The organism is Streptomyces sp. MZ04, from assembly GCF_004684775.1.
Taxonomy (GTDB): domain Bacteria; phylum Actinomycetota; class Actinomycetes; order Streptomycetales; family Streptomycetaceae; genus Streptomyces.
The window spans coordinates 1-57,671 of record NZ_SRIC01000008.1 but is presented as its reverse complement, the minus strand read 5'-3'; the positions used below and the strand labels follow the sequence as shown (position 1 = coordinate 57,671).

The following is a 57,671-nucleotide window of genomic DNA, read 5'->3' as shown; positions in this document are numbered from 1 at the left end:
GAGTCCCGATCACCGCTGTCCACCTGCCTTCCACAACTCCGGTTGTTCCGCCGGTCAGGCGGCGATGGTGACGCCGAGCTCCCGGACCCAGAGATCGAGCCCGATCGCCATCTCGATGCTCAGCCGGCTGATACCCGGCTCATCGGTGCCGCTCAGCACGGAGTCCACCCGGGCCGGGTCGAGCAGGGCGGCGACCGGGCTGACGGAGTCCCGGGTGAGCTCCCGCAGCCGTACGCGCAGAGCCTCGTCGTAGGCGGGATCCTGCACCTTGGGGAAGGGGGACTTCTTGCGGTCCCGGACCTCGGCCGGGAGCAGGTCCGCCACCGCGGCCCGCAGCAGCGACTTCTCCCAGCCGCCGGCTGTCTTCATCGACGACGGCACATTGAAGACGTACTCGACGAGCGGGTGATCGCAGAACGGCACCCGGCCCTCGAGTGCCACCGATGCGCCCATCCGGTCCTTGCGGTCGAGCGTCACCCGGACGTACCGCGTCATGTGCAGATACGTCAGTTCCCGCATCCGGCGGTCCACGGCCACGTCGGCGTCGAGCCGGGGCACTTCGGCCAGTGCCGCCGTATACCTTTCGGTGCTGTAGCCGGACAGGTCAAGATCCTTGAGGAGCCCCCGGTCGAGCAGATCGCCGAACTCGTCGATGCGGTGCCCGGGGCCGAACCAAGGGAAGGCGCCCGAGGCGGCACGCGCCGGGTCCCGGAACCAGCGGTAGCCGCCGAACAGCTCATCGGCGCCGTCCCCGCTCACTGCCACCTTCGAGGTCTCCCGCACCGAGGCGGAGAGCCGCTGCGCGGCGACATACATGTCGAGGCGGGCGGTCGGACGATCCATCGCGGCGACTACGCCGAGTTGGCGCGCCGGGTCGGCTGCATCTGCCGCGCCGAGCACGAGTTCGCGGTGATCGGAACCGAGATGGCGGCTCATCAGATGCGCGTACGGGCTGTCGAGAGCCGGGAACTGCTCGTCGGGGCGGAAGTGGTCGAAGTGGTAGCCGTACTCCATCGAATACGTGCGCAGTGTGTCGTCGGCGGAGCCGTCGAGGTGCGCGGACCGCCGGGAACCGCCGCTCTTGGCGGCGATCGCGCAGAGGGCGCTGGAGTCCAGACCACCGGAGAGCATAAGGCCCAGCGGCACATCGGCGACCAGTTGGGTGCGGACCGCGTCCTCGAGCAGCTCCCGGACCGTACGCACCGTCGTCTCGTAGTCGTCGGTGTGCTCGCGGACCTCGAGCCGCCAATAGGTCCGCCGCCGCAGTCCGGTGCGGTCATACGTCACGACCTGTCCGGGGACCACCTCGGACACACCACGGAACACGGTGTCGCCGGGTGTGGGGGTGAAGGCGAGCAGTTCGCGCAGACCGTCCTGGCCGACCACCGGCCGACAGGCCCCGGCGGCGAACAGTGCCTTCGGCTCGGAGGCGAAGGCGAGTCCGTCCGTGACCTCGGCGTAGCACAGCGGATAGATCCCGAACCGGTCCCGGATCAGCACAAGGCGGCCGGCCCGCTCGTCCCATACGGTGAATGCGAACATGCCGCGCAGCCGCTCCGCACAGTGCTCACCCCATTCCAGATAGGAATGCAGCACCACCGCTGTATCGCTGTGGTCGCGGAATCGGTGGCCGCGGGCCGACAACTCGTTTCGCAGTTCATCGGTGTTGAAGATTTCCCCGGTGTAGGCAAGGACAGCGATGTCGGACCCCGAAGCGTCCGCGGCGACCATGGGCTGCCGGCCACCATCGAGGTCTATGACGGCGTTGCGGCGGAACGCGATCAGTGCATGCCGGCCGGTCCAGTGTCCTGCCTCGTTCGGACCGCGCAACGTCAGCGGCTCGGACAACTTGTCGACGAGCTCCAGGCGCTCAGTCAACTCGCTGGTGAAGGACACCATTCCTGCGATTCCACACATGGACTGCTCCTCATGGAGTCCTCGAATTGCGCCGCGATGAAAGTCGACACCGAATTCCTGCCGCTATTGGGCGAATACGGAGACTACAGATTTCCATGTATGTACGACGCCGGGGAAGTGGGCAATTGCGGATCGACCGCAGTCGCACAGCACCGGGCGGGCGCCGTGCGACCTCAGTGGCAGAGCAGCAGCACGTGGATCGTGACCGCGACGAGCACGGTCGCAGACGCCACCGGGAAGAGCCCGGCGACGAGCACGCCCGCCAAGCAACTCACGGAGCGGCGGAATCTGCCGGGCCGGGGCATGGCGTCCGCCAGCCTGATGAGCCTCAGTTCGATGGAACCGGGACCGACCATCATCAGCCCGTCGGCTTCCTGCGTCGGGGCACCGGACGCCTGTTGCAGGGCGGATGCCACCGCGGCGGGGCCATACTGCGCGGCCGCACGCTTGTCCGCGGCAACCTCCACCAGTTCACGTACCGCCGACGGCGCGATGCGGAAGAGAGGGACCACCGGCAGCGCCGCCTTCAACGCTTCGGCGCAGGCCACGAGCGCGTGGTGGCGCCCGCGCAGATGTGCGCGCTCATGGGCGAGCACCGCCGCCAAGTGCAGCGGGTGGAGGTGGTGCGTCATGCCGTCGGTCACCACGACCACTCCTGGCCGACCGGCCATGCTGAAGGCGAAGGGGCGGCCGTGCGGCACCCAGAGGGTCAGCGGCTGTCCCGGCTCCTCGCGAGCGGTGCCACGCAAGGTGGCCAAGCAGTCCCTCCGGGTACGTATGCGTCGTCGCCCGGACCGGGCCGCCACATAGACCAGGCGCAACGCCACGATGCACAGGAGCACGCACCCCCAGTCACCGGCTGCTTTCTCCCATGCCGGCGGTGAACCGTGCGGCACCGACCGCGGCCAGTGCATGGACGCGGGGAGCAGCCCGTGTCCCGCCCCATGGGCGACCAACAGCAGATGGCCGGGCAGCAGCAGGGCGGCGAGACCGAGTCCGATGGTGATCAGTACACCCGCGACGGCGGAGAACCAGCACGCCAGGAGCAACGTCGGATCGAACCGCCGCGGGTCAAGGGCCAGCAACAGTCGCGGCGCCAGCCAGCTGCACAGCGCCGCGGCCAGAAGAAGTCCGACCGCGATGATCACGGCAGGAGGTGCCTCTTGCCGTCGGCCGGTCGCGGGGACCTGCCGAGTGGCCGGAGCATAGAGATGGACGTACAGGCAGCTTCATACAAACAGACAGCCGACATACTCACCTCCCACGTCGGAGGGTAGCGACCCGGCATGTGACGGGGACTACTTGTGCAGGGAGCAATCTGCACACTCAGCCGACGGTCCTGGGGCGGGGGCCAACTGCGGATCGGACGCGGTTGCCGCCGGTCCGTCAGAGGTCGAGAACCTCGAACGGTATGGCGAGTTCGCACCCGAGCAGTCGCCCCGCGGCACCGGTCCGGGTCCGCAGCACCTGGGTCAGCTCGGCGAAGGTGCCGTGCCCGTCGCCGAGTCCGGCCAGATAGGCGGCGTGCTCCTGCAACGAAGCAAGGCCGGCCTCGAAGTGCTCCGTGACGTCGACCCCGTGGGTGGAGTCCGGTGAGCCGGCCACGAGAACGCGCCGGGCGCCGGACCACGGCTCGTACCCCTCGTCCAGCAACTCCCGGAACACCCACCGGTTCCCGGCGTCACGGGCCGCGTCGATCGCGGCCCGGCCGACTGCGACATGGTCCGCCTGATTGACGGTGCCGTTCATGAACTTCGGCCGGCAGTTGATCAGAATGATGATGTCAGGACGGCACCGGCGCATTACCCGGGCTATGTCTCTGCGCAGCGGAAGGCCATGTTCGAGGACTCCGTCCCGGTGGTCCAGAAATTCCACGTCACTTACGCCGACGACGGCTGCGGAGGCCCGTTCCTCCTTCTCCCGAAGCGGACCGGCAGCTGCCGGATCCATACCGTCGATCCCGGCTTCTCCGCGTGTCGCGAGACAATAGGAGATCCGCTTCCCTTGGGCCGTCCAGCGGGCAATGGCGGCCACCGCCCCGTATTCCAGATCGTCGGGGTGTGCGACCACTGCGAGAGCGGAGGACCAGTCCTCGGAGATCAGTTGTAATTCTGCTGCCATGACATCGATGCTATCGGCCGGACGGTTCAGCACCAAGGCTGTGCGGTACACAATGAAGCGGTGATGCGAATAGTCCGAACAACGAAGGGTATTGGCGTGCCCGAACCGGAAAGTACGCAGGAAATAATTCAGTGGGTCAAAGAAGCGCACGACCGCGAGCGCCGGCTCATCTCGCCGCTCACGGACGATGAGATCCGATTGCCGTCCCAGCTGCCGGGCTGGACCCGCGCCCATCTGCTGGCCGCCCGCCTCGCGTTCCTGCACGCGGCGCTGCGGCAGATCGACTACGCCAGGGCCAGGCGGACCACGGCCTTCTACCGCGCGGGTCCGGATCCCCGGGCGGCGGACAGGGCAGGCCGTGACTCCGAAGTGGAGGCCAACGCGGGACGTCCGGCCGAGGACCTGGTGACGGCGGTGTGCGACGCGACGCTGGTGATCGACCGGGCCTGGTCCCATCTGGGGCGGGCGGCCTGGGTGAGTCCCGCGCGCTACCGGGGCCGCGGGACGCTTCTTGACGTGCTGTTCGCCGGCTGGCGGGAGGCCGAGGTGCACATGGTCGACTACGACCTGGGCCGGCGCCCGGCCGACTGGTCCCCCGCCCTGTGCGTCCATCTGATCGACTATCTCTCGCGGCGAGTGCCGGACGGGTTGCGTCTTGATCTTTCGGCGCCCGGCGGGGAGAGCTGGACGCTGGGCCACGGCGAACCGGTCCGGGTGCACGGCACGCTGAGCGATCTGGCGGCCTGGCTGGGCGGACGCGCGACGGACAGCCGGCTCGAGTGCTCCGCCGGTGAGCTGCCGCTGATCGGCCGCGCCGCGGCGCAGGCCGTCTGACGGGCGATGATGCACGGCCCTCCGGGGCCGTGCATCACCTGTCGTGGGCAGGAGTCGGTCAGTCGTCGAGCAGTTCGACCGTTCCCTGGGATCCGTCCACACGGATCCGCGCGCCGTCCGGTATCTGTTTGGTCGCGTGGTCGACGCCGACCACCGCGGGCAGCCCCAGTTCGCGTGCCACCACGGCTCCGTGTGTCATCAGGCCACCGATCTCCACGACCATGCCGCTCACCGCGGAGAACAGCGGCGTCCAGGCGGGATCGGTGAACGGTGCGATGAGGATCGAGCCGTCCGGTATCCGTGCGTGTTCCGGCCGCAGAACCACGCAGGCCCGTCCCTCCACCACTCCGGCCGAGACGGGCAGTCCCGCGAGCACACTGTCGCCGGAGTGTTCGGCCGGCAGGCCCACCAGGATCTCCCCGTCACTGGTCATCAGGCGCGGTACGGTCAGCCCTCGCGCTCGCTCGTGGTCGGCCCGGCGCCGCGCTGTCAGTTCGCCCGGATCGGGCAGGGCCTCTCCGTCCGACAGCCGTCGCAGCTCCTGCAGTTGCAGATACTCGACGTCCTGCGGATCCTCCAGAATTCCGGCCGTGGCGAGCCTTCCTCCCTCCTGGTAGAGGACGCGGCGATACACGTCGTACAGCTGCACCGTGAGGAACTTCTGGTGCTCACGCATCCCCATCATGGCGCGATAGACGTTGATCAGCCGGGCCATGGCAGCCGCCTTCGTCCGGCCGGCCCGCGTCTTGCGGAGACGGGCACAGATCCGCGCCGCCACCTCCGCCGCCTCGTCCTCGCCGGCCAGGAAGCGCTCACGGTGCTCCCCCGCCCGTCCGGTGCTCGCATTGGCGAGCAGACCTGCGAACAACTGCTCGGGCCGGCTGTGCCAGCGCCCGCGGGTGATGTCCAGCTCGCCGGGGCACCGGAAGCCGTACTCCCCGAGGAAGACCTCGAAGGCCACCCTGAACTCGGCGCCGCCCGGGACGTCTTCGAGGCAACGCAGGGTGAAGGGCTCCGGTGGCGCCTCAAGGAGTTGCCGCAGCTCGGGACGGCCACGGACCAGATCAGCCAGATCGCCGATGCCGAGGCTCATCCGCGTCGTCACATTGCCCGGCATGGACTTGTCCAGCGAGGCGAGATCCGAGGTGTCGTCGAGCCAGCGGCGGCACTGCCGCTCGATCAGCGTCCGTGCGAGCGCCGCGGAGAACTGCGTCGTGGTGAGCCGGTAGTACACGCTGAGCGACTTCTTCATGTCTTTCTGGATCAGGGCGATCCGGTTGACGCCGTCCGGGACGTCGAGTGCCTTGCGGGTGGCCTCGACCTCGCGCCGGATGAAGTCCTGCCGCTTGGCCTCGGCGGTCTGCCAGCTCCGCCAGCAGAGATCGGCGGCCACGTTGCCGAGGGTGCGCAGCACATTGGTGTTGGTACGCGCGAAACTGCCCGGCCGGAACCTGTGTCCGGTACGGAACTCCGGGCGCTCAGCCACCCGCAGGAAGGCGCCGCCCATCCGCTTGTCCATCGTCCCCGCGGGGTGGCGGAACAGCAGCCGGCCGAGCCTGGTGTGCAGCAGGTCCGTGTAGTCGATGAAGAGTCGGCCGCCGGCGCTGCCCATCGCACGTGTTTCGTTGTCCGCGCCGCGGGTGCCGAACGGAAAGTAGTTCCGGATCACGGAGAGCGCGAGCGGTGGCATCGCGTCGAGCATCATCTGCTGATGGCCCAGCGAGAGGTAGATGTGCAGCCGTCCGTCGTCGGGCGGCGCCGTCAGCGGGTAGAGCGTGGTGACGGCGCGGGACTGCAGCACATGGAACCGGCCGCCGTCCCAGGCCCATTCGATGTCCTGTGGGCCGTCGAAGTGCTGCTGCAGCCTGCGTCCCAGTGCGGCCAGTTCCACTATGGCGAGGTCGGGCAGGGCCTGTGCACGCCGGCGCGGTTCGGTGACCGGTTGCCGCATGGTGCCGCCGTCCGGTGCGGAGACGATCGCAAGGCCCTTGTCGGCAATCGTCTTCTCGAGGGTCCCGTCCGGGCCGATCCGGTAGAGGTCCGGGTTCACCAGGCCCGACACGATGGCCTCGCCGAGACCGAAACCGGCATTGATCACGATGGTCCCGCGGTGGCCGTTCACCGGGTCGGCCGTGAACATCACCCCCGACACCTCGGGTTCGACAAGGCGTTGCACCACCACCGCGAGATCCACCTGCCGGTGGTCGAATCCATTGCGGGCGCGATAGCCGATCGCTCGCTCGGTGAACAGCGATATCCAGCACCGCCGGACCGAATCCACGAGTTGGTCCTCGTCGGTGATGTTGAGAAAGGTGTCGTGCTGACCGGCGAAGGACGCGCCCGGCAGATCCTCCGCGGTGGCGGACGACCGTACCGCGTAAGGGAATTCCGCGCCCGCCAGGCGCCACGCGGCGACAAGTTCCGCACGGATCTCGGCGGGAACCGGCAGGGCCCCGAGATGCGCGCACAGCTTCTCGCTCAGGGGACCGATGGCGTCCCGGTCATCCGCGTCGACTTTCTCGAGCTGCACATAGAGTTTCTCGATTCCGGGCGAGGAGTCCACAAACCTGCGGAACGCCCGGGTGGTGAGGCAGAAGCCGTCGGGCACCGGGACACCGGCCCGGCACAGCTCGCCGAGATTGGCGCCCTTCCCTCCGACAAGTGCACCCGAATCACGGTCCACTTCGGACAGTGCAATGGTGTAGCCGGCCATTCGAAATCGATCCCTCCACATGCGTCGGCACGGTCGAGTCGATCCAATATCTCCCGCGCATGGCGCAGTGTCCACAATCGCTCCTGCCCACTGCCGGGGGCGAGTTCCGCTTGATTGCGATACGGGATGGCGTAGGCAACGATGGACGGCGCCAGAGAAAGCGCGGCAGCCCGGCATCATTCTGATGCCGCCGGGAGGAGGCAATGAAGTGAGTAAACGGGGCACCGAGCTCATGGACAAGGTGTCGCAGCAAGTCGACATGGCGCGCGAACTTCTTGCGGAAGCAGCCGATTCCGACCTCATGAGGCCCTATGTCGACCGGGAAAAGGACCATTCCGTGAATTCAGTGGGAGCTGCTGCTCTGCATTTCATCGAGGGCTATCAGAAGATCGGCAGGCTTCTCAAGACGGCGGGTTGTGTACCGGCCGCCGAGGGGACGCCGCACACCCACGGGCACGGGCACGCGCACGACCACGCTCCGCGGCTTCCGGAGGTGCTGGAGAAACTGGACGGAACCCAGAAGGTGCTGCCGCTCCTCGCGGATCTCACCGATACGCAGCTCGACAGCGTGCCCGCGGTGAAGAACCAGTGGGCGGACGGCGAGCGGACGCTGGCAGTGGTGCTCGACACCATCATTAGCCACCAGGCGGGCCATCTGGCGAGCCTGCGGGACGCGCTGGTCTGACGTGGGGGGCCACAGGATCTGCGGGGCAGCCCGCCGCGGGATGTCCCGCCGCGGGATGTCCCGCGGCGGGCTGCCCGCTACCTGTATGCCCGCGCCTGCAGCGAGTAGAGCTGGGCGTACAGGCCGTTCGCGGCCACCAGTTCCTCATGACTGCCCTGTTCCCGGATACGGCCCTTCTCCAGTACGACGATGAGGTCCGCCATCCGCACCGTGGAGAAGCGGTGCGAGATCAGCAGGGTGATACCGCAGCGGTCCGACGGCCGCCGGCCCGAGCGGGCGATTCGCTCGAAGAGTGCGTGCTCGGTCTGCGGGTCCAGGGAGGCCGTCGGCTCGTCGTACACCACAAGCAACGGATCGCGACGCATCATCGCCCGCGCCATCGCGAGCTTCTGCCATTCGCCGCCCGACAGGTCCGTGCCACCGTCCCATCGCGTACCGAGCTGGGTGGCCAGACCATGGGCGAGCGAGCCGACGAAATCAGCGCTCGCGTCGCCAAGCGCTCCGCGTACCCGCTCCTCGTCGTCGATGGCCGGCAGGTCGCCGACACCCACGCATTCCCGGGCCAGGAGCTCGAACCGTACGAAGTCCTGGAAGCCCGCGGTGATACGGCTGCGGTACTCCCGGTGGTCGACTCGCATGAGATCCACATCGTCCAGGAACACGCTGCCCTCGGTCGGGCGGTACATCCGGGTCAGCAGTTTGACGAGTGTGGTCTTGCCCGCGCCGTTCTCGCCGACCACCGCCACCACCGAACCGGCCGGCAGCGACAGGTCGATGCTCTGCAGCGCCGCGGTGTCCTTGCCGGGGTAGGAGAAGCTGATCCCGCGCAGTTCGATGCCGTGCTCAAGGCGGGCCGGGAGCGCCCGCGTGGGCCCGTCGGGCGTGCTGTCGGCCAACTGCTCGGCCAGCCAGTGGTAGTCGTCCGAGACCACGGTGGCCCGCTTCAGCAGTCCGATGACCTCGGTCACGCGGACCGCGGCCGCGACGACCGCCGCCGTGATCGACAAGGTCAGTGCCACATCACCGGGGCTGACGCGCCCCTCGGAGGCGGCCCGGATCGTCAGCGCGGCGGCTCCGAGATAGCTCAACGCGAAGATCAACCAGCCGGCGAGACCCACTCCGTAGGCCCGGAACGCCGCAGGCTCCGTGCTGCGTTCGACTCTGGCCGACAGCTCTCGGTGTCGGCGGACCAGCTCCTCGTGCATCCCGAACATCCTGATCTCCTTGGCGGCAGAGACGTTCGACGCGACATCGGCGAGATGCTCGAGCCCTCTGCGGTCCGCGGCCGCCCGCTCGTCGGCGGCCAGACGCATCCGCTCCGCGCGCTGGGTCAGCAGGGCAGCCGGCAGAGCGACCGCCGGCAGGAGCGCGAGCAGCGGACTCACCTGGGCCAACACACCCGCGATCACCAGCAGTTGCACGGCGACGAGCGGCAGCACCAAAGCGTTCGCCATGCCCATGAGCAGCTGGCTGAAGTTGCGCTTCAGCTGTTGCAGCCGCTCCCAGAATTCAGCGCGCTCGAAGTGCGCGAGGCCGGGCGCGCTGGATCCTGCGACCAGGATCCGGCGCTGCATCACCATGATCGAACGCTGCCGGATCCGGGCGGTGATCCAGTTCTGGGCTGCCGGCGTGGACACCACGAGCAGCAGCGCGGCCGAACAGACGATCGCGCCCGTCACCGCCGGTGCGGTGTGGTGCCGGTACAGGCCGTCGACGAGCGGGCGCAGGCCGAGGGCGAACATCAGCGGGCCGAGCGAGCCGGCCAGACCGACCAGGACGAACCCGAGAAAGAGAAACGGTCCGGTCTCCCAGCCGATGCCCAGCATGAGTGCACCGGTGCGCAGCCAGCGGCGTGCTCCGTTTCCGCCAGGAGTCCTCATGTCGTCGGCACCTCGTGGAAGCGGGCGGCCTGCAACCGGAACATCTTCGCGTACTGCCCGCCCTGGGCGACGAGTTCGTCATGGGTGCCCTGTTCGGCGACCCGGCCCTCGGAGAGCACGATGATCGACGCTGCCTGGCGCACGGTGGAGAAGCGGTGTGAGATCACGATGGTGGTGAGCCCCTCGGTGATGGTCAGGAACTGTCGGTAGAGTTCGGCTTCGGCCCGTGCGTCCAGGTTCGCCGCGGGCTCGTCGAGCACCAGGACCTTGGCACCGTGCCGTACCGCGAACAACGCCCGCGCCAGGGCCAGCCGCTGCCATTCGCCGCCGGACAGATCCGTCCCCCTTTTGTGGCCGGGCGAGAGCACCGTGTCCCAGCCGTCGGCCAGCACATCGATCCGGTCCGCGATCCCCGCCTCGGCGGCGGCAGCGCGGATGCCTTCGAGATCGTCCTGGCGGGCGGGGTGGCCGAGTCCGATGTTGCTCCGTGCCGACAACTCGAAGCGCAGGTAGTCCTGGAACACCGGAGCGATCGCCCGCTGCCAGGGCTCCGGGGAGAGGTCCCGCAGCGGCCGGCCGTCGACGGTGATCCGGCCCGACACCGGTTCGTACAGTCGGCACAGCAGCTTGACCAGGGTGGTCTTGCCGGTGCCGTTCGCGCCCACGATGGCAAGGGACTCGCCTGCGGGAACGGTCAGGTCCAGCGCGTCGAGGACGGCCGGCGCGGAGTCCGAGTACCGGAAGCCGACGTTCTCGAAGCGGATCTCGCGCTGCGGCAGACCTTGTGCGGGCACGGCACCGGTCCCTTCGACCGGGTCGGCCCGCCCGGCTCGGTCCATCGCGGCGACGGCGGCCTCGAAACGGGCGAAGGTATCCAGACCCAGCGCGGACTGGGTGCGGGCCAGTGTGGTCGCCGCCAGCATCGCTGCCGCCATGACGATGGCCTGGGCATAGGCGCTGGCCCAGCCGATACCGATGGCGCCGTCCAGTGCCCGGCCGGTGAGCCAGCCGAGGCCGCCGAGGGTGATGGCCGCGAGCAGCACGGTGGCGAGTACCGACCGCGGCTGCCGCTGTGCGAACAGGAACCGCGCGGACTGCTGCCAGCTGTCGGCGAACCGCTCGCGCAGGAAGCCCGACAGGTCGAAGACGCGTATCTCCTTGGCCGCGGCCGGAGTGACGGCGAGTTCGTAGAAGTAGTCCTGGCGGCGCGCGAGTTGGTTGGCGCCGAGATGATGCGCCGTCTCGCGCTTGGCCACCTTCTGGATCTCGTACTCCGCCCACAGCGATGCGCAGAGCAGCGCCGCGGCCAGTACCGGGGAGAAGGCGGCCAGCAGGACACAGCCGCCGAACTGGCCCACGCGGGCGGTGAACAGTGCGCAGAACCCGCCGGCGACCCGGCCCGGCTTGAGCCAGGGCCGCATGGTCTCGCCGCCGACCGCCACCAGACTCGCGATCTGAGGCCGTTCAAGGTCGGCGATGCCCACGGGGCGCATGGCCGCGGTCATGAGCCGGCGCTGCTGCGCCAGGTCGATCCGGTTGCCCAGGACAGTGGTGAGGGCGGTCTGCAGACCTCCCAGTACGAACTGGACAGCAAGGAGCACTCCCGCAAGGACGGTCCACATGAGCGCCGAGCCGGTGGCGGCGGAGTCGGGCCCGCCCTGCACCGCGGCCGGGATCCTGCCGACGACGATGCCGATGACCGCCACATTGCCCAGCGGAATCATCGAGCCCGTCAGGGCCGTGCAGGCGGTCGCGATGGTGAGCACGGGGCTCAGTTCGTAGGCCTGCCGGAAGTAGCTCAGATAGAGGGTGAATGCCCGTGACTTCCTGGGCTCCGCAGGGGCCGGGTTCATCGCATCACGTTCTTCCGATATGCCGGGATGGGTCAAGTGCGGTGCGGTCGCTGGTCACTTGAGGTGCAGTCCTGGCGAGCTGTCCTGAGCTGTCCTGCAATCAGAAGACTTCGAAGTACTCGCGGTGCTCCCACTCGGTGACCTTGTCGGGAGAGACGCTCCCGGCCGCACACCATTCCTCGAAGCGAGACGCTTCGCTCTCCTTGAGTTTCACCAGGCAGGAGACCAACGGCCGGCCGAGCAGCCGGGCGGCCTCTTCACTGCCCCGGAATGCCTCGATGGCCTCACGCAACGACCCGGGCAGCCGCGGCCGTCCGTCGGGCGGCTGTTGCCGTTCATCGGGCGGCTGTTGCCGTTCATCGGGCGACTGTTGCCGTTCATCGGGCGACTGTTGCCGTTCATCGGGCGACTGTTGCCGTTCATCGGGCGACTGTTGCCGTTCATCGCCCAGGACCCCGTCGAGGCCGGCCGCCAGCTGTGCGGCCATGACCAGATACGGATTGGCACAGGGCTCGCCGATCCGGTTCTCCATGTGCAGGGACGGGCCCTCGCCGATGAGGCGGACCATCACGCTGCGGTTCTCCTGGCTCCAGTTCGCCGTGGACGGAGACAGGGAGAACCGCGGATCCATCCGCCGGTATCCGTTCACGGTGGGTACCGAAAGGAGGCAGAAGTCCCGGGCCCGGTCAAGGAGTCCGTCGAGGTATCCCTTGCCCTCGGGTGACAGGCCCTCTCCCCCGTCGCCCCCCGCGAACAGGTTCTCCCGCGTTCCGGCCTTCATGACGGACTGGTGGAGATGCCATCCGCTGGGGTCGAATCCGTCGAGTGCCGGGAGTGTCATGAACGAGGCGTGGTATCCGCGGCGGGCGCAGAACTGCTTGGCCACCGTACGGAAGAGCACCATCGCGTCGGCCGCGTCGAGGGCGGCCAGCGGATCGAAGGTGGTCTCGACTTGCCCGGGGCCGGATTCGTGCTCCATGGAACGCAAGGGCAGCCCAAGGGACTTCAGCATGCGCGCCAGCGGGTCGGTGACCGGAGCCAGGAGGTCGTAGTAGGAATCGAGGTTGAACTGGTAGCCGCCGTCGACCGCGGCCACTGCCGGGGCGGCCCCCTGCAGACCGAAGCCATTGCCCTCGTTGCCCGCAGGACTGTCCAGTCGGCGCGTGAGATACCACTCGGCTTCCAGGCCGATGACCGGGACGAACTCATGTGCCGCATATCGCTCGACGACCTGCCTCAGCACGCGCCGCACCGAGAGCGGATGCGGTGTTCCGTCGCGCAGATACTCGTCCCCCAACACCCAGGCCGTGCCGGGACCGGCGTGCGGCAGGAGCTGGAAGGTCAGCGGATCGGGGACCAGCACGAAGTCGCCTGCACCGGCGATCTCCGCGACGCCCACCCCTGGGTCGTCGTCCAGGAATCCGACCGCGACCGCATGGCCGGTGTCGAAGAGGAAAGGACCGGGGCTGAAATCCATTCCGTTGTGCAGGATCGTACGGAACACATCAGCGGGAACGGTCTTGGACCGGGCGAGTCCATGGATGTCGCAGAAAGCCACGCGGACGAAGTCGAGTTCGCCGAGCATGGCCTCGATCTGTTCGGCCGCAGCCCTTTGCCGGTCGTTCCAGCAGCGGAATTCGGTGACGAAGTCCGGGCGACCCACACTGCTGCGCGGAAAGCAACTCCACCACCGTCGAGAAGACATGCCCCCACCCCTTCGACTATTCGATCGGGTACCGGTCGGCGTTTCATGACCCGGCGCATCGCGATGGTCTCATGGTTCAACTGCGGAACAACCGCAGTCGACCACCGGCCGAGCAGACCCGGAGCGGACACCGCTGACCTGGACAACAGGCCGCTGCACAGGCAAGAGTCGACATCCTTGACAAGAGCGGGCGGGGGTTCGGACACGTGAGGGTAGAGGGCATACATATCGCCGGAATAGGCACCGCCGATACGGATCTTGTATCGACGGCCGAGGCGGTGGAGCGGGGCTGGTGGGATGCCGATGAGCAACAGCGCAGCGGCCTGCTTTCGATTTCGGTGGCCGGTACGACACCGGCACCCGAACTCGCCATAGCGGCGGCGAACTCCGCGCTTGCGCACTCCCGCCATGCGCCGGGGGAATTCAGCGGGGTATTCCACACGAACGTCCACCCGCAGGGGCCCGACGGCTGGTCGGCGCCGCACTACATCAACCGGCACACGGTCAATCAGCCGGTCACCTCGCTGGAAGTTCGCAATGGCTGCGTGGGGTTCTTCTCGGCGCTGAACCTGGCGGTGTGCTACCTGGGCGCCGAGCGCGACCGCACGGCGGCCCTTGTGACCGCGGCGGACAACTTCGGCACGCCCGCGGTCGATCGCTGGCGGGCGTCGAAGCAGTACGTCCTTGCCGACGGCGGCGGAGCCGTGGTGCTGTCCAAGCGCGGCGGCTTCGCCCGGGTCCTCACGGTGACCGCGGTCTCCGATCCCGAGCTGGAACTCAAGCACCGGTCCGGGGAGACCATGTTCCCACCCGGTCTCACCGCCGGGCGGGCCCTCGACTTCAGGTCACGTATGGCCTGTTTCCAGCAGCGGTCCGCTGCTGGACTGATACCGCCGCTCGGCGACTTCGGCGCGATCCTCTTCGACGCGGCGCAGGCCGCCCTGAAGGACGCCGGGCTCACCCTGGACCAGATCACCCGCGTGGTCCACGACGGCTTCACCGAGGACGGGATCCGCGACATGCTCCTGGACCCCGTCGGAGTGGGGATGGAACGCGGCATCTGGGAATTCACCCGCCGGGCGGGCCACGCCGGGCCGCTGGACATGATCCGCGGCCTGGAGCATGTATGGCGCTCCGGCGCGGCGACGGTCGGGGACCGCGTCCTGATGGTCGGCTGTGCGCCAGGGATGGAAGCGGCCTGCGTGCTGCTTGAGATCACCCAGGCGCCGTGACGGAGCCGGTCAAGGCCCGCTTCACCCCGGCCCACTCCGCGAGCAGCACGCTGTAGTACACCGCGTCGCGGCGCCGCCCGCCGGGCATGAAGTTGTAGCTGCGCAACGTTCCTTCCTCGACAGCTCCGATGTTGCGCAGGGCTCGGCGGGCCTGAACGTTGAGCACATCGGTCTTGAACTCGACGCGTTCGGCGCCCAGTTCCTCGAATGCGTGGCGCAGCATGACGAATTTCGCCCAGCGGTTGACACCCCGGCCCTGGAATGCGCTGCCCACCCAGGATCCGCCTATCTCCAGGCGCCGTTCGGATTCCGCGAAATTACTGAAGCCCATGCTCCCGGCCACGACACCACGGGCCTTGTCGGTGATGCAGTGGACCACCCGCCGGCCTGCGTCCTGATCCTCCATCATCTGGTTGAACCAGGCATGGAAGTCGTCATCGGTATCGATTCGGGTGACAAAGAACCGCCAGATCCGCGGATCCATCGCAATCGCGTGCAGCAGAGGTCGGTCCGGCTCTTCAAGCGGCCGCAGGAGAACGTGCTCACATTCCAGCGGCACCGCGGCACGTTCAACCCAGGTCATACGAGGCTCCTTCATCAGGACCGGCGCTGCTTCTTTCCCAGGGCGGCACGCAGCAGTTCGGACTCGCGGTCCGTGGCCGACTCCGCGAAATAGAGGAGCGCGCCGTCAGGGTCCCCTGACGCCTGAAGTACCTGGCGCAGCGCGCGGGCGGCGGCTTCCTCCCTGCTGAAGGCGGGAACGTAGCGGTATGCGAGGCCGCCCATCGCCCGCTGCACCCATTCTTTGCGGTGCAGGTTGTCGAGGATGGTCATCACCGTCGTATAGGCCAGGCGACGGCCTTCCAGAGAGTCCAGGACCTCACGGACCTTCATGGGCCGTTCCGCTGTCCAGAGAACATCCATAATGGCCGATTCACGCTCACCAAGACCGAACACTTGAACCTCCCCGTCGGGACCATACCGGTCGGGCTCATTGTGGGACCAGCATCGGCCGCTGATCCGTACCGAGGGCCGACTCGACGGCGCGCGCGGTGGACAACACCACATCGTCGCCCCGGAAGGGTCCGACAAGCTGCAGCCCCACCGGAAGCCCGGCGGCGGTCTTCCCCACCGGCAGGGACACCGCGGGCTGGCCGGTCATGTTGAACGGATAGGTGGCCGGTGTCCAGGACAGCCAGAGCAGATCACCGGGGTCCGCGGCCCAGGGCGGCCCGATGGCCTCGGCGGCGAACGGCTCGATGGGGACCGTGGCCATGGCGAGCAGGTCGTAGCGCTCCATCAGCGCCCGCAGCCGGATCCTCAACTCCATCCGGGTCTCCTCCGCGCGCAACACCGCGGCTCCGCCGACGGTCCGGCCGTACCGGATGACAGCAAGACGCCCCGGGTCGCACAGGGGATCGTCCTCGGGCGCGGACGCGGCGGCGTCGGCGGCCGCGATGATGTCTCGTAGCGCAGGCCCCGGGTCGGGGAAGGGTATGTCGATGTGCTCGACCCGATGACCCAGAACGGACAGCACCGCACGGGCGTTCTCGGCCACTGTGCGGATCTCCGGCTGCGTGCCGGGGAATTCGAGCCAGGCGATCCGCAGCGGCGCCTCCCGCCGGGGCGCCGGGACGAAGCCCGAGTCGGGGTCGAGCGGCGAGGCACCGGTCATCACCGTGGTGAGTTCGGCCGCGTCCGCCACACTCGTGGTGAGCGGCCCCAGATGCGCAAGGCGGTCGGCGCAGGCCGGCACATACGGGATCCGGCCGTACGACGGCTTGAACCCGACCACCCCACAGAACGCCGCCGGTATCCGGACCGATCCTGCGCCATCGGTGCCGAGCGCGGCCGCACACATACCGGCGGCCACCGACACCGCGGCGCCGCCGCTCGATCCGCCGGCGGAGCGCTCGTGGTCGAACGGATTGCGGGTGGCGGGCCCGATCCGGCTCACTGTGCTACCGCACCAGCCGTACTCGGATGTGGTGGTCTTGCCGATCACGATGGCCCCGGCGGCCCGCAGCCGGGCGACGGCAGGCGCGTCGACGGGCTCGCGCCGGTTCTCGAGCAGCGAGCCACGCAGCGTCGGCAGGTCCCCGGTCTGGACGAGGTCCTTCACCGAGACGGTGATGCCGAGCAGCGGCCGCCGCACCCAGGCCCGCGGGCCGAGTTCGCGGATCGTCCGGTCGGCCGCCTCCGCCTCGGCGACCGCCTGGTCGCCTGCGACGGTGACGAACGCCCCGAGTTCCTTGTCCTGTGCGGCGATGGCGGTCAGCGCGGCCTCCACATGTCCGATGGCCGAGCACTCGCCCTGTCGCATCGCCTCGCGGGTGTCGCCGACACCCCGGACCGCCGTCACGGGTTCCACACCCATGCCGAGTCGTGCCGGGTGAAGCCGATATGGGGGTAGTACTCCGTGGCGGCGGGCGCCGAAAGCAGCACGATCTTGGCGGTGGGTGCCTCCAGCCGTACCGCATCGATCAGGGCACGTCCGATGCCGGACCGCTGATGTCCGGCGCTGACCGCGATGTCCGACAGATAGGTGGTGTACGAGAAGTCGGAGACGCAGCGGGCGATCCCCACCAGCTCGCTGTCGGTACGGCAGACCATGACCAGGTTGGCGTTGCGCAGCATCGCCGTGAAGCGCCCGCGGTCCCCGATCGGCCGGCGCTCGCCGAGGCCCGATGAGCGGTAGACCGCGAGCACCTCGTCGACATCCAGCGCGGCGCCTTCGACGCGCTCAATCTTCCCGTTCACGCAGGGCGTCCAATCGCTTGAGGATCACGTCGTGATGGACCAGGAAACGCTCCGGTGTCACCCCGGCCGCGACGCCCTCCTTACCGAGCTCCGCGACGAAGTCCGTGCCGTCGGCCAGTGACCTGTTCGCCGCCGACTGCACCGTGCGATAGGCCGTCTCGCGCTCGACGCCGTCCCGCAGCAGATCGGCAAGCACCGCCGAGCTGAGGGTCAGGCCGCCGGTCGTGTCCAGCGCCTGGCGCATACGGTCCGGAAACACCTCCATACAGGAGACGAGTTCGACGGCCGCGATCACCTGGTAGTGCGCGACGGCCAAGCAGTCGGGCAGGATCACCCGTTCGACCGCCTGGTGAGCGAGGTCCCGCTCATGCCAGAGCGCCACGTCCTCCAGGGCCATCGACGCGTAGCCGCGCAGCAGCCGGGAAAGACCGCACAGGCGCTCGCTGGTCGTCGGATTGCGCTTGTGCGGCATGGCACTCGATCCTTGGTAGGCCGAGGCGCGCCGCTCCTCGACCTCGCGGACCTCGGTCCGCTGCAACAGGCGCAGTTCCAGGGCGATTTGCTCGATGCAGCCGCCCAGAGTGGCCACCGCCTGCACCAACTGGGCATGGCGGTCGCGTGCCACCACCTGGGTGGGCGCCGGCTCGACGCCGAGTCCCAACTCACCGCAGACGTAGGTTTCCACGAACGGGTCGATCAGGGCGTAGGTGCCCACGGATCCCGAGATCGTTCCCACGGCGACGGCCTCCCGGGCCGCTCGCAGCCGCTGCAGCGAGCGGTCCATGGCGAACGCGAATCCGGCCAGCCTGTGACCGAAGGTCGTCGGCTCGGCGTGGACTCCGTGGGTGCGGCCCACACAGAGCGTGCCCCAGTGCTCGGCCGCCCGGTCCGCAAGCACCTCACGCAGCCGGGTGGTGGCGCGGATCAGCAGGTCGCAGCTGCGGGCGAGGGTGTGGCCGAGTGCGGTGTCCACCAGGTCGTAGCTGGTCATGCCCAAGTGCACCCAGCGGGCCGACTCTTCGGGCATCCCCTCGCAGTACGCGGCGAGGAAGGAGAGGACCTCATGATCCCGTTCCCGCTCATGCTCCGCGATCCGCGCCGGGTCGGGCACCGGCGCCCGGACGATGTCGTCCAGGGCGTCGGCCGGCACCACGTCCAGGAACGCCTGGGCCTGGGACGCCAGTACCTCCACCCGCACCCACAGCGAGAAGCGGGCCTGATCCGTCCATAACTCCGCCATCTCCGGACACGTATAACGCGGAATCATCTCGGTCCTTCCCGGACGGCGCACACCGTCCTGGAATAGCGGCGATACGGCGCCGTTCGCATTCGCGGCAGCAGCGTTTGGGCCGGGAAGTCTTCACCAGCGTACGGCCGGTGACAACTGCGCACCGATTCCGCAGTTGAACCGGCAGAATCCGGCCTAGACGTTGGTTAGCCTGACCGCCGTGACTCTTTGCAGTGTGTGTACGTTGAGTAGCGGACATCCGGGGATATCCGTCGATGATGCCGGGGTGTGCAATCTTTGCCGGCTGGACATAGCCGGCGATCTACTGGTGAACTACCGGTACACCAACGCGGTCTTCGAGGAATTTCAGCAGGCGCCTCGGAATCCGGCTGTGCCGTACGACTGTCTCTTCATGTACAGCGGCGGCAAGGACAGCACCTACATGCTGGACAAGTTTGTCAATGAATTCGGCAAACGCGTCCTTGCCTATACCTTCGATGTGCCGTTCGAGAGTGCGCATGCCGCCGACAACATCCGGCTTGCCCGGGAGAAGATTCCGGCGGACTTCGTCCTTGACTCGGACGACGACAGCATCAAGAAGGTGATGCGGGAGGTCTTCAACCGGCCTGCCCCGAGAAAGCCGGGTACCTACCTCGACGAGAAGCTGCCGTGCGCCTCGTGCCGTACCTTCTTCGTGCTGCGCGCGGTGCTGCACGCCCATCGCCACCGCATCCCCTACATCGCGATGTGCGCGGACCCGCAGCAGATCCTGACGATGGAGTCCAATGTCAGGGAGATCGTCCGGGGTTTCTACGACGCGTTCGGGACCCGGCTGACCGACGAGGTGTTCCGGGGCGAGCTGGAAGAGGTGCTGTTCGCGGAGGAACACGAGCTGCCCAAGATCGTGTTTCCGTTCATCGCGATGCGGCACAGCTACGACCCGGACCGGATGGTGGCCGAGCTGAAGGCCAAGGGGCTTTACGAGTCCTCACCGCTGGAAACCCACTGCACCCTGTTCCCGCTGCTGAACTACTACTCGTTCAAACACTGGGACTGCATGTTCTACAAGCTCAACGCGGCCAGCCATGTGCGCGCGGTCAAGCGCAACAACAGCGGCACTCACCGCTCCACCTTCAGCATCAAGTTCCCCCAGGTCCTCGACATCCAGCGGGTCGAGGAACGGCTGCGGGAAGTGACCCTGCAGATCGCCGCCGGGGAGGGCGATCGCGACGAGCAACTGCGGGAGCTCATCGACATCTTCCGCGATCTGGACGCCGACGAGTCAGCGGCTCGGTTCGTCGCCCAGAGCTTCCTCGACATGCCCGCCGTCGCGGCCGACGTGGGCATCCGGTTGCCGTGAAAGGACCCACCATGGATGCGACTGTCGAGATACGCGAGGCGGATGTGGCCGTCGTCGGGATGGCGTGCCGTTTTCCCGGCGCCGAGAACGTGGGGCAGTTCTGGCAGAACCTGTGCGCCGGCACCCGGACCACCACGTACTTCACCGGTCAGGAGCTGCTTGCGGCCGGCGTGGCCCCGGAACTGCTGGCCGATCCACGCTATGTGAAGGCGGGCCAGGTGCTTGCGGACAGCGATATGTTCGACGCGGACCTGTTCCGTATCCCGCGGGACGAGGCCGAAGTGCTCGACCCGCAACAGCGCGTCTTCCTGGAGTGCGCGCTGACCGCCCTTGAGGATGCCGGCTGCGATCCCGACCGCTGCCTCGACACGGTCGGTGTCTATGCGGGGGCCGGACTCAACGCGTACGCCTGGCACTATCTGGCCGACCGGTTTCGCACGGCATCCGATGTCGAGCGCTACCGGCTGATGATCGCCAGTGACAAGGACTTCCTCGCCACCAGGGTCTCGTACAAGCTGGGGCTGCGCGGGCCCAGTGTGAACGTCGGTACCGCGTGCTCCACTTCGCTGGTCGCCGTCCATCTGGCGTGCCTGGCCCTGCTCGGCGGAGAGTGCGATACGGCGCTGGCCGGCAGCGCCCATATCCGCATCCCACAGGACCAGGGATATCTGTACCAGGAAGGCATGATCTTCTCGCCCGACGGGCGGTGCCGTGCCTTCGACGCCAAGGCGCAGGGCACGGTGCTCGGAAGCGGCGTCGGAGTGGTGGTTCTGAAGCGGCTGAGCGACGCACTGGCGGCCGGCGATCTGATCCATGCGGTGATCAAAGGCTCGGCGATCAACAACGACGGTTCGCTGAAGGCGAGTTACACCGCGCCGAGCATCGATGGTCAGGCAGCCGTCATCAGTGACGCGCTGCGGGTGGCCGAGTGTCCGCCGGAGACGATCACGTACGTCGAGGCGCACGGGACGGGGACGGCTCTCGGCGATCCCGTCGAAGTGGCCGCACTCAACGCCGCGTTCGCCCCGGCAGGACCGGATCATGCGTGCGCCCTGGGCTCGGTGAAGTCCGCCATCGGGCATCTGGACACTGCTTCGGGCATGGCGGGGCTCATCAAGACCGTGCTGATGCTGCGCCACGGCCGTCTTGTGCCGGCCGCCGACTTCGAGTCGCCGAATCCGCAGATCCCGTTCGCCGAGGGTCCGTTCAGCGTGCACACGGAGCTGTGCGACTGGCAGACTGCCGGCCACGGACCACGCCGCGCGGGGGTGAGTTCCTTCGGCATCGGAGGGACCAACGCCCATGTGGTGCTCGAGGAGCCGCCGGCCCGGCCCGCTGCCCCGGCAGTCTTCGAGGGCCCGGCTCTGCTTCTGGTGTCCGCTGCCACCGCGCCCGCCGCGGACCGCGCCGCCGCCACTCTTGCCCGGCATCTGCGGCGTGCTCCCGCGACACCTCTGCATGACGTCGCAGGAACGCTGGCTCTCGGTCGCCGCGTTCACGCACACCGCAGGTTCGTCGTCGCCGACGGCGTCCGGGACGCCGCCATGGCGCTCGCGGTCGGCAGCCGGGACCGCGTGGCGGCCGCCGAGGTGGTACGAGAATCCGGCTCTGCCGCGTTCCTGTGCACGGGTCTCTCGCCGGACGGCGGCGCGCACGCCGTGGCGCTGTACGAGCAACTCCCCGCATTCCGCGCCGCCGTCAACAACGCCTGTACCGGTCTTGTCGGCGACGAGGACGACGCTCGCAAGGCACTCACTACGGGCGACGCGGTAGCCGCGGCCCTGGCGGAGTACGCCACGGCCCAGGTGTGGTCCTGCTGGGGCGTACGGCCCGCCGGGCTGCTCGCCACGGGCGAGGGCTGGCGCGCGGCGGGCTGTCTGGCGGGCCTGTTCGACGTGGCGTTCATGCTGGACCCGGGGCAGGCAGGACCGCCGGCCACTGCGTCCGCCGAGCCGCTGTGGCTGGCCGACGGCGACGGCTGGCGGGGCCCCGGCAGTCCGGTCTCCGCCGCGGACGGGTCCGACCCGGCGTCGATGGCGACTGCGGTGCGGGACTCAGGCTTGATACCCGTGCGCATGGCCCCGGACTACGGCTCGGTCCACGACCCCGGCATGTCCGGGCTGCTCGCCTCACTCGGGCAGGCCTGGCTGGCCGGGCTGACCGTGGACTGGTCCCGGGTCCACTCCGGCCGACCGTTCCGCAGAGTGGGACTGCCCACGTATCCGTTCCAGCGTGAGCGTTTCTGGTACGACCCGGAAAGCTGCGGTGCTCACCCGCAGAACGGTCCTTCGCTGGGTGAGATCGTCGGCGGGCGCTGGGGAGCGGAGCAGGAAGACCTGCTCACTCAGTATCTCCAGGCGGAGATCGGCAAGGCGCTCGGCCCGCAGCCCACCGAGAGCGGGCTGCCCGATCCGGCGGTCAATCTGTTCGACCTCAATGCCGAGTCACTGATGCTGATCGAGCTGACGGCCAAGCTCAGCGACGAGCTGCGCTGCGAGATTCCGGCGACCGCGTTCATCGACTACCCGACCATCGAGGAGTTCGTACGGAACTTCGCCGAGACCCTCGGACAGTAGCCGAGACCCTCAGACAGTAGACGGGACGCTGCTCAAGGGCGGTTCCTGCGCCGGTGGATCAGCGACCGGTCCAGGCGCCGCCCGTAAGCCGTGGCGCTCACCATCGGGCCCACGCCTGCCAGCGCCGACAGATGCGTGGCCATACTGCGCACGGTGGGGTTGCGGAACATGTCCACGGAGGCAAGATCCACCCCGAACTCGCTGTTCAGGTTGGATATCACCTCGACGATCAACAGTGAACTTCCGCCCGCGTCGAAGAAGTTGTCGTCGGCCCCGATGTCGTCCCGGCGCAGTACCCGCCGCCAGATGGCGGCAACGGCGGCCTGCGCTCCGTCCTGCGGGCGAGGCCCGGCCTGACCGGTGCCCGCATCGACCGGCGGCACGGGCAGCGCCTTGCGGTCCACCTTGCCGTTGCGGGTGACGGGGATCTCGACGAGCGGTACGAACAGCGCGGGCACCATATAGCCGGGGAGCAGCCGCGCGAGATGCCCGCGCAGCGTCGCGGCTCCGGGCAGTCCGCTCGCGGAGGGAACGAGATAGGCCACCAGCCTCCGGTCTCCCGGAACGTCCTCACGGACCACCACGACCGCTCGCGCCACTCCTCCGTGCCCGGTCAGGGCCGCCTCTATCTCGCCGAGTTCGATGCGATAGCCGTGCAGCTTCACCTGGTCGTCGATCCGGTTCAGATACTCGAGGCGCCCGTCGGCGAGGTACCGCACCAGGTCCCCGGTGCGGTACAGCCGTCCGGTCCCGGCGAGTTCGTCGGAGGTGAATTTCTCGGCCGTCAGCTCCGGCCGCGCGTGGTAGCCGTCCGCCACCCCGTCCCCGCCGATGTACAACTCCCCCGGCACATACGGCGGCAGCGGCCGGCCCTGGGCATCCCTCACGTAGCAGCGGGTATTGGCGATGGGCCGGCCCAGGGTGATCCGGTCTCCCGGCCCGAGCCGGACTGCCGACGACCAGATGGTGGTCTCGGTCGGGCCGTACAGATTCCACAGCTGTGCGCAGCGGGTCAGCAGCCCGGCCGCCAGATCCGGGGGAAGCGCCTCTCCCCCGCACAGCGCCCGCAGCCCCGGCTCACCGTCCCAGCCGGCTGCGATCAGCATCCGCCAGGTCGCCGGTGTCGCCTGCATCAGGGTCGGCCGGGAGACACGGATCCGCTTGCGCAGTGCGAAACCGTCGGTGGCCGTCCGCTCGGGCACCAGCTCTGTGGAACCGCCGGAGATCAGAGGCAGGAACAGCTCGAGACCGGCGATGTCGAAGCAAACGGTGGTGACGGCGAGGAGTCGGTCGTCCGCGGTGCAGCCCGGGGAACCAGCCATCGAGCACAGGAAGTTGACCAGTGCGCGATGCCCGACCCGCACCCCTTTGGGGCGGCCCGTCGAGCCCGAGGTGTAGATGACGTAGGCGAGGCCGTCGGGCCGGGCCGCATACGGCGACGGGACGACGACGCCCTGCGGCAGCCGGTCGAGGCACAGTTCGGGCAGCACTCCTTTCCATGGCGAGGTGGGACCGCCGTTCGTGACCACGAGCCGGGCGCCCGCGTCGGCCAGCATGGCGCGGATGCGGTCCGGCGGGTACACCGGATCCAGCGGTACGTAGGCGGCACCCGCCTTCATCACGCCGAGCAGGCCTACGACCAGATCGGCGGAGCGCCGAAGGTGGACGCCGACCAGGTCTCCCGGCTCGACCCCCCTATCGGCCAGTGCCACGGCCAGTCTGTCCGAGCGCTCCTGGAGCCCGCGATACGTCAGTGTCCCGCCGTCGGACACCACGGCGACGGCCTCCGGTCGGCGCCGTGCCTGCCGAGCGATCAGATCGGGTACGCACCTGTCCCTCGGATAGTCCGCGCCGGTGGCGTTCCAGCGGTCGAGGACGAGCTGCCGCCTGCTGCCGGACAGCAGCGGTACGGCGGCGACATCGTGGGGCGCGTCCGCGAGCGCCCGCAGGAAGGCGCCGAAGTCGGCACGCAGCGCCTCGGCCGCGTCCGCTGCGATCCGGTCCGCCGACAGACGCCACACGCACCGGTCACCGGTGGGAGACACGAGGATCTCCGCTGTGCCGCCGCCGACCTGCTCCGTATCGGCCGCACCGATCCGCACGACAATGGGCAGCCCGTGCGGTCCGGGAACCTTCCTCAGGACCGGGTACCGGGACCGTACGTCCCGGAGAAAGCCGACGCGCTTGTCGGCGGCGGCCACCGCGTCGGCGACCGCCACGCAATAGTCCGCGAAGCCGAGCCCCGGCTCCGGTACGGGCAGCCGCAGCGGCACGGCGGCGGCGAACAGACGGGCGTCGGCCGCGTGCTGTGCCGCCCGAAATCCGATGTCGGCCTCGTCTTCACCGGCAGTCCTGGCCAGATAGAGCAGCACGGCCGCCAGCAGAGCCCCCGCCCGGTCGCCGGGACGGATCGACGCGAGTCCGGGCGGCGCGGCTGTCGTCAGATCCAGCCGGCCGACTGCCGCGGGGGCGGTTACGGCGCCGCGGTGGCACAGGTCCATCGGGCGGAGACCGGCAAGGCGGCGCACCCAGTACGCCTCGTCGGCGCGGGTCGCGGTCAGCTGGGCGACCAGCTCGCCCACCGCCTCGTCGTCCGGCTCGGGCAGCAGCCGACCGCGCTCAAGACCCCAGCGGGCCGCGAGTTGGAGAGGTGTGACGGGTTCTGCGTCCGGGAGGGCGAATCCGCCCAGCGTGAGATCACCACCGCCGGTGGCAACCGTGATCCCGTCGCCGTCGACGGACACGACGGTGCCGGGTCGCAGGCCACTGCGCGACCGGGACAGCCGGCTCTCCGCCACCGTCAGGATCTCGCCGGGCCCGACTGCCTTCGCGGTGCCAAGCCGGTTGGGATGAGGGCCGAAACACGTCGCGCGCACCAGGGCGTGCAGCGCTGCCCCGTCTCGCGACCAGCGCAGCAGTCCACCGTCGGGCAGTACGTCATGGCGGCCGTGGTAGGTGCGCAGCCCCAGATTCTGCGGCACCCGCCGCTCCCCGCCCGCGGCCAGCAGATCCGTCAGCTCGGCGAACGAGTCCGCACCGGCCTGGAAGCACTTGATGTTGAGGCTGTACGCCGTCTCGTCGGCATCGACGGTGAACCCGCGCTGCAGAAGGATGTCGCCCTCGTCGGCGGCCTCTGTCATCACATGCCAGGTCACTCCGTGTTCGACGGGCGACTTTTCGACGGGCGACGCAAGCAGTGCCCAGCTGGTGGCGTGCAGCCCGGCGTGCCGCGGCAGCAGCGCGTCATGGAAGTTGACGGCAAGGCGGCGCGGAAGGGTGAGCAGCCGCTGCGGCACCAGCCGCAGGTTGCTGATGCTGAACAGGTAGTCGAACGGCGCACCGTCCAGCGCGGGTTCGAGCTCGTCGAACCGGGCGAGAGCCGGGATGTTCCGCCGGCGCGCCCATGCACGTAACTCGGGATCCGGGGCGATCAGCGCGATGATGCGATGGCCCTTCTCCAGCCATCGGGAGGCGCATTCGGCCAGCAGTGCGTTCTCCCCCGCCAGCACACAGCTGAGGGACGCCGTCACCGCTGGTTCCTGTTGCGGCGCGTGCTGGGCGGTTCGAAGACCAGCGCCACGTTGTGGCCGCCGAACGCCGAGGACGTCGAAAGCGCGGCATGCGCCGGAGCGCGGCGGGCGGTGCCGCGGACATGGTCGAGATCGCAGCGCGGGTCGGGCTCATCGAGGTTGCGTGTCGGCGGCAGAAGACCCCGGGACACGGCCAGGACCGTGGCGGCCGCCTCCACCGCCCCCGCGCCACCGAGCAGATGCCCCGTCACCCCCTTCGTCGAGCTCACCGCGGGCTGGTCGGCGCCGAAGACCTGCCGGATGGCGGCGGCCTCGGCGATGTCGCCGATCTTCGTGCCGGTGCCGTGGGCGTTGACGTAGCCGATGTCCCCGGGCACGAGACCGGCCCGGCTGATCGCCGTACGCAGGCACTGCGCGACTCCGGACCCGTCCGGGTTCGGCATCATCAGGTGAAACGCGTCCGTGGTGCATCCCCACCCGGTGAGATCGGCGTAGCCGACGCCGTCGCGGGCGTCGGTGAGATCCGCCCGCTCGATCACCAGCATGCCGCCGCCCTCGCTCAGCACAAAGCCGTTGCGCCGGGTGTCGAAGGGACGACTGGCGGCGGTCGGGTCCTCGCTCCAACCCGTGGCCAGAGCACGGGCGTTGCGGAATCCCGCGATGCCGGTGAGACCCAGCGTCGCCTCCGTACCCCCGCACACCACCACGTCGGCGTCGTCGGCCGAGATCAGCCGGTAGGCCTCGGCGATGGCGTGGGCGCTGGCCGCGCAGGCGGTGGTGTGGGTCGAGCTGTAGCCGCGGATCCCGTGCTTGATCGCGATGCGTGCCGTGGACATGTTCGGCAGGAAAGCGGCGTACAGGAACGATGTCACGCCCGAGGAGCCCCGCTCCCCGGAGGACCGCGCCTGCCGTTCGAAAGTGATCATGCCGCCCGCACCGGTGGAGCCGACGACGGCGACCCGCTGTGGATCCACGTCCTCACCGATCTTGATACCGGCGTCGGCCAGCGCGGCATCGGCCGCGGCCACCGCCATCAGCGAGAAGCGATCGGCGACACCGGTGTCGTGCCGGGGCACGAGCTGGGCCGCGTCCAGCTCGGGCGCGATCCCGACAGCGTCGAGGAGACCTTCGGCGACATGGCCGGCCGGCGGCCGCACCAGACCCGACCGGGGCAGGCACAGCGCCTCGAAGAACTCGTCCACGTCCTCGCCCAGCGGCGTGACCAGACCGATGCCCGTCACCACGGCCCGCTGGTGGGCCCGCCTCGGATCAGCCACGGCCGGCTCAGTCGGCCTGGCCGGCGGCCGAGGCCGCGCCGGCCCGCTCGGCCACCAGGGCGACGAGCCCGTCGAGTGTCAGCTCCGCCATCGCGGGCAGCTCCTCGTCGGCGAACCGCACCCCGAAATCGTCCTCGATACGCACCGCGAGTTCAGCCACGCCGAGCGATTCGAGGTCGAGCCCGGCCGGGCCGAGCACCATGGTCCCCGTCAGTTCGCTGAGGTCGAAATTCATGTCGGTCAAGGCGGCCATCACCGACTCGCGAATTGTCTCGATCACATCGACTCCTGAATACGTCGCCGAAGCATGTCGGCGCAGTTGGCCCTGGCCGACAGCACCCTGGCACGCGGTCGGCCGGGAAGGCACGCTGTGCGGCGGTTGCACACCGCGAGGGACCGGCGCCCCATGTGGGCAACCCCGGAATCTCCGTGGTTGCCCAGCCCTTTCGCCCCCGTCCTCCCAACTGCACCCCACTGACCTGCAGTTGAACGGGCGACACCACGCGGACGGCGATTGCCCGGTCTTCTGCCGGTGGCCTAGCCTGCCGAAGCCTCGACAGTGTGCCGGGCAGCGCAGGACCCTCGATGTCCTCCCCACCCGACCGGCCGGTCCCCGTACGCGACCGCCCCATCCACCATGCGACTCCGTACCGGAGGTATGCCGTGCCACCACCTGCCCGGAGCTCGGCCCGGCCCGGCCGGCTGACCGGCCATGTGCTGCTCACCGGCGCCACCGGCTTCCTCGGCCAGGCGATGTTGGAGCGGCTGCTCGTCGACCACCCCGACACCCGGATCAGCGTGCTGATCCGGCGCCGTGGCACCGCGCCGGCCGCCGACCGGCTTGCCGGCCTTGCCCGCAAGCCGGTCTTCGGCGCGCTGCGGGAACGGGTCGGCTACGCGGGAGTGCAGGCCGCGCTCGCCGACCGGGTGAGCGCGCTGGAAGGCGATATCGGGGGCGCGCTGCCCGCACTGCCCGCGGACCTCACCGCGGTGCTGCACTGCGCGTCGACGGTCTCCTTCGACCCGCCGGCCGACGAGGCGTTCCGTATCAACGTCCAGGGTGTGCACGACCTTTACTCGGCCCTGCCCGCTTCGGACACCCCGCCGCACGTGGTGCATGTCTCGACCGCGTACGTCTCCGCCGTGCGCAAGGGAGTCATCCCCGAGCAGTCCCTTGCGCACGACGTGGACTGGCGCTGCGAGCTCGACCACGCGCTTGCGGCACGCGAGGAGGCCGAGCGCTTGTCCCGTTCCCCGGGAGTGCTGGGGTCGCTCCTTGAGTCGGCGCGGGCCCGGGACGGCAAGGCGGGACCACGCGCCGTCGTGGACGCCGTCGAGCAGGACCGCCGCGACTGGGTGCATGATCGGCTGGTCGCCGCGGGCCGGGTGCGCGGGCAGGCACTGGGGTGGACCGATGTCTATACGTTCACCAAGGCGCTCGGCGAGCGGGTGGCCGAGGAGCGCGCTCGTGCGGCCGGCTTCCGGCTCTCCGTGGTGCGGCCGACGATTGTGCAGGCGGCACTGGAACTCCCGTATCCGGGCTGGTTCGAGTCGTTCAAAATGATGGACCCGATCGTCCTCGCCTACGGTCGGGGCGACATTCCGGAGTTCCCCGTCCACCCCGAGAGCGTGATCGACCTCGTGCCGGTGGACCTCGTCACCTCCGCCGTGCTCGCTGTGGCCGCCGCCCCTGGTGAGCAGCACGGTGAGCCGGAGTACTTCCACATCGGCACCGGCGCACGCAATCCGCTCACGCAGCGCGACCTCCACCTCCAGGTGTCCCAGTACTTCCGCGACCATCCACTGCCGAGCGGCGCTCGGGGTCATGTCAAGGTGCCGACATGGCAGTTCACCGGCGCCGCGAAGGCGGAACGGACACTGAAAGCAGCCGAGAAGGCGCTGGGGCTCGCGGACCGCGTGCTGCTGCGTCTGCCCGCCACCGAACGGACCAGGAACTGGCTCGACCGGACGCACAAAGACACCCGGGTCACCGAGTCCCTGCGCAAGCTGCTCGATCTGTACGGCGGCTACGGCAGCGTCGAAGCCCTGTACGGCGACCACAACGTCCTCGCACTTCATCGCGCGCAGGCGAAAGGCAGCCCGGACTTCGACGTGGCCAGGGTCGACTGGCCGTCTTACATCCGCGAGGTGTACTGCCCGGCAGTGACGGCGGTGGCACGCCGAACCGCCGGGCCGCGCAAGCGGCGGGCCTCGCCGGGCAACCTGCCCGAAGGCCAGGACATCGCCGCGGTGTTCGATCTGGAGGGGACCGTACTCGGCTCGAATCTCGTCGAGGTCTACCTGTGGACCCGGCTGATCGACCGTCCCCGCTCGGCCTGGCCGGGCGAGCTCGCCTCGTTGGCGACATCAGTGCCCGGCTATCTGCGTGCGGAACGGCGTGACCGCGGCGAGTTCATCAGAGCGTTCATGAGGCGTTACGAGGGCTGCGGCGAGGCCGAACTGCGCGCGGTGGTCCGCCATCGGATCGGCGACGCCCTGCTGCACCGCTCGTACCCGGAAGCGATCCGCCGGATCCGCGATCACCGCGCCGCCGGACACCGCACCGTTCTGTTGACCGGCACCGCCGACATCCTCACCGAGCCGCTCGGTCCGCTCTTCGACGAGATCGTCGCCAGCCGCCTCCAGGCGCATGAGGGCGTACTGACCGGATTCCTCGAGGGTCCACCCATCGTCGGGGAGGCCAGGGCAGCCTGGACCCGCCGCTACGCAGGGGTCGCCGGGATCGATCTCGGCCGCAGTTACGCCTACGGCGACAGCTTCTCGGACACCCCGCTGCTCGCGCTGGTGGGCAACCCGGTCGCGGTCAACCCGGATGCCCGGCTCTACCGGCACGCCAAACGCCGCTCCTGGCGGATCGACCACTGGGGCGCGTACACCGGCGGACGTCTTGAGGCGGCCGCGATCGCGCTGTCGGCGAGGCCGGGAAGGGGTGCCAACTCATGACCCGGGCACTGGAGTTCTATCGTTCCCCGGCCAGATACCTGGCCGCCCGCGGTATCGCCGCGGCCCCCGGCGGCGCCCGACTGGCCGGTGCGGTGGCCGGCTCGGTCTCCCCACTGCGTCTTGTCGACCGGCCCGACCCCCAGCCGGATGGGCCCGGCTGGGTACGGCTACGGCCGCTGCTCTCCGGTATCTGCGGCTCCGACCTGGCCCTGTTCACCGGGCGCTCCTCGCCGTATCTCGGCCCTCTGGTCTCGCTGCCGTTCGTCCCGGGTCACGAGATCGTGGCCGAATCCCTGGAGGACTTTCCCGGAATTCCCAAGGGCAGCAGGGTGGTTGTCGACCCGGTGCTCTCGTGCACGGCCAGGGCCACCGAGCTGTGCCCGCACTGCTCGGCCGGCCGGCCGAGCCGCTGCGGGCACATCACGACGGGGACGCTCGGCCCCGGGCTGCAGACCGGGTTCTGCGCCGCGACCGGAGGCGGCTGGAGCCGTTCCCTGCTCGCGCACACCACCCAGCTCCATCCGCTCCCGGACACCCTCGACGACCGCAGCGCGGTGCTGGTGGAGCCGCTGGCCTGCGCCATCCACTCGGTGCGCCGCGCGGCCGTCCCTCCGGGAGCCTCGGTGCTTGTCGTCGGCGCCGGCACGGTCGGGCTGCTCACCGTGCTTGCGCTGCGCGAACTCTCCGCGGCGGGGCCGGTGTACGTCGTCGCCAAGCACGCGCACCAGCGGGAGAAGGCCACATCGCTGGGCGCCACCGAGACCTTCGCCCCGGGTCGTACGGCCAGGGCGCTGCGCCTTGTGGCGGGCGGGGCGCTGGAACGGCCCGATTTCGGCGCCGAGTTCCTGCTCGGTGGGGTCGACATGGCCTTCGACTGCACCGGCGGCGCGTCCGGTCTGGACACAGCGCTGCGCACCGTGCGGGCCGGGGGCACCGTCGTGGTGTCCGGGATGCCGTCCGGCTCCGTCGATCTGACGCCGGTGTGGTTCAGGGAGCTCAGTCTCATCGGTTCCTACGCCTCGGACGGCGGTGGCGATACGGCCTCCCGTCCGGACTTCGCGGAGGCGATCGGCCTGGCCGGCCGCGCCCCGCTCGCGTCATTCGTCGATGCCGTCTTTCCGCTGTCCCGCTGGCGGGAGGCCATCGGGCACGCGGTCGCGGCCGGCCGGCTCGGCTCCGTCAAAGTCGTATTCGACCCGAACCAGAATTAGGGGCGTCACCGTGAGCCGACCAGGCTTTGTGCTCGAAGTGGACGAGCGGACACCGGCGTTACTCGTCAACGAGGGCGAGGGCGCGCGCCTTGAGCGCTTCCCACTCGGCACCCGGGTGATCTATCCGCCGGACTCGCTGCCGGGACTGAAGGACGTCGACGGCGCGATCCGCCGTGCCCTGCTGCATCCGCACGGCGAAGACCCGCTGCCCACGTTGCTGCGGCCGGGGATGCGGCTGACGATCGTCTTCGACGATCTGTCGCTGCCGCTCCCCCAGATGCGCACCCCGGACGTGCGGCAACGCATCATCGAACATGTCCTTGAGCTGGCCGCGCGGGCCGGGGTCGACGATGTCGAACTCCTCGCCGCCAACTCGCTGCACCGCCGGATGACGGCCGCCGAACTCAAACGGACCGTCGGTGACCGGGTGTTCCGCTCCTTCTTCCCGGCGCATCTGCGCAACCACGACGCCGAGGACCGCGCGCATCTGACCGAGCTCGGCACCACCAGGCACGGCGAGGTGGTCGAGATCAACCGGCGCGCGGCCGAGAGCGATCTGATCGTGTACGTGAACATCACCCTGACCGGGATGAGCGGTGGCAGCAAATCGGTCGCGGTGGGTCTCGCCTCGTACCGAAGCCTGCGTCATCACCACAATGTGCACACGCTGCAGAACTCCAGGTCGTTCAACGATCCGCCGAACTCCGCGATGCACCACTCGTACGACCGGATGGCCGAGGTCCTTGGCCGCAATGTCCGGGTCTTCACCATCGAGTCGACAGTGAACGGCGACTCCTACCCCCCGCATGTCGGCTTCATGAACAAGCGGGAATGGGAGTGGACGCTGGCCGACCAGGCCGGATACCTGGCGTTCCGCAAGGCCAACTCGCTGAGCCCGCCCAGGCTGCGGCGCGAGGTGTGGCAGCGCAGCCATGCGCCGTACGGCCTGACCGGTGTCAACGCGGGGGCACCGGCGCAAGTGCACCCGCACACGCTGGAGATGGTGCACCGGCAGCAGCTCACCGAGGTCGGCGGGCAGAGCGACATCGGGATCTGGGGGCTGCCGTTCATCTGCCCCTACAACGTCAACTCCATCATGAACCCGATCCTCGTGATGTCCCTCGGACTCGGCTACTTCTTCAACCTCTACCGGAACCAGCCGATCGTCCGTAAGGGCGGCGTCGGGATCTTCTACCACCCGATGCCGGAGGAGTTCCATCCGGTGCACCATCCGAGCTACATCGACTTCTACGAGTCGGTGCTGGCCTCGACCAAGGATCCCGCGGTCATCGAGCGGAAGTACGAGGAGCAGTTCGCGACCGATCCCTGGTACACCCATCTGTACCGGACCAGCCATGCCTACCACGGGGTTCATCCCCTCTACATGTGGTACTGGGGCGCCCATGCCCTGGAGCACCTCGGCGACGTCATCTTCGTCGGTGCCGAGCGGCGCAGCGCGTCCCGCCTCGGCTTCCGCACCGCGAGCACCCTGGGTGACGCTCTGGAGATGGCCCGGGAGACGGTCGGTTCGAGCCCGTCGATCACGTATCACCACAGTCCTCCGCTCGCCCTGGCGGACGTCCGATGAGCCGCGGGGAGAAGCTGACCGGTGTGGTCCGGCTGCTCGCCCAGGGCCGGGACTGGCGCGGCCGGGCCCGCGTACCGCGTTCGGCCGAGCCCTTCCGCAATCCGCCGAGGCGCCGACAGTTCGCCACCGCCTGGGCGCGCACGCCACTGGCCGGCGCGGTGCGCCACGGCCTGCAGCGCGGGCTGTTGAAGCCCACGGCCTGGGCGGTGTGCGACCCGGATGTGGAAGGTCTTGAGCACCTCGACGCGCTGCGCGGCCCCGTGGTCTTCGTCGCCAACCACGCGAGCCATCTGGACACACCGCTCGTACTCGGCGCGCTGCCGCCGCGATACGCGCGCCGCACCGCGGTGGGGGCCGCCGCCGACTACTTCTTCGACTCCCGCTGGCGCGGCTTCGTGACCGCCCTGGTGATCAATGGGTTCCCGGTGGAGCGCAGGGGATCCACGCGCTTGAAGAGTCTCGCGCCCGAACTGGTCAAGGACGGCTGGAACTTGCTGCTCTTCCCCGAGGGCACCAGATCGGCGGACGGCTGGATGAACCGGGTCCAGGCCGGCAGCGCCTATCTGTGCTGCGCGTTCGACATCCCGGCAGTCCCTGTCGCGATCCGCGGCTCGTTCGCCGCCATGCCCCGCGGCCGCGGCTGGCCGGTACCGGGGCGACCCCGGGTATCGGTCCGCTTCGGGCGGCCGCTGCGGCCGGAGCCGGGCGAGAGCGCGCGCGCCTTCAACTCCCGTCTTGCGTCGGCCATCGCGCGATTGTGGAACGAGGAGGAGCTCGGCTGGTACGGCGCGCTGCGCCAGGACGAACCGGCGTCGCTCGCCGGTCCGAAGGGACCGCCTCAGGCCGCTTCGTGGCGGCGCGTCTGGGAGGCCGGCAGGCCGCTGCGGGACCCGGGGAAGTGATCTGGGGTGTGAGGCGGGTTCTGCACATCGTCGGTGACGCGGCCTGCCGGATGGCGCGGGCGGTCCGGGAGGCTGCGACCTCCTTCGGCTTCTCCACGCTGGGGATGCCGCCCGAGCCGCCGACGCGGCAGGTGCGGCTGACCCCCGATGAGGTGCTGTGGCGGGCCGAACTCGAGGACCGCGACCGCAATTGACCGCCGGCGGCAACTCCCCGGCGGGCACGGTGTCCGACCGCGGAGAATGCGCGGTTGCCCGCCCCGGGCACGGCGCGCGCTCCGCGCCTTGTGGCAACTTCCATGCCATTGCGGCTTGTTCGCAATAACTGGTTACCTTCGGGCAGCGCGGTCGGCCCGCAGCGGTCAGCCGGCAGGGAGGTATACGCCCTATGCATGTACCCGATGGATTCATTGACGCGCCGGTCTCGGTGGGAGCCGGGGTCGTGGCGGCGGCAGCCGTGGCGGTCAGCCTGCGCGGCGCTCGGCGGGAGATCGCCGGGGAGGCCGACGCATCCGGAGCCGGGGCCGAGCGCACCGCCCCGCTCGCCGGCCTGGTCGCCGCCTTCATCTTCGCCGTACAGATGCTCAACTTCCCGGTCGGCGCCGGCACCAGCGGCCATCTGCTCGGCGGGGCCCTCGCCACCATCCTGGTCGGCCCGTACACGGCCGTGCTCGTCATCTCCGTGGTGCTGCTTGTGCAGGGACTGCTCTTCGCCGACGGCGGCCTCACCGCCCTCGGCATCAACATCACGTTGATGGGTGTGGTCACCGTCGTCGTCTCGCAGGTCGTCTTCCGTGTGCTGCTGCGGCTGCTGCCTCGCGGGCGGCGCACCACGCTCGGCGCCTCGTCCTTCATCGCGGCATTCGTCTCGGTGCCGGCCGCGGCGGCAGCCTTCACCTGTCTGTACGCGCTGGGCGGCACGGCGGATGTGTCCGTGGCCAAGGTGGCCACCGCCATGGTCGGCGTCCACCTGCTGATCGGCCTCGGCGAGGCCGCGATCACGATGCTGACCGTGGGCTCCGTGGCCGCGGTCCGACCGGACCTGGTGCACGGCGCGCAGGGCCTGCGGCGCCGACTTGAGCTGCGCAACGCGGCGGTGACCCTCCCCGGCCGCCCGGCGCCGCCCGTACCCGCTGTACGCGCCCCCGTACCCGAGGCGGCGCCTGCCCGCCCCGGCCGTGCCAAGCGCTGGCTGTGGGCACTGGGGGTTGCGGCCTCCCTCGCGCTCGCCGGAGTCGTCAGCTACTACGCCTCCGACGCTCCCGACGGGCTGCAGAAGGTCGCCGGCGACCAGGGCTTCGACGAGAAGCAGAAGGACTCCGGGACCAAGGATTCGCCGCTCGCCGGATACGGCAGCAAGGACAGCGACGACGACGGGATCTCGCGGAGCCTGGCCGGCGTCATCGGGGTGGGTACGACCCTCGCCGTCGGCACCGGCGTCTTCATCGTGGTGCGCCGCCGCAGGTCCGCCGCTCAGCCCTCCGAGCCTGAGCGCGCCGCTGTCACCGCTGTGACCGCTGTGACCGCTGTGACCGCTGTGACCGCTGTGACCGCTGTGACCGCTGTCGACCAGGAGGTGCCCTGAGCCATGGGAGCAGGCCACACACACCAGCTCTACCGGCACGGGCATTCCGCCGTGCACCGGCTGCCACCGCATTGCAAACTCGCCGCTGTCTTCGGCTTCGTCCTGGTCGTGGTGGCCACCCCCCGCGAGGCGGTCTGGGCGTTCGGCGGGTACGCACTGCTGATCGGCGCGGTCGCACGAGCGGCCCGGACCCCCGTGCTCTTTGTGCTCAAGCGGCTTGCCGTGGAAGTGCCCTTCGTGGCGTTCGCCCTGCTGCTGCCCTTCGTGGCAGAGGGACCACGCACCGACGTCCTCGGCCTGTCCCTCAGCGAGTCCGGTCTGTGGGGGGCCTGGAACATCCTGGCCAAGGGCACCCTCGGCGTCGCCGCCTCCGTACTGCTTGCCGCCACCACCGAACTGCGTGAAGTGCTGCTCGGCCTGCAGCGGCTGCGGATGCCACCCCTCCTGGTACAGATCGCCTCCTTCATGCTCCGTTACGGGGAGGTGATCACCGCAGAGCTGCGGCGGATGCGCATCGCTCGCGAGTCCCGCGGCTTCGAGGCGCGCGGCCCGCGCAGTTGGGGAGTGCTCGCGAAGTCCGCCGGCGCCCTGTTCATCCGCTCCTACGAACGCGGTGAGCGCGTACATCTGGCGATGCTCAGCCGCGGCTACACCGGGTCCATGCCGGTCATCGACGAGGTGACCGGGACCCGCGCCCAGTGGTCGCACGCGGCCGCACTGCCCCTGACGGCGCTCGCCGTCTGTCTGCTGGGATGGTCCTTCGTATGACGCGCACCCTCGACGTCTCCGGCCTCGCGTACGCCTATCCCGACGGCCACCAGGCCCTGTTCGGCGTCGATCTCGCCGTGGAGCAGGGGGAACGGGTCGCCCTGCTCGGTCCGAACGGCGCCGGCAAGACCACGTTGGTCCTCCACCTCAACGGCATCCTCGGCGGCGGCACCGGCACGGTCCACGTGGGCGGCCTCGCGGTCGGGAAAAAGCATCTCGCCGAGATCCGCCGCCGTGTCGGAATCGTCTTCCAGGACCCCGACGACCAGCTCTTCATGCCCACCGTCCGCGAGGACGTGGCCTTCGGGCCCGCGACCAGCGGGTTGCGCGGCCCCGAGCTGGAGGCGCGGGTCGACAAGGCGCTCGCTCAGGTGGGCATGGCCGAGTTCGTGGACCGGCCGCCGCACCATCTCTCCTTCGGGCAGCGCCGCAGGGTCGCGGTGGCCACCGTGCTTGCCATGGAACCCGAGATCCTGGTGCTCGACGAGCCCTCCTCCAACCTCGACCCCGCCTCCCGGCGTGAACTGGCCGACATCCTGCGCTCCCTCGATGTCACCGTTCTCATGATCACTCACGATCTCCCGTACGCCCTGGAGCTCTGCCCCCGCTCGGTGATCCTCAGCCAGGGCCTGATCGTGGCCGACGGCCCCACCGGCGAGCTGCTCGGCGACGAGGAGCTGATGCGCAGTCACCGCCTCGAACTGCCCTTCGGCTTCGATCCGCGCGGACGGTGAGCCGAACCCGAGCCCGGACACACGACAGTGCCGTGCCCGTCGCCCAGAGGCGACAACGGACACGGCGCTGGAGCAGAGAATGAAGTCCCGCGCCCGTCGGTGCAGAGGAGCCCGTCAGCGAGGAGGAGCCCGTCAGCGCAGAGGCGTGCGGGAAGAGCGTTTGTCGAGTTGCTCGGCCAGGTCGCCCCACGCCGTCGCGTAGCCTCGCGCGAGATCCGCGACGCAGTTGGTCCAGTGATCAGGCAGATGGTGCCCCAAGTACTGCATCTCGCCAGGATTGATCGTGTGGTGATGCAGCCAGCGCAGTATGTGCCGCCCGGTGTCGTTCATCCGCAGAGCGGGATCGCTGCGCAGCCGGCCCAGAATCGCGGCCATATGGACAACGGGAGTCCTGGATCCCGGACGGCTGGGCACCAGTCTCCGCTGCGGCCCGGACGGCTCCTGCGACGCCTGGTCGTCCTGCCGGTAGCGTGCGGGCACCGGGTCTTCACCGAGCATCGTGCGATGACGCACATCACGGACGGTTGCCGGGGAAAGACCGGCCACCCGGGCGATTTCACGATTTCCCGCGCCCGGCTGTTCCCGGATCATCGCCGCGGCCAATCGGCGCCTGTCCGCGCTGTCGACGGGCCGCCGACGACCGTCGCGGCCGAGACGCGTTCCCGACTCCGGTGAATCGGCGGCCGCTTGGGCGCGGATTCGGGCAACTGTCTTGTCGGACAGACCACTTGCGGCCGCCACCGCCCGGTCCGACCACTGCGGATTGGATGCGATGATCCGCTCGGCGGCCAGTTTTCGATCGGAGTGCGAAAGCGGCAGACCGTGCGTGATGTTTGCCTGTACCGCGAGCACGAACGCGACGCGCTCGTCACACTCCAATAGACGCGCAGATATCTCTTCCTTCCCGTTCAGTAACGCCGCCTGAACCCGATGCATTCCATCGATCACCCGCATCGTGGGCCGATGCACGATTATCGACGGAAGCGCATTGCCGGACTCGGCAAGCAGGCGCGTGTGGTTCTCGTCTTCACCTGCCTGACGCGGAGACCCCTCGAGAACGAGGGAATCAATACGTACCCAGACCACAGGACATCGGTCCAGTGATCCGTTGCCGTAGACATCCAGCGACTCCTGTACCGGGCCGACGAGATCCTTACTGGCGAGTTCGACTTCCGTCGACACACGGGAATTTGACTTGACCCGGAGATCGGGCATTTGTAGCTTCCCCCTACACCACGATGGTTTTCCGGATTTAACTAGAGAGCCCTCGAGCGTGCTTCCCGAACCCTACTAGCGAGGTTGGTAGGGGGTCAAGAGATCAACCGTTGAATCAATTACCGAATGGGAGCCGGATATTCCGCCGTTGGAGCAAGATATTCCGCCGCCGATTCACATCTATTTCATGGCGATTCAGCAAGGGCCGCCGTACGGTACACCCGTACGGCCCGGTCGACGAGTTCCGGTGCCGCGCCCAGGTAGTTCACCGGGTCGAGCAGTGCGGTCAGTTCCTTCTCCGACCAGCGGTCGGCCGTCTGGGGTCGGTCGGCAAGCACCGTACCCAGCGGCTTTCCGGTGTCGGCCGCTTCCGCGGAGGCCGCCGACAGCAGGGCTTTCGCCTCCGTCCTGCCGATGACCGGCGCCAGCACGGCCGCAAGGCGCTCGGACACCACCAGGCTGCCGGTGCGTTCCAGGTTCGCCCGCATGCGCTCCGGGAAGATCTCGATTCCGTCGAGCAGTTCGGCGGCCGTGGCCGCGGCGCCGCCGGTCAGCCTCAGGCATTCCCGGAGCGGCTGCCATTCGGCGTGCCAGGCACCGGCCGACCGCTCGTCCTCGGCGAGCATGCACTGGGCGAGGTTCGTCGCGAGCAGCGGCACTTGCATCGCGGCGGCGCGGATCAGGGTGGCGAGGACCGGGTTGCGCTTGTGCGGCATGGCCGAGGAGGCCCCCCGGCCGACCGCGGCCGGCTCGGCCACCTCCGCGACCTCGGTTCTGGTCATGGACTGCACATCGACGGCGATCTTCCCCAGTGCCCCGCTCACCAGCGCGAGCACCGCGCCCAGGTCCGCGAGCGGCGTACGCCGCGTATGCCAGGGCAACACCGCATCGGCCAGACCGGTCTCCCTGGCGAAAGCCGCACCGAGTCGGCCCGCGAGCCCGCCGGCGGACCCCGTGGCATCCGGCTGGTCGAGCCCGGCGTACTCGGCGTATCCCGCCAACGTCCCTGCCGCCCCGCCGAGTTGCACGGGAAGGCCTCCCAGACGCAGCTGCCGTACCCGGTCGGCGGCACCGTGCACCAGCAGCAGCCAGCCCGCTGCCTTCAGCCCGAAGGTGGTGGGCACCGCGTGCTGGGTCAGGGTGCGGGCGGCCATGGGGGTGTCACGGTGCCGCTCCGCGAGGCCGGCCAGGGCCGTCGTGACGCGCCGGAGATCGTCCTCGATCACGTGCAGCGCGCGGGCCGACACGAGCATCACGCCGGTGTCGAGAATGTCCTGGCTGGTAGAGCCCCGATGGACGTACTCGGCCGCGGCCACATCGGACTTCGCGACCTCGGCGGCGAGGTCCTGGACTAGGGCCACCACGGGATTGGCGGCCTCGCGCGAACGCACCGCCAGGGCCGGGATGTCGAAGCGTTCGCAGTGGGCGGCGGCGCCGATCGCGGCCGCGGCCCACTGCGGTATCTGCCGCAGGCCGGCCTGCGCCCTGGCCAGCGCCGCCTCGGCGTCGAGCAGTCCCTGCAGCCAGGCCCGGTCGTCGAGCAGCGCCTCGATCCGGGTGCCGGCTCGCACGGGCGACAGCAGGCCGGTGTCGGGGGCGGCCGTTCGGCCGTCGTCGTCAACCATGTTCGTCTCCGCTCTCCGTCGTCGGACTGCCGCCGCTCGGCACGGCCGCGGGGGCTTCAAGGTGCGCGGGGGCCAGCGCGAGCGCAGCCCGCGCGATGGCATCGGCGTCGCTCAGGCTGACGGAGTTCACCCCGGGGCGCACTCCGGCCGCGGTGACCCAGTGCACGCCCTCGGTGGGGACGCCGAACGCGAAGCGCCGAGGATGCGGCCGACCGGCCGCGTCAAGGAGTTGGTAGGGCCGCCCGGTGACGGCAAGTCCCCCTGTCTCATAGGGCCGTTGGGCACCCACAGGGATGCGGTACGGGGTGCACTCACCGCGCGCGAGCAGCTGCTGCAGCAGGGGGTCGGCCGTGCGCCGCAGGTCCGTTCCCGGGAGCCGGGCCTCGATCAGCGCGGTTGCCCGCACGGCTGATCCCGGCACGCGTGCGGAGCGGGCGGTGAACGCCCGGCACCCGTGGTCGGCGAAGGCCGAAAGACCGGGACCGAGCACATCGAGGACTCCGGCCTCGATGAGCGCGATCATCTCCTCCACCCGGCTGGCCGGCGGACCGATGGAGAGGAAGGCGTTCAACGGCGTGTACCAGCCGTCCAGATGATCCCGGTGGGAATCACCGGTGAGTCCGCCGTGATCCACAAGGAGCCGGATCTCGTTGCGCAGATCGCGCAGCACGTCGACGGCCGCCTTCACCGGCCCGCGGACATTGCCCGACCGCGCCTCGGCCAGATCGGCCCGCAGATGCCCGAGCAGCCAGGCACGGTGGTCGCCCGGTCCGGTGAACGAGCGCTCCAGATGGGGATGGGCGATGCGGGCCCAGTTCCAGCGCTCCCCCGGTGCGATGCCGAACTCGGCGCACAGCAGCTCACGTTCCCGTGGGTCGTCGGCCCGGGCGGGGTACTGTGCGCGCAGCCGTCGGGCCACGACACCGCGGCCATGGGCCTCGAGCAGCGCGCTGTAGTAGACGGTCTCGACCTCGGTGGCGATCAGCGGCCACAGCTCGGCCCGGAAGTCCAACCCGCCTTCTCTGACCGCACGTTTGCGCAGCCGCTCGATGACCGACGGCGTGAGCACGACCGGCTGATGGCGCCCGTAGGGCCCCTTCTCGTTCTCGCCGCGGGCGTGGTGCGGCACACCCCGCCGGGACCCGGCAAGCAACCGCGGTTCCGCTCCGGAAGGTTCGTACCGCAGGCTGTCTCCAGTGCGGCGGAACCGGCCGCCACGGCCGGTGGTCAGCAGTGTCAGATAGTCGAAGAAGTTGAGGCCGAGCCCCCGCAGCAACACGGGCTCGACCGCGCCTATGTGGGAGAGATCGGTGTCCGCGGGATTGGCCGGCGGCACATAGCAAAGGCCGTGCTCGGCCGCGAAGGCCGCGAGCCGGGCCTGGGTGTGGGTGAGCCGCTCCCCCACGTGCCCCTGTGTGAGTACGACGGCATCCAGTCCGTCCAGCCTCACCCCGTTCTCCAGGAGCACGCTCTGCCGCCCGCTGCCGCCCGCCATGTCGTCGAGCCAGACCGCCCGCGACCGATGCGCCGTCACCGAAACCGGCGTCGGAGCCGATCGCCTGATGTGCCGGTACACCCATTCCAGATACCGGCCGTAGAAGGCCCGGGTCGGGTAGGTGTCCGGGCCGAGCCTGCGGGCCTCGGCGACGGTGGCATGGTCGTACGGACCGTAGGTCCCGGCGGGCAGCTCCACGGCCCACTGGTGGAGACTCGGGCCCGGCACGACCGGTCCCTCCAGCTCCACGCTGTCGTCGGTGAACAGGGTGACCTGCGAGGCGACCGTATTCATGAGCAGATGCTCGGCCTGCTGGGTGCGCCACACCTTGCCGGCGCCCGGCCGGTACGGATCGACGATGTGCACGCCCACAGGCCCGCCGGGCGCGGTCCGCCGCGCGTTGGCGCAGATGCGCTCCAGTACCGACACGCCTCGCGGTCCCCCGCCGATGATGCAGACGGACAGCCGTCCGGTCGCGTGGTTCACCGCCGGGCTTCGCCGCTCGTGTCATGGCCCAGTGCGTCGAGGTGCCGGTGCCACGCAAGGAGGGTGGGCTCGGCGAACAACTCGCGCGAGGACACCCGCAGTCCCGCCCGGCGCCAGCCGTTGACCAGCCGCATGACGCAGATCGAGTCGACGCCCAGCTGGAGAAGGTTCCCGTCCACCGGGATGTCCTCGGGGGTGGTGCCCAGGAGGCCGGCGACGGCCTCGCGCAGTTCGTCGAGGGTAGGCGGCTCGCTCGCCGTGGATCGCTCCATCACTCGTCCGTCCTTGTCCTTCGGGTGGGATCCGGCCGTCGCAGATCGGCCGGTGGCGGTCAGGCAGTCGCGGCAGCGGCCTGGGAGAGTGCCTTCTTGTCGACCTTGCCGAGGCCCGTGAGCGGGAGCTCGGAGACGATCTCAAGGCGGTCGGGCAACTTGTAGTCGGCGAGCCCGAGTTCATGCAGCGCCCGGCGCAGCTCCGCAAGGGTCGGGGGATCACCCGCGGGCCTGACGTACAGGCAGATCCGTTCGCCGAGGTACGGGTCGGGAGCGGGCACCACGGCCACCCGCTCCACGGCCGGAAGAGCGTGCAGATGGTGCTCGAGCTCCGTGGCGGAGATCTTGTGACCGCCGCGGATGATCACGTCCTTGATCCGGCCCGTGATGACCAGGTCGCCCGTGCCGGTCAGCCGGGCGAGGTCCCCTGTGCGGTAGAAGCCGTCCACCGTGAAGGCTCGTGCGTTGTGCTCGGCGGCGCGGTAGTAGCCGCGCAGCGTGTACGGACCGCGGGTCAGCAACTCCCCGGCGGTGCCCACCGGGACCTGGGCGCCGTCCTCGTCGACGATGCGTATCTCGTCGTACGGCGAGACAGGCCGCCCTTGGGTGGTGAGGATGGTCTCGGGCGGATCGTCCGCTCGGGTGAACGTCAGGAGTCCCTCGGCCATGCCGAATACCTGCTGAAGGCGGGCCCCGAAGACCGGGAGGATCTGCTCGGCGAGCTCACGGTGCAGCGGGGCGCCGCCGATCTGGATCAGCTCCAGGCTGTGTGCCTGGTACGGAACGGCGTCCGCGGCCTCGACCCACAGCTGCGCCGCCGTCGGCACCAGCGAGGTGAAGGTCACCGCTTCACGCTCGATCAGTTCGAAGCAGTCCGCGGGGTCGGGGCCGTCCGCGAGTACCACCGTTCCGCCGTTGCTCAACGTGCCCACCACACCGGGGCAGCCCCAGGAGAAGTTGAACTCGACGGGCAGCGCGGCGAGATACACGTCGTCCGCGGTGAGGCAGTTGATTCCGGCGGTCACCCGGGTCTGGTAGGCGTAGTCGTCATGGGTCCGCGGGATGAGCTTCGGCAGCGCCGTGGTCCCGCCGGAGAGCAGGAAGAAGGCCACGTCCGAGGCGTCCGGCTCGGGCAGTTCCACGGGATCCGCGTCCACATCGGCCAGCGCGACCGACTCCGCGCCGCTTCCCCCGACCGCATCGGGCAGTTTGCCGTCCGCCACGCACACCAGGCGCAATGCCTCGGCATCCGTCGCGATCCGCCCGGCCAGCGCGGTGAAGTCGAAGCCCCGGTAGGCGCCGGGCACCACGTATCCGACCGCACCCGAGAGGGCCGCCAGATGCCGGATCTCATCCGCCCGGTGCGCGAGGAGTGAGAAGACCGGCTTCACGTCGAGCCGGAACAGGGCGAAGCACACGATGACGAACTCGGGGATGTTCGGCAGCTGTACGATCACCCGTTCCCCCGCGCGCAGCCCGCGGGCGCGGAACCCGGCCGCCATCCGGTCCACCAGACCGGCGAGTCGGGCATAGCTGATCCGCTGCTCTCCGTGGACGAGGGCGGTGCGGGAGCCGTATGCGCGCGCCCAGGTACGGGGCAGGGATCCGAGCGACTCGCCCCGCCAGCAGCCGAGTGACCGGTATCGCGCCTGGAACTCCGCCGGCCAGGGAGTACAACCGTCAAGCATGAGCCGCACCTTCCAGTCGCGTGGACGGGACGAGGAACCGTGCGACGCTCTCGAGCTTTTCGCAGGTCTCTTCGAACTCGCGGGCGGGCCGGGACTGGCCCACGACCCCGGCACCGGCCTGCAGCCAGGTCCGGCCGTCGCGTCGGTAGACGGCTCGCAGCACCAACGCGGCGTCCATCGCCCCGTCCTGGTCCACGGTGAGCACGGCGCCGCTGTAGAGGCCGCGGGCCTGCGGCTCATGCGTCCGGATACTGGCGTAGGCGGCCTCCTTGGGCACGCCCGATGCGGTCACGGCCGGGAACGCGGCGGCGAAGACATCCCAGGGGCCGTACCCCTCGGCAAGCCGCCCGGAGACCCTGGAGGCCAGGTGCTGCACACTGCCGCGGTGCCGCACCGCCATGTACTCCTCGACGGCCACGGATCCCGGTGCGCAGATGCTCTCGATGTCGTCGAGCGCGATCTTCACGGAGATGGCGTGCTCGAAGATCTCCTTGGCGTCCGTGACGAGATCGGAGCGCAGCCGCTCGTTGAGTTCGGGGTCATCGGTGAGGGCACGCGTGCCGGCCAGGGGCTGGCTGACCACACGTCCGTCGCTGTCCACCTTGACGACGATCTCCGGGCTGAAGCCGACGGCCTCCACTCCACCGAGGCGCAGCAGGAAGGACCGGGCCGGGTTGTTCCCGCGCCGCCCGGCGACATAGGTGCCGATGAAGTCGATCTCCTCCCGCAGTTCCACGACCCGGGAGAGGATCACCTTCTGCAGTTTGCGCTGCCGGATGTCTGCGATGGCCAGTTCGACGGCTCGCTCGTAGGCGTCCGCACCGTGCCCCCGGACATCCACCGGCCGCACCGTGTCCGCCACTTGGGCGCCGTCCGTGCTCAGCGCGGCGGCCGCTGCTTTGAGGGTCGTTGCGTCGGCCGACCTGAGCTGTACCCAGCCGCCCTTGATCCGCACCTCGGTGTGCGGCACCACCAGATGCAGCAGCCGCTCCCCGCCGACGAGGCTCGTGTCCCCGCCCTTGGCGTATGCGAGCTCGAACGCGGCCCAGCCGTAGGCCCGCCAGTCCGCGAAGGGCACCCGCTCAAGGAGCTTGTGCACCTGGCGCAGTGGCGCGCCGTCCCAGGCCAGCTCGGTCAGCTCCGCCGACTCCGCACCGCGCAGCCGGGCCCCGGAGCGGTCAAGGGATATCTCGGCGAGCGCGCCTCCCGCGTACGACCACTGGCCGTCGTTCTCGTAGATCGCATAGTCCCGGTGTACACCGGCGGCGGCCAGCCGGGAAAGGGTGACCAGCGGATCGTCCGGTAGCCGGAGGCAGGTTTCGAGGTAGTGCTGGGAGGCCGCGGCGGTGGTGGTCATCGGTGAACTCCGGTCTGTGGTGAACAAGTGAGTTCGTAGGCGAAGTGATCGACCAGCTCCAGTGCCTGATCGGTGTTCAGCCGGGGGTCGCACGGCGCCGACGAGGTGACCGTCCCAGGCGAGTCCTCGTCTTCCAGGCACTCCCGCACGTCCTCGGGCGTCACTTCGAGATGCAGCCCCCCGGGCCGCGCACCGACGGCACGCAGGGTCCGTACGAAGGCAGTCATTTCCGCCCTCAGATCGGACAGCAGACGGAGTTTGACGCCGCCTGCCCGGCGGGTGTTGCCGTGCATGGGGTCGCACTGCCACAGCACGGGAACGCCCGAGCGGCGGACAGCACCCGCCAGCGAGGCGAGCCGGTCCGCCGCCGCGGCCGCGCCCATCCTGGCGATGAGGCTGAGCCGCCCGCTCTGGGACCGGGGGTTCAGGGTGCGGACGAGCCGCACCACATCCTGGCTCCGGGCGGTCGGCCCGAGCTTCACGCCGACGGGATTGGCGATCGACGCCGCCCACTGGATGTGCCAGTCGGTGGCGCCCCGGGTCCGCTCGCCGATCCACACCAGATGTCCACCGGCCGAGTGCAGTTCCCGCTCGCCCCTGGTCATGGGCTCCTCGTAGTCCGTGAGAAGCGCCTCGTGCGACACGAAGGCACGCTGACCGGCTGCGCTGAGCTCCTGCAGGGCGGTCAGGGTGTCGCGGGAGCGGTCGTAACTGGTCAACAGCCGCCAGGGGTCTGCCCGGCGGCCCACCTCGGTCGACTCCAGGGCGTTGACGGCGTCACCGGCGTACACCGGCAGCACAGTGCCGTCGGGCAGTTCCTCGGTCGGGCTGCTGCGCGGCTTCGCGTGCTGACCGGCCATCCGGGCGAGGAGCACCACGGAGCTCCCGGTGCGCGCCGCGAGGCGGTCGGCCATGGCCCGGTAGAGCCGCAGCCTGCGCTCCACCTGGTCCTGGCCGGCCATGGTGAACAGCTCGGCGCATTCACCGACATGAAGCAACAGCGACGTGCCTTCCTCCACCTCGCACAGGGCATCGCGCAGCGCCGCGATACCCGCCCTGCCCACCAGGGCGGGCAGTGCCGCGAGTTCACCGCGGATACAGGCGAGGTCGGTGTGGTGCAGCCACTTCGGCTGGTGTGCCGCGGGCAGTCTGCTCAGCGCCCGCAGCCGCGCGGACTTGTGCAGGTCGACGAATGCCGTGCCGGGGTCCAGTGCCTCGTGACGCAGCACAACTCCCCTCCCCTCGCAGTCGGATGGCCGGTTCTCAGTCCGTCAGCCATCGGCACAGCGGGATTCGCCGGCCGTGACGGTCTCCCAGTGCCACTGCGGTCCGAAGGCAGTGACCTCCGCCTCGGCGCCGGCGGCCACCAGGGTGGCGGTGGCGGTGGTGGCGTCGGCAAGCAGCGTCGAGACGTGCTGCGCCGCCAACAGGTCCTGTTCACCGAACGGGGTCCCGGCGCAGCGCAGCAACCGCAGATCGACGAAGCCTCCGAAGGCCCGGTCAAGTACCTTCACCGCCTGCGGGCTGCGGATGCTGAAGCGCACCTGCGCCGCCACATGGCCGTGGTGGTGCTGGTCGGAGTGGAAGGCGATGTCGGGGACAGTGGGCGGCACGAAGTAGTCGCGTGCCTCCACCTCGGGCACCTTGGGCAGATTGCCGACGATGAAATGCCACGAGTTGTACTGCATACGGGAGGAGATCGCCCACGCCACATCGGCGAGCCGGTCCGCCGAGTCCTCGAAGTAGCGGCGCGCTCCGGCCGCCGGCACCACGCAGCAGAAATACTCGGGCAGCTCCCATCCGGAGATCCGGGCCCAGTCCTCATGCCGCAGCGCCTGGATGAGGGCGGGCAGCGAACGCAGGCCGCGGCTCATGGCGAAGTCGGCGTCGAAGGCCGCCCGGGCGGCCGACACCGTCTCGTACACCAGGGATTCGAGTCCGGTGCCGAACGCGCCGTGCGGCCGGGTGAGCCAGTCGGCGCCGGCCTGGATGTCCGCGGACATCTCCGCCAACGTCCCACCGGTGACCGGGATCCGGTCGGCCAAGCGGGCGCAGATCCTCTGCTCCCGTTCCCTGGCACCGTCCGCGGGTGCTTCGGCCACGCGCTCGATCTTGTGCATGAGGGGGCCGTGGATCTCGCGGTAGAGCTGTACGGAACGGGTGACCTGGGCCCGCCGGGCGCGGATGGCCGCGGCCAGCGTGCGGAGTTCGGTGACCCGTTGAGACGCCGCCGGGCGCACCCTCCGGCCACCGGGCACGGCGTTGTACTTGCGCCGGGTCCGCTCCAGCAGTGCGGCCACATGGCCGACCGTGAGCTGGGTGCCGTTGGCCTCCTCGATCCTGGCGTATCCGGCTGAACGGACCAGGAGGGCGAGGCAGACGACCATCACGACATCGCTGTCCGACCACAGGGCGAGCGGTATGCCCTGCAGTGCGCTGAGCGCACAGTCCGGATGTCCCGGCCACAGTGTCTTGCCGGGCAGGGTGTTGCGCTCGCGAAAGTTCGTGTACTGCCGCTCCTCCTGGTAGAGCACGAAGGGCGCGGTCCGGCGCGCGGCGTCCTTCAACTCGTCAAGGAGCCTGTCGCGCCCCTGCGGGCCAGTGGCCGACAGCCATGCCCGGCAGTCCGCGGCCTCGGCGGCCGAGCGGGCCGACGCCTGCCCGACCTCATGCTCGTACGCGGTCAGCGCCGGCGCCGGCCAGGGGATCCGCAACACCCCGTCGACCAGCTTCTCCCGGCCGGCCAGCGGCCCTTCGGAGGGGACGGAGAGCACCACGCGACCACTGGTGGTCAGTCCCAGCTCGCCGAGGAACGCGGGCGGGCCCGCCGCGTCGGCCGTCGCCATGTCGCGCCCCTTGTCGGCGGGCTCGCGCCAGGAGATGCCGAAGAGCACCCGCAGTGCGGCCTCCTCCGTACATCGCAGCGCGCGCAGCGATATGTCCGCGGGTACGAGCCCGCCGAGGGTGAGCAGCAGTTCCACTGCCCGGCCCGGGTCCTGCTCGGCCGCCGCCCGGGACCAGGTCCGCGCGAGCAACCCCGGGAATCCGGCGTTGCTGTCGAAGACGAAGTCCGGCTTGGGAGCGGCACCGGCCCGCTCGCCGAGGCGGCTCGGACGGCGACTCTGCCTGGCCTTCGCCAACGCGGCACGGCGCGAGCCCGCCGCCGCCCTGCCCGTCCCTGTCTCGCCGCGGGGGGTCATCGGCCGGCCTCCTGGGCCGCGATGTGCGTCCACATGTCGCTGTCCGTCGGCGACCAGTCCTCGTCCACGTAGATGCAGTCCACGGGGCAGACCAGTACGCACACCGGACAGCCCGAGCACAGTTCGGGAACGATGACCACATCAAGTCCCCGGTCAAAGATCGCATTGAATTCCGGCGGACAACTTCGCACACAGGAATCGCACGTTATGCATTCTGATGATTCGATGCGGCGCGGCGGTTTCTGCCATCCGGGTTTACGTGCCTTGGTGGTGACGCGTTCCGTTCTGGCAGCCCTTGCAGCTGCCGCAATTTCTTCGTTCTGCGGCATTACGACTCCCCACCCTCGGGTGTCGATTCCAATTGCCCGACGGCTAGCAGCACTTCCAGTCGGGTCGTCGGTAACGAAGCGTCAGGCACCGGCCGATGAACCGTCAAGAAGGACAGGCGCTTCCTGTTCAACCACGGAACTCCCGCAGTTGCCCACGACGGTCCGTATGAAATGGAGTTCGCGCCGCACCGGCGGGCAGGATGGGACCCTCTAAATACGCCCGCGTACGACCTCTACTCGCCGGACGGTATTCGCGAAGTCCCCCAACGCGCGCAGGGCGAGCCGCGTCAGGCGGAGCCGTGTCAGGCCGAGTCGCCCGGCCGCAGCCCGGCGAGGGTGACGGTGACGAGACGGCGCACCGCGGCGGCGGACGGGAGACTCCCGGCCACCTGCAGGGCCGAGAGGCAGTAGGCGGCCAGTTCGACGGGAGCGACATCGTCCCGAACACGGCCCGCCGCGGCGGCCTCCGCCAGCACGTCCCGCACCATCTCGTGAATGTGCCGCTGCGCGTGTACGACATGGTCGTCCTGGTGCAGCAGCGTGACCAGCTCGGCGCCACCGCTCCCCCGGCCGTGACGGCGGGCCCGCTCGTGATGGATCAGGGCGTAGGCCTCAAGGACCGCCTCGAGCCTTTTGCCGGGATCGCCCCCCTGTCCCTGGGCGCGGGCAAGTACCTCGAGGTGTGCCGTGACCTCGCGGTTGTGCCAGGCGACGAGGATGGACTGGACGTCTGGGAAGTACTTGTACAACGTCGCCCGGCCGATACCCGCTTGCTCGGCGATCTGCGACATCGTGACCGCGAGCGGCCCATGCTCGGCTGCCAGCGCCGCCGTCGCATCCAGGACCGCGTCGTGCACCGCTCGGCGGTGCGTCTCGATCGTCTCACTCCACAGCTTCGGCACGCCGTAATCGTACAGCTCGCAGGACTACGACGTTATGCCGCCATCGATACAGTCTGTATTGTAAAATTCGGAGTGAACGCCTCACAGAAGACGAAGGACCCGGGAGACAGGGAGCCGCTTCATGGGACACGGGCCGCACACCCCGATCCACCCTCAGCACACGCCAGGCCACGGCGGCGCACAGATCCGCCGGGCCCGGCTGTACGAAATCGGCGCGGCGATCGGCTTCCTCGGCCGTCGGCGCCGGGTCTACGACGACCTGGTCACCCTCAGCGGCGCCCGCCCCGGGCAGCAGATTCTCGACATCGGCTGCGGCACGGGCTACTTCAGCCGCCGGGCCGCCCTCGCCGTCACCCCAGGCGGCCATGTGGTGGGCATCGACCCATCGCAGCCGGTGATCGAGTACGCCGCACGCCGGGCGCCGGCCAACTGCACGTTCCGGACCGCCTCCGCCCAGGAACTGCCGTTCGGCGACGCCTCGTTCGACGTCATCATCTCCAGTCTCGCCATCCACCACCTGCCCGACGGGGACCGGCTCGCCGCACTGCGCGAGATGCGCCGAGTGCTGCGGCCCGGCGGCCGACTGCTGCTCGTCGACTACGGCAGACTGCCGCGTCATCTCCGCCTGGCCAAGACGCTCGGGATGGCGTCCGGGCACGCGGACCGGCACGCTCCCAGCAGCGAACTGCCGGGCCTGGCCGAACAGGCCGGCTTCCACATCACCGACAGCGGCGACCGCTGGCCCTCGCTGCACTACGTCCTGGGTGACGTATTCGATGCACTTTGACTTGACAGAGACACTCTGTCTCGGAAAACTCGGACCATCGGACACCAGAGTCCGTACGCCTACGAGGAGGCCCGCATGGCCGACCTGCCACACCACTCCGACACCGACTCCCGCAGTCACCCGAGCCTCGACGGCGAGCAGGCGGCCAAGCGACCGCGATGGCGGATCACCTTGTGGGTCGCGGTGGGTGTCGTGCTGATCGCCGCGTTCCTCGTCCTCCACCTCACCGGCGTCATCAGCGTGTCCGGAGAAGGCCATTGACCGGCCCGACCCCGGAAGCAGCGACGCGGTGAGCGGCACACGAGCAGGGGAGAACGCACGATGATCGAGGCGGCCGGCCTCAGCAAGAGCTACGGTTCCACCCTCGCCGTGGACGACCTGTCCTTCACGGTCCCTTCGGGCCAGGTGACGGGATTCCTCGGTCCCAACGGGTCGGGAAAGTCCACGACCATGCGCCTGATTCTGGGCCTGGACGCTCCGACCGCAGGCCGGGTACGGGTCAACGGCAAGCAGTACTCCTCCTACGGCCGGCCGCTCTTCGAGGTCGGCGCGCTGCTGGAGTCCAAGGCTTGGCACGGCGGACGCACGGCGTACAACCATCTGATGTGCCTCGCCCTCAGCAACGGCATCAGCCGCAGCCGGGTCGAGCAGGTGCTGGATGTGGTCGGGCTGACGAGCGTGGCCCGCAGGCGCGCGGGCGGGTTCTCCCTCGGCATGTCCCAGCGCCTTGGCATCGCCGCGGCTCTCCTCGGAGACCCGCCCGTACTGATGCTCGACGAACCGGTGAACGGCCTCGACCCCGACGGCGTGCTGTGGATCCGCAATCTGCTGAAGGCGCTCGCGGCCGAAGGCCGGACAGTCTTTCTCTCCAGCCATCTGATGAGCGAGATGGCTCTCACCGCCGACCGCCTTGTCATCATCGGCCGGGGGCGTCTGATCACCGAGACGAGCATCGAGGACTTCATCAGGAGCGGTACCGGGAACTTCGTTCGGGTGCGCACCCCGCAGCCGGAACAGCTGACCGAACTCCTGCAGTCCCGGGGCGCCACCGTGGTCCGTCGGCCCGCCGACTCGCTGCACATCACCGGAAGTTCCAGCGATGAGGTCGGCGAGCTCGCCCGCGCGCACGACGTCACCCTGCTCGAACTCTCCGCTCAGCAGCAGACGCTGGAGGAGCGCTATATGGAACTCACCAGCGAATCCGTGGACTTCCGTACGGCCGGAGGCGCGCACGTCCCGGTCCCGAACACCCGCTGAGGCCCGTTCATGCACGCAACAGTCGAGGCAACTCGCACCGCTCGTCGATCCGGCCCGGATCTTCCCGGGATCCTCCGCTCCGAGTTCCTGAAGCTCCGCTCGGTGCGCGCGACCTTCTGGACCCTGTTCGCCGCCGTGGTCTTCAACATCGGGGTGGGAGCCCTGGCCGGCATCTTCATCCCCGGGCGGCTCAGCGGGGAGGACAAACTGACCGCCGATGCGATCCGGCTCAGCCTCGCGGGCCTGCATCTGTCGCAGATCGCCATCGGCGTGCTCGGGGTGCTGGCCATCACCACCGAGTACAGCACGGGCATGATCCGGGCGACCTTCGCCGCCGTCCCGCAGCGACGCATGCTGCTGAGCGCCAAGGTCGTCGTCTTCGCCGCCGTCGCGCTCTCGGTCGGCATCGTCTCCTGCTTCGGCTCCTTCTACGCCTTCCAGGCGTTCGCCTCCGACGACGCCCTGTCGCTGTCGATCTCCGATCCCGGAGTTCTCCGGGCGGTCTGCGGCGGCGGCCTCTACCTCGGCGTTCTGGGCCTGCTCGGGATGGGGCTCGGGCTCGTCCTCCGTGCCTCCGCCGGCTCGATCGCCGCGCTCTTCGGCCTGCTCTTCGTCCCGGCGATCCTGCTCGATCTCCTCCCCAGCTCGTGGAAGGAGAACGTCGGCCCGTACATGCCGATGAACGCCGGCAGCCAGATCTTCATCACCAAGGGCGCGGAGGTCAGCAGTCTCGGCCCCTGGCCCGGCATGGGCATTTTCAGCCTGTACGCGGCCGTCGCCCTTGCCATCGGCTTCGCACTGATCAACCGGCGCGACGCCTGATGGCCCCGCCGGTCACCGCGGCCGATCCCGCTCGCCGGCGTTATGAGCTGCTGGCCCCGGTCTACGACTGGGCCAGCGCGGAGCGACCCCTCTACGCACGCGCACGCGCCGAGGCAGCGGAGTTGCTGCGCCTGCGCCCAGGTGCACGGGTACTCGACATCGCCTGCGGTACGGGACGCAACTTCCCGCTCATCGAGCGGGAGATCGGCCCCTCCGGCCGGCTGGTCGCCGTCGACCGCTCGCCCCGGATGCTGCGGCGCGCCCGCGCACGGGTAGCCGGCCAGGGCTGGGACAACATCACCGTACTGGAGCGCGATGTGACGAGCCTGTCCCCGGCGCACTTCGAAGAGCTGGGGCTTCTGGCACGGGGCGCGAGGTTCGACGCCGTGCTGTGCACCCTTGGACTCTCCGTCATCCCCGACTGGCAGGGCACTCTGCGGATGATGGCGGGCATGGTGCGTCCCGGGGGCCGGCTCGCGGTCATGGACGGGTGCTACCCCGCCCGGGCCGGCGGCGCCGACGAGCTGGTCGCGCTGCGACCGCTCGCCTGGCTGCTGTGCCGGATGTTCGCCGCCGACTGCCGTCGCGAGCCGTGGGAACTGGTCCGGGCCGGGACCGACGACGCAGCCGTCAAGCACTACAGCCTCGGCTATGTCGCCGTTGGCGCGGGTACACCCCGGCACGACGGTCACCTTGCCCAGCCCTCCCCATAGCGACTCAGGGGCCGTCCGAAAACGGCCCCTGAGTTGCGGAAGGTCCACATGGCCGGTGTCGCCACGGACGGACCGCTGCACGCCTATGGCTGCCCTACTGACAGGTCAGTACGGTGCTGCCCACTCTCCCTTGCCCACAGCCGCCCACCCTGGGCGGAACAGCGCTGCTCCCCGCGCGCAGGGATGGTCCCGCCGCGGACCCGGACGAGGTCGAGGTGATGCTTTGCTTCCCGCACGTGCTGCTTGATGGCGGCGGCGAGTTGGATCTGCTCCCTGCACGTGCGGGATGGTCCCGTACGGCACGAGCAGGAGCGGCACGCTGAACTCTGCTCTCCGCGCGAGCGGGATGGCCCGACTCAAGGTTAGTTACGGGAGAGCCCCTATCTGCGCATGCGGTGATCGTATTCTGCGGCTGGTTCCAGACCCATGGCGGCACGGCGTTCGTCGAGGCATTCCGGGTCAGCCACCGGTTGCGGACGCAGGTCCGAGCCGTCCGGCTCGTGGGTGTACTGCGTCCCGGACAGCTGGGGCTCGCCTGTCGCGACCAGAACCCGGTCGGTGAGGTAGGCAAGGTGACGTGCAGTCGCCTCTCCTGCCACAGCGGCGGTCTTCTTGAGCTCAAGCGCCCTCCGCTGGAGGGCTGGAACGCTATCCGCGTGCTGGGTCACGCGCCATCGCGGCGCGGTGCCGTGCGGCCTGGCCCTTCTCCGCTCGGCGGTGTAGTTCCTCGGCCAAATTTGCTCCCAAACACGAAGTAGGGGCCATCCGAAGATGACCCCTACCCGCGACGTTTCCGTCGGGACGACAGGATTTGAACCTGCGACCCCTTGACCCCCAGTCAAGTGCGCTACCAAGCTGCGCCACGTCCCGGTGCCCGTGTGACCTGGGGTTTCCCCCTGGCTGAACGCGCACCGAAACAATACCGCACTCCAGGCGGTGATCGCTCACGCCTTTCTCGCCCTGTTGACCTCAAGCGAACTTGAGGTTGCACGCTCGGTGGCATGACGACGACAACGGAACGCGGACACGAGTACGGATACGCCGATCTGCCGGGCCTCATGGGGCGGATGACCGGGGACGAGAAGCACGGGCCGGCCGCGACCTCGACCCTCGACGCCCTCTGGGTGCTCTACGACCGGGTGCTCAGGGTCACACCCGAGCGCGCGGGCGACCCGGAGCGCGACCGGTTCCTGCTCTCCAAGGGGCACGGGCCCATGGCGTACTACGCCGTCCTCGCCGCCAAGGGCTTCATACCGGTCGACTGGCTCGAGCGCTTCGGGGCGTACGACTCTCCGCTGGGGCACCATCCGGACCGCGTGCTCGTGCCGGGGGTCGAGATCGGGAGCGGATCGCTCGGGCACGGGCTGCCGCTCGCGGTGGGCACGGCGCTGGGGCTCGGGGCGCGCGGGCTCGCGGAGCCGGTGGTGTGGGTGCTCGTGGGGGACGCGGAGCTCGACGAGGGCAGCAATCACGAGGCCATCGCCTTCGCGGGTCCTTCCGGTCTCGAGCGGCTGCACACCCTTGTGATCGACAACGCCTCCGCGCGGCATGCCAGGCCCGGCGGTATCGCCGCGCGCTTCGAGGCCGCCGGGTGGTCGGCCCAGACCGTCGACGGCCGTGATCACGAAGCGTTGTACGCGGCGTTCACCGCGCCGCATCCGGGGCGGCCGCGCGTGGTCGTGGCGCGGGTCGAGCCGAAGGGCTCGGTGAGCGAGCCCAAGCTCGCCTGAGGCCTGACGCCCGACCGCCGTCCGGCTCCCCTCCCCTCACTCCCACATCAGCTTCTCCCGGAGGTACCTCTGTCATGGACACCATGCGTGATCGCTTCGCCCCCGTCGTCTCGCGACTGCTCGACGAAGACCCCCGCGTCGCCGTCGTCCTCGCCGAGATCGGGGCAGACGGATTCAAGGACGCTCAGCGCAAGCACCCGGACCGGGTGATCAACGTCGGGATCCGGGAGCAGCTGCTCGTCGGCGCCGGGGCCGGGCTCGCCCTTGCCGGGCTGCGGCCCGTCGTGCACACCTTCGCGAGCTTTCTCGTGGAGCGGCCGTTCGAGCAGCTCAAGCTGGACTTCGGGCACCAGGGCGTGGGCGGGGTGCTCGTCAGCGCGGCCGCTTCGTTCGACTGGCCCGCCGGTGGCTTCACCCATATGTCACCGGGTGACGTGGCGCTCCTCGACACCCTGGACGGCTGGACCGTGCACGTGCCGGGGCACCCGGACGAGGCGGAGACCCTGCTGCGGCACGCGGTCGCCGCCGGTGACGACAAGGTGTACGTCCGTCTTTCGGTCCAGTCGAACACTCAGGCTCTGCCCGTCGACGGGGCACGCTTCCGCACCGTGCGCGATGGCCGTGACGGGGTCGTGATCGCCGTCGGCCCGATGCTGGACAACGTCCTCGCCGCGACCGAGGGGCTCGACGTGGGCGTGCTGTACGCGACCACCGTGCGGCCCTTCGACGCGGAGGCGCTGCGCGGGGCCGTCGGAGCGGCGGAAGCCGCCGACGTCGTGATCGTCGAGCCCTATCTGGCCGGAACCTCCACCGCCGGCGCGAACGACGCGCTGGCCGACCTCCCGCACCGGGTCCTCGGGCTCGGCGTCGGCCGCGCCGAGCTGCGCCGCTACGGGCAGATCGACGAGCACACGGCCGCGCACGGCCTCGACGCGCGGTCCCTGCGGGAGCGGATCACCCGGTTTCTGGGGGCGCGGGCTCGCGGATAGCCGCCGGCGCGGGCAGTCGGCCTGGCCCGCCCGACACCGGGGCCGCGTCCGCGCGCACCAGTCCGCGTATGGCGGGCACCGCGAGCATGGCCAGGCAGACGGCGACCGTGGTCACGCCGCCCGTGATCAGCACCTGCTCCGCGCCGAACGCGCTCGCGGCGGGCCCCGCGAGCGCCTGGCCGACCGGCAGCAGCGCGATGGAGCCCGCGACGTCGTACGCGTGGATGCGGTTGAGGACGTCGGGCGGCACCTGGGTCTGGACGCTCGTCGCCCACATCACGCCCCAGAAGGAGAGTCCGGCGCCCGCGACCGCGGCGCCCGCCGCCATCAGCGGGACGCCGAGCTGGGCGCCGACGGCAGCCGGGAACGCGCAGTAGCCGATCAGCGCGATGGCGCCGGCGCGGAGCATGCGGCGGGGGCGAAGCCGCAGGGCGAACAGGCCGCCGAGCACGGTGCCCGCGCCGAGGGCGGAGTTCACCAGGCCGTACGCGCCGGAGCCGTGCTCCTGGACGACGAGCGTGGCGACCAGGGGTGTCAGCGGGCCCGTCGTCGTGATCATCAGGACGCAGAAGATGGCGATGACGCCCCAGAGCCAGGTGCGGGACCTGAACTCCCGCCAGCCCTGCACGAGATCGGCCCGGAAGCCCTCGCTGTGCGGCAGCGAGCCGGGCAGTGCGGGCGGCAGCCTGAGCAGCAATAGACACAGGGCACTCAGTCCGTACGTTCCCGCGTGCGCGGCGAAGACGGCGCCGGGCGAGGCGAGGGCCACCAGGACGCCGGCGACGGCCGGGCCCGCCAGGGCGGCGACCGACTCGGCCACCCGTATCGCCCCGTTGGCCTTCTGGACGTCGGCGGCGAGGCGCGGCACCGTGCTGGCGACGCCCGGCTGGAAGATCGCGCCCGCGGCGCCGTTGACCGCGCCGATCACGCAGATCTGCCAGAGGACGACATGGCCGGTGAAGAAGAGGACGGCCGCGACCGACTGCGTGCCGAGCCGTACCACGTCGGCGCCGATCATCAGCAGGCGCGTGCTGAACCGGTCGGCGAAGACCCCGCCGAAGATCACAAGGCCCGCGAAGCACACCGTGGTGGCGGCCATCGCGAGGCCGACGGCCCCCGCGCCGTGCCCGTGCCGCAGCAGCCCCGCGGCGAGCGCGACCGGCAGCATGGTGTCCCCGAGCTTGGCCACGGCCCGCGCGCCGAAGAACAGCGTGAAGTCCCGCGACCAGATGCTCCCGCCGTCGCGGATGCTCTTCCGCTCAGTCGTCAGAGGAACAGCCGTCGGAGGAACAGCGGACCGGCCCGCGCCGGTCATCCCCCGGGCACCACGCGCGGCCGGGCCGCTGTTCCTCCGACGGCTGTTCCTCTGACGACTGAGCGGAAG

Annotated in this window: 47 protein-coding genes and 1 tRNA gene (1 of these 48 running past the window's edge); 20 read left to right on the top strand and 28 right to left on the bottom strand. The window is 69.7% G+C overall.

Going from position 1 to position 57,671, the window contains the following annotated elements; all coding sequences use genetic code 11:
• From E2651_RS03735 to E2651_RS03720, 4 genes are all read right to left on the bottom strand, one after another.
• On the bottom strand, positions 1-13 hold the 5' portion of the coding sequence (locus E2651_RS03735) for a flavin reductase family protein (RefSeq protein WP_135329512.1). 512 nt of this gene lie to the left of the window's left edge; only the first 13 of its 525 coding nucleotides appear in the window; the start codon lies at positions 11-13; the stop codon falls past the left edge of the window.
• A 41-nt stretch (positions 14-54) separates the two neighbouring features.
• Positions 55-1,917 (bottom strand): asparagine synthase (glutamine-hydrolyzing), encoded by a 1,863-nt coding sequence (gene asnB / locus E2651_RS03730; RefSeq protein WP_135329511.1) that lies wholly within the window; start codon positions 1,915-1,917, stop codon positions 55-57.
• A gap of 173 nt (positions 1,918-2,090) precedes the next feature.
• Positions 2,091-3,065, bottom strand: coding sequence for a M56 family metallopeptidase (locus E2651_RS03725; protein ID WP_135329510.1), 975 nt, complete (start codon positions 3,063-3,065; stop codon positions 2,091-2,093).
• A gap of 238 nt (positions 3,066-3,303) precedes the next feature.
• Complete coding sequence (locus E2651_RS03720) at positions 3,304-4,038, bottom strand: PIG-L deacetylase family protein (RefSeq protein ID WP_135329509.1); 735 nt, start codon at positions 4,036-4,038, stop codon at positions 3,304-3,306.
• A 198-nt stretch (positions 4,039-4,236) separates the two neighbouring features.
• Between E2651_RS03720 and E2651_RS03715 the strand changes: the two genes are divergently transcribed.
• Positions 4,237-4,872 carry a maleylpyruvate isomerase family mycothiol-dependent enzyme gene (locus E2651_RS03715; protein WP_245238550.1) on the top strand — a complete coding sequence of 212 codons (636 nt, stop codon included), beginning with the start codon at positions 4,237-4,239 and terminating at the stop codon, positions 4,870-4,872.
• 58 nt (positions 4,873-4,930) lie between these two features.
• Here E2651_RS03715 and E2651_RS03710 read toward each other — a convergent pair whose 3' ends face one another.
• The gene (locus E2651_RS03710) at positions 4,931-7,585 is read right to left on the bottom strand and encodes a phosphoenolpyruvate synthase (protein WP_167828684.1); all 2,655 of its coding nucleotides are present in this window, start codon (positions 7,583-7,585) and stop codon (positions 4,931-4,933) included.
• A 208-nt stretch (positions 7,586-7,793) separates the two neighbouring features.
• Here E2651_RS03710 and E2651_RS03705 point away from each other — a divergent pair, with 208 nt between their 5' ends.
• Positions 7,794-8,270 (top strand): hypothetical protein, encoded by a 477-nt coding sequence (locus E2651_RS03705; protein WP_167828683.1) that lies wholly within the window; start codon positions 7,794-7,796, stop codon positions 8,268-8,270.
• A gap of 77 nt (positions 8,271-8,347) precedes the next feature.
• Here the strand turns inward: E2651_RS03705 and E2651_RS03700 are convergent, their stop codons facing one another.
• The 3 genes from E2651_RS03700 to E2651_RS03690 form a co-directional block, all read right to left on the bottom strand.
• Positions 8,348-10,150, bottom strand: a complete 1,803-nt coding sequence (locus E2651_RS03700) for an ABC transporter ATP-binding protein (RefSeq protein WP_135329505.1) — start codon at positions 10,148-10,150, stop codon at positions 8,348-8,350.
• Positions 10,147-12,003: an ABC transporter ATP-binding protein gene (locus E2651_RS03695; protein WP_135329504.1), complete on the bottom strand. Its 1,857-nt coding sequence runs from the start codon at positions 12,001-12,003 to the stop codon at positions 10,147-10,149. The genes E2651_RS03700 and E2651_RS03695 overlap by 4 nt, the downstream gene beginning before the upstream one ends.
• Before the next feature lie 100 nt (positions 12,004-12,103).
• Positions 12,104-13,708: a glutamine synthetase family protein gene (locus tag E2651_RS03690; protein ID WP_135329503.1), complete on the bottom strand. Its 1,605-nt coding sequence runs from the start codon at positions 13,706-13,708 to the stop codon at positions 12,104-12,106.
• Positions 13,709-13,914: 206 nt separating this feature from the next.
• On the opposite strand from E2651_RS03690, the gene E2651_RS03685 reads away from it, so the two are divergent.
• A complete protein-coding gene (locus E2651_RS03685) occupies positions 13,915-14,940 on the top strand; it encodes a ketoacyl-ACP synthase III family protein (protein WP_135329502.1) in 1,026 nt (341 codons plus the stop codon).
• Here the strand turns inward: E2651_RS03685 and E2651_RS03680 are convergent.
• From E2651_RS03680 to purB, 5 genes are read right to left on the bottom strand one after another with little or no spacing between them, the layout of a single operon-like run.
• Positions 14,924-15,523: a GNAT family protein gene (locus E2651_RS03680; RefSeq protein ID WP_135329501.1), complete on the bottom strand. Its 600-nt coding sequence runs from the start codon at positions 15,521-15,523 to the stop codon at positions 14,924-14,926. The two genes, E2651_RS03685 and E2651_RS03680, sit on opposite strands and share 17 nt — an antisense overlap.
• Positions 15,524-15,537: 14 nt before the next feature.
• On the bottom strand, positions 15,538-15,897 hold the full coding sequence (locus tag E2651_RS45045) for a BlaI/MecI/CopY family transcriptional regulator (RefSeq protein WP_135329500.1): 360 nt from the start codon (positions 15,895-15,897) through the stop codon (positions 15,538-15,540).
• A 34-nt stretch (positions 15,898-15,931) separates the two neighbouring features.
• Positions 15,932-17,317: an amidase family protein gene (locus E2651_RS03670; protein WP_209446053.1), complete on the bottom strand. Its 1,386-nt coding sequence runs from the start codon at positions 17,315-17,317 to the stop codon at positions 15,932-15,934.
• On the bottom strand, positions 17,299-17,700 hold the full coding sequence (locus E2651_RS03665; protein WP_135329499.1) for a GNAT family N-acetyltransferase: 402 nt from the start codon (positions 17,698-17,700) through the stop codon (positions 17,299-17,301). Before E2651_RS03665 ends, E2651_RS03670 begins: the two co-directional genes overlap by 19 nt.
• A complete protein-coding gene (purB, locus tag E2651_RS03660) occupies positions 17,684-18,967 on the bottom strand; it encodes an adenylosuccinate lyase (RefSeq protein ID WP_135329498.1) in 1,284 nt (427 codons plus the stop codon). The genes E2651_RS03665 and purB overlap by 17 nt, the downstream gene beginning before the upstream one ends.
• A gap of 163 nt (positions 18,968-19,130) precedes the next feature.
• On the opposite strand from purB, the gene E2651_RS03655 reads away from it, so the two are divergent.
• The gene (locus E2651_RS03655) at positions 19,131-20,288 is read left to right on the top strand and encodes an OzmP (RefSeq protein ID WP_245238546.1); all 1,158 of its coding nucleotides are present in this window, start codon (positions 19,131-19,133) and stop codon (positions 20,286-20,288) included.
• A gap of 11 nt (positions 20,289-20,299) precedes the next feature.
• A complete protein-coding gene (locus E2651_RS45895) occupies positions 20,300-22,864 on the top strand; it encodes a beta-ketoacyl synthase N-terminal-like domain-containing protein (RefSeq protein WP_135329497.1) in 2,565 nt (854 codons plus the stop codon).
• A gap of 32 nt (positions 22,865-22,896) precedes the next feature.
• Here the strand turns inward: E2651_RS45895 and E2651_RS03645 are convergent, their stop codons facing one another.
• From E2651_RS03645 to E2651_RS03635, 3 genes are read right to left on the bottom strand one after another with little or no spacing between them, the layout of a single operon-like run.
• Complete coding sequence (locus E2651_RS03645) at positions 22,897-26,394, bottom strand: amino acid adenylation domain-containing protein (protein WP_135329496.1); 3,498 nt, start codon at positions 26,392-26,394, stop codon at positions 22,897-22,899.
• A complete protein-coding gene (locus E2651_RS03640; RefSeq protein ID WP_135329495.1) occupies positions 26,391-27,671 on the bottom strand; it encodes a beta-ketoacyl-[acyl-carrier-protein] synthase family protein in 1,281 nt (426 codons plus the stop codon). The genes E2651_RS03645 and E2651_RS03640 overlap by 4 nt, the downstream gene beginning before the upstream one ends.
• Before the next feature lie 7 nt (positions 27,672-27,678).
• Positions 27,679-27,951, bottom strand: a complete 273-nt coding sequence (locus tag E2651_RS03635; protein ID WP_135329494.1) for a phosphopantetheine-binding protein — start codon at positions 27,949-27,951, stop codon at positions 27,679-27,681.
• 305 nt (positions 27,952-28,256) lie between these two features.
• Here E2651_RS03635 and E2651_RS03630 point away from each other — a divergent pair, with 305 nt between their 5' ends.
• From E2651_RS03630 to E2651_RS03595, 8 genes are all read left to right on the top strand, one after another.
• The gene (locus E2651_RS03630) at positions 28,257-30,635 is read left to right on the top strand and encodes an HAD-IB family hydrolase (RefSeq protein WP_135329493.1); all 2,379 of its coding nucleotides are present in this window, start codon (positions 28,257-28,259) and stop codon (positions 30,633-30,635) included.
• Positions 30,632-31,846: a zinc-binding dehydrogenase gene (locus E2651_RS03625; protein WP_135329492.1), complete on the top strand. Its 1,215-nt coding sequence runs from the start codon at positions 30,632-30,634 to the stop codon at positions 31,844-31,846. The genes E2651_RS03630 and E2651_RS03625 overlap by 4 nt, the downstream gene beginning before the upstream one ends.
• 10 nt (positions 31,847-31,856) lie before the next feature.
• On the top strand, positions 31,857-33,434 hold the full coding sequence (locus E2651_RS03620) for a lactate racemase domain-containing protein (protein ID WP_245238544.1): 1,578 nt from the start codon (positions 31,857-31,859) through the stop codon (positions 33,432-33,434).
• On the top strand, positions 33,431-34,336 hold the full coding sequence (locus E2651_RS03615) for a lysophospholipid acyltransferase family protein (protein WP_135329491.1): 906 nt from the start codon (positions 33,431-33,433) through the stop codon (positions 34,334-34,336). Before E2651_RS03620 ends, E2651_RS03615 begins: the two co-directional genes overlap by 4 nt.
• Before the next feature lie 8 nt (positions 34,337-34,344).
• Positions 34,345-34,530, top strand: coding sequence for a hypothetical protein (locus tag E2651_RS03610; protein ID WP_135329490.1), 186 nt, complete (start codon positions 34,345-34,347; stop codon positions 34,528-34,530).
• 191 nt (positions 34,531-34,721) lie between these two features.
• Positions 34,722-35,918 carry an energy-coupling factor ABC transporter permease gene (locus tag E2651_RS03605; protein WP_135329489.1) on the top strand — a complete coding sequence of 399 codons (1,197 nt, stop codon included), beginning with the start codon at positions 34,722-34,724 and terminating at the stop codon, positions 35,916-35,918.
• 3 nt (positions 35,919-35,921) lie between these two features.
• Positions 35,922-36,686 (top strand): cobalt ECF transporter T component CbiQ, encoded by a 765-nt coding sequence (gene cbiQ / locus E2651_RS03600; RefSeq protein ID WP_135329488.1) that lies wholly within the window; start codon positions 35,922-35,924, stop codon positions 36,684-36,686.
• Positions 36,683-37,420: an ABC transporter ATP-binding protein gene (locus tag E2651_RS03595; protein WP_135329487.1), complete on the top strand. Its 738-nt coding sequence runs from the start codon at positions 36,683-36,685 to the stop codon at positions 37,418-37,420. Before cbiQ ends, E2651_RS03595 begins: the two co-directional genes overlap by 4 nt.
• 132 nt (positions 37,421-37,552) lie before the next feature.
• Here the strand turns inward: E2651_RS03595 and E2651_RS03590 are convergent, their stop codons facing one another.
• The 10 genes from E2651_RS03590 to E2651_RS03545 form a co-directional block, all read right to left on the bottom strand.
• Positions 37,553-38,602 (bottom strand): ParB N-terminal domain-containing protein, encoded by a 1,050-nt coding sequence (locus tag E2651_RS03590; RefSeq protein WP_167828682.1) that lies wholly within the window; start codon positions 38,600-38,602, stop codon positions 37,553-37,555.
• A 218-nt stretch (positions 38,603-38,820) separates the two neighbouring features.
• Positions 38,821-40,260, bottom strand: a complete 1,440-nt coding sequence (gene pcaB / locus E2651_RS03585; protein ID WP_135329485.1) for a 3-carboxy-cis,cis-muconate cycloisomerase — start codon at positions 40,258-40,260, stop codon at positions 38,821-38,823.
• Positions 40,253-42,241 carry an FAD/NAD(P)-binding protein gene (locus E2651_RS03580; RefSeq protein ID WP_280922758.1) on the bottom strand — a complete coding sequence of 663 codons (1,989 nt, stop codon included), beginning with the start codon at positions 42,239-42,241 and terminating at the stop codon, positions 40,253-40,255. Before E2651_RS03580 ends, pcaB begins: the two co-directional genes overlap by 8 nt.
• Entirely contained in the window at positions 42,238-42,513 is a 276-nt protein-coding gene (locus E2651_RS03575; protein WP_135329484.1) for a phosphopantetheine-binding protein, read from the bottom strand. The genes E2651_RS03580 and E2651_RS03575 overlap by 4 nt, the downstream gene beginning before the upstream one ends.
• A gap of 59 nt (positions 42,514-42,572) precedes the next feature.
• The gene (locus tag E2651_RS03570) at positions 42,573-44,201 is read right to left on the bottom strand and encodes an AMP-binding protein (RefSeq protein ID WP_135329483.1); all 1,629 of its coding nucleotides are present in this window, start codon (positions 44,199-44,201) and stop codon (positions 42,573-42,575) included.
• Entirely contained in the window at positions 44,194-45,558 is a 1,365-nt protein-coding gene (locus E2651_RS03565; protein ID WP_135329482.1) for a salicylate synthase, read from the bottom strand. The genes E2651_RS03570 and E2651_RS03565 overlap by 8 nt, the downstream gene beginning before the upstream one ends.
• Positions 45,555-46,787: a 3-deoxy-7-phosphoheptulonate synthase gene (locus E2651_RS03560; RefSeq protein WP_135329481.1), complete on the bottom strand. Its 1,233-nt coding sequence runs from the start codon at positions 46,785-46,787 to the stop codon at positions 45,555-45,557. The genes E2651_RS03565 and E2651_RS03560 overlap by 4 nt, the downstream gene beginning before the upstream one ends.
• A gap of 42 nt (positions 46,788-46,829) precedes the next feature.
• Entirely contained in the window at positions 46,830-48,758 is a 1,929-nt protein-coding gene (locus tag E2651_RS03555; RefSeq protein ID WP_135329480.1) for a hypothetical protein, read from the bottom strand.
• Positions 48,755-49,087: a 4Fe-4S dicluster-binding protein gene (locus E2651_RS03550; RefSeq protein ID WP_135329479.1), complete on the bottom strand. Its 333-nt coding sequence runs from the start codon at positions 49,085-49,087 to the stop codon at positions 48,755-48,757. The genes E2651_RS03555 and E2651_RS03550 overlap by 4 nt, the downstream gene beginning before the upstream one ends.
• Positions 49,088-49,389: 302 nt before the next feature.
• Positions 49,390-49,989: a TetR/AcrR family transcriptional regulator gene (locus E2651_RS03545; RefSeq protein ID WP_135329478.1), complete on the bottom strand. Its 600-nt coding sequence runs from the start codon at positions 49,987-49,989 to the stop codon at positions 49,390-49,392.
• Positions 49,990-50,110: 121 nt separating this feature from the next.
• Here E2651_RS03545 and E2651_RS03540 point away from each other — a divergent pair, with 121 nt between their 5' ends.
• The 5 genes from E2651_RS03540 (at position 50,111) to E2651_RS03520 (ending at position 53,568) form a co-directional block, all read left to right on the top strand.
• On the top strand, positions 50,111-50,776 hold the full coding sequence (locus E2651_RS03540) for a class I SAM-dependent methyltransferase (protein ID WP_135329477.1): 666 nt from the start codon (positions 50,111-50,113) through the stop codon (positions 50,774-50,776).
• Between the two features lie 75 nt (positions 50,777-50,851).
• The gene (locus tag E2651_RS03535; RefSeq protein WP_135329476.1) at positions 50,852-51,037 is read left to right on the top strand and encodes a hypothetical protein; all 186 of its coding nucleotides are present in this window, start codon (positions 50,852-50,854) and stop codon (positions 51,035-51,037) included.
• Positions 51,038-51,097: 60 nt separating this feature from the next.
• A complete protein-coding gene (locus E2651_RS03530; RefSeq protein ID WP_135329475.1) occupies positions 51,098-52,033 on the top strand; it encodes an ABC transporter ATP-binding protein in 936 nt (311 codons plus the stop codon).
• Positions 52,034-52,042: 9 nt separating this feature from the next.
• Positions 52,043-52,855 (top strand): ABC transporter permease subunit, encoded by an 813-nt coding sequence (locus E2651_RS03525; protein ID WP_135329474.1) that lies wholly within the window; start codon positions 52,043-52,045, stop codon positions 52,853-52,855.
• Positions 52,855-53,568, top strand: coding sequence for a class I SAM-dependent methyltransferase (locus tag E2651_RS03520; protein WP_135329473.1), 714 nt, complete (start codon positions 52,855-52,857; stop codon positions 53,566-53,568). The genes E2651_RS03525 and E2651_RS03520 overlap by 1 nt, the downstream gene beginning before the upstream one ends.
• A 796-nt stretch (positions 53,569-54,364) precedes the next feature.
• Here E2651_RS03520 and E2651_RS03515 read toward each other — a convergent pair.
• Positions 54,365-54,438: transfer RNA gene (locus tag E2651_RS03515), tRNA-Pro, on the bottom strand.
• A gap of 131 nt (positions 54,439-54,569) precedes the next feature.
• Here E2651_RS03515 and E2651_RS03510 point away from each other — a divergent pair.
• The gene (locus E2651_RS03510) at positions 54,570-55,298 is read left to right on the top strand and encodes a transketolase (protein WP_135329472.1); all 729 of its coding nucleotides are present in this window, start codon (positions 54,570-54,572) and stop codon (positions 55,296-55,298) included.
• Positions 55,299-55,372: 74 nt separating this feature from the next.
• Positions 55,373-56,287 carry a transketolase gene (locus E2651_RS03505; RefSeq protein ID WP_135329471.1) on the top strand — a complete coding sequence of 305 codons (915 nt, stop codon included), beginning with the start codon at positions 55,373-55,375 and terminating at the stop codon, positions 56,285-56,287.
• Here E2651_RS03505 and E2651_RS03500 read toward each other — a convergent pair.
• Positions 56,253-57,602 carry an MFS transporter gene (locus E2651_RS03500; protein ID WP_135329470.1) on the bottom strand — a complete coding sequence of 450 codons (1,350 nt, stop codon included), beginning with the start codon at positions 57,600-57,602 and terminating at the stop codon, positions 56,253-56,255. The two genes, E2651_RS03505 and E2651_RS03500, sit on opposite strands and share 35 nt — an antisense overlap.
• Between the last annotated feature and the right edge of the window lie 69 nt (positions 57,603-57,671).

Excerpts from the sequence above, each read along its gene's own strand:
- purB (WP_135329498.1), bottom strand. The coding sequence starts at position 18,967 with ATGATTCCGCGTTATACGTGTCCGGAGATGGCGGAGTTATGGACGGAT.
- E2651_RS03520 (WP_135329473.1), top strand. The coding sequence starts at position 52,855 with ATGGCCCCGCCGGTCACCGCGGCCGATCCCGCTCGCCGGCGTTATGAG.
- E2651_RS03510 (WP_135329472.1), top strand. The coding sequence starts at position 54,570 with ATGACGACGACAACGGAACGCGGACACGAGTACGGATACGCCGATCTG.
- E2651_RS03625 (WP_135329492.1), top strand. The coding sequence starts at position 30,632 with ATGACCCGGGCACTGGAGTTCTATCGTTCCCCGGCCAGATACCTGGCC.
- E2651_RS03555 (WP_135329480.1), bottom strand. The coding sequence starts at position 48,758 with ATGACCCCCCGCGGCGAGACAGGGACGGGCAGGGCGGCGGCGGGCTCG.
- E2651_RS03615 (WP_135329491.1), top strand. The coding sequence starts at position 33,431 with ATGAGCCGCGGGGAGAAGCTGACCGGTGTGGTCCGGCTGCTCGCCCAG.
- E2651_RS03565 (WP_135329482.1), bottom strand. The coding sequence starts at position 45,558 with ATGACCACCACCGCCGCGGCCTCCCAGCACTACCTCGAAACCTGCCTC.
- E2651_RS03670 (WP_209446053.1), bottom strand. The coding sequence starts at position 17,317 with ATGGGTGTGGAACCCGTGACGGCGGTCCGGGGTGTCGGCGACACCCGC.
- E2651_RS03575 (WP_135329484.1), bottom strand. The coding sequence starts at position 42,513 with ATGGAGCGATCCACGGCGAGCGAGCCGCCTACCCTCGACGAACTGCGC.
- E2651_RS03535 (WP_135329476.1), top strand. The coding sequence starts at position 50,852 with ATGGCCGACCTGCCACACCACTCCGACACCGACTCCCGCAGTCACCCG.
- E2651_RS03570 (WP_135329483.1), bottom strand. The coding sequence starts at position 44,201 with ATGCTTGACGGTTGTACTCCCTGGCCGGCGGAGTTCCAGGCGCGATAC.
- E2651_RS03605 (WP_135329489.1), top strand. The coding sequence starts at position 34,722 with ATGCATGTACCCGATGGATTCATTGACGCGCCGGTCTCGGTGGGAGCC.
- E2651_RS03595 (WP_135329487.1), top strand. The coding sequence starts at position 36,683 with ATGACGCGCACCCTCGACGTCTCCGGCCTCGCGTACGCCTATCCCGAC.
- E2651_RS03695 (WP_135329504.1), bottom strand. The coding sequence starts at position 12,003 with ATGAACCCGGCCCCTGCGGAGCCCAGGAAGTCACGGGCATTCACCCTC.
- E2651_RS03680 (WP_135329501.1), bottom strand. The coding sequence starts at position 15,523 with ATGACCTGGGTTGAACGTGCCGCGGTGCCGCTGGAATGTGAGCACGTT.
- E2651_RS03550 (WP_135329479.1), bottom strand. The coding sequence starts at position 49,087 with ATGCCGCAGAACGAAGAAATTGCGGCAGCTGCAAGGGCTGCCAGAACG.
- E2651_RS03500 (WP_135329470.1), bottom strand. The coding sequence starts at position 57,602 with ATGACCGGCGCGGGCCGGTCCGCTGTTCCTCCGACGGCTGTTCCTCTG.
- pcaB (WP_135329485.1), bottom strand. The coding sequence starts at position 40,260 with ATGGTTGACGACGACGGCCGAACGGCCGCCCCCGACACCGGCCTGCTG.
- E2651_RS03700 (WP_135329505.1), bottom strand. The coding sequence starts at position 10,150 with ATGAGGACTCCTGGCGGAAACGGAGCACGCCGCTGGCTGCGCACCGGT.
- E2651_RS03530 (WP_135329475.1), top strand. The coding sequence starts at position 51,098 with ATGATCGAGGCGGCCGGCCTCAGCAAGAGCTACGGTTCCACCCTCGCC.
- E2651_RS03720 (WP_135329509.1), bottom strand. The coding sequence starts at position 4,038 with ATGGCAGCAGAATTACAACTGATCTCCGAGGACTGGTCCTCCGCTCTC.
- E2651_RS03710 (WP_167828684.1), bottom strand. The coding sequence starts at position 7,585 with ATGGCCGGCTACACCATTGCACTGTCCGAAGTGGACCGTGATTCGGGT.
- E2651_RS45895 (WP_135329497.1), top strand. The coding sequence starts at position 20,300 with ATGGATGCGACTGTCGAGATACGCGAGGCGGATGTGGCCGTCGTCGGG.
- E2651_RS03540 (WP_135329477.1), top strand. The coding sequence starts at position 50,111 with ATGGGACACGGGCCGCACACCCCGATCCACCCTCAGCACACGCCAGGC.
- E2651_RS03690 (WP_135329503.1), bottom strand. The coding sequence starts at position 13,708 with ATGTCTTCTCGACGGTGGTGGAGTTGCTTTCCGCGCAGCAGTGTGGGT.
- E2651_RS03630 (WP_135329493.1), top strand. The coding sequence starts at position 28,257 with ATGTCCTCCCCACCCGACCGGCCGGTCCCCGTACGCGACCGCCCCATC.
- cbiQ (WP_135329488.1), top strand. The coding sequence starts at position 35,922 with ATGGGAGCAGGCCACACACACCAGCTCTACCGGCACGGGCATTCCGCC.
- E2651_RS03525 (WP_135329474.1), top strand. The coding sequence starts at position 52,043 with ATGCACGCAACAGTCGAGGCAACTCGCACCGCTCGTCGATCCGGCCCG.
- E2651_RS03505 (WP_135329471.1), top strand. The coding sequence starts at position 55,373 with ATGGACACCATGCGTGATCGCTTCGCCCCCGTCGTCTCGCGACTGCTC.
- asnB (WP_135329511.1), bottom strand. The coding sequence starts at position 1,917 with ATGTGTGGAATCGCAGGAATGGTGTCCTTCACCAGCGAGTTGACTGAG.